The organism is Janthinobacterium breve, assembly GCF_051380895.1.
GTDB lineage: Bacteria > Pseudomonadota > Gammaproteobacteria > Burkholderiales > Burkholderiaceae_D > Janthinobacterium.
Window position 1 is genome coordinate 230,687 of record NZ_JBNYXY010000003.1, and the last position, 55,430, is coordinate 286,116.

A 55,430-nucleotide genomic window follows, 5' to 3' on the forward strand; every position below is an offset into this window, starting at 1 on the left:
ACCGGCGCGACGATGCGCCGGCACGGCCATAAGTGATCTTATTGATAATTATTTTGGCAAGAACATAAGCGCATGCTATGCCACCATAGGAATTCCATATGGCCTGGCAACGTCGAAACGGCCGCCAGGAACGTCTTTTTTGACCTGGGTGAAGTTCCTTTCGCACCCGATTGGTGCGCGCCCATGACTAAGTGGTCTGGTTCCGAGGCAAAATATTTCTCCTTGGAAATATTTTTCTCCAAATTTAGCGGTTTCCATATTCAATATCACGAAATATAATTCCGCCATATGGGCACATCGGAGAACTTAGCAGTGGTAGCCCAAAACGGCTGTAAAAAACCGATAAGACCGCCTTTTTTTATGTCCGAAAGCGTGCAAAGATGACATAAGCAAGTACGTTTTCAGGGCGCAAAAGCGCCAAAAATTTAACCGGTTTTAGGCGTTAAAAATCTGTGTAAAATAAAGAATTCGTATGTATAATTCGGCGACGTCCCGGATACGGCTGGAGCTTTGTGTCGTCATTTTGGGGTTCAGTTGCAAGACAAGAGATGGTATTTGGAGAAAGCAGGCATGAATTTTTCGAACGAGAAAAGTCCCAAGAACTACACAGGCATCACTGTCGTTGTCCTGCTGCACGTTCTCGCGGCTTACGGGATCGCGACGGGCTTGGGCAAGCGGTTGGTCACCAAAATGATGGAACCGGTTGAAACCAAGATTATCGAGGAAGTCAAACCGCCTCCACCGAAGGATCTTCCACCGCCACCACCGCCGCCAGAAATGAAGGCGCCACCGCCGCCATTCATTCCGCCAGTCGAGGTGAACGTGCAGCAGCCGCCACCACAGCAGAACGTGATTGCAAATGCGACTGCCGTGAAGCCAGCCACGAATGTATTGGCACCGCCAACGGCGCCTGCACAGCCTGCGCCAACTCCTGGACCAGCCAAATCGGTGCGTACACCGGCCGTGGTTGACTTCAGTGTCTGCGAAAAACCGGCTTATCCAAAGTCGTCGCAGCGCAATGAGGAAACCGGTGTAGTGACACTGTCGTTCCTGATCGGTGTAGACGGCAAGGTCGCTGATTCGAAGATCGTGAAGTCCAGCGGCTTCAGAGACCTCGACAAAGCCGCGGTGCAAGGTATCAGCCGCTGTACATTTAAGCCGGCAACAGTTGACGGCAAGCCGGAACAAGGCTGGCAGCAAATGCAATACGTTTGGTCGCTGGATTAAAACCCGAGATAGTTATCCCCTGTCTCACACTATGATTTCGTTGTCATTACGTTCAGCGATCTGTTATTTTTAATTTTGGAGGAAGCATGTTTAAGAATACCCGTTTGTCCGCATTTTTTGCCGCGGTTCTGTTGTCCGTCACCGCTACGACCGCTCTGGTAGCAGCACCGGCATTCGCTGACGCGCCAGCATCGGCTGCCGCTTCCGCTCCAGCGGCAGACGCAGCAGCAGCAGCACCAGCACCAGTTGCTGCTGACGCAGCAGCTCCAGCCGCTGACGCAGCCGCTCCAGCCAAAAGCGAAGAAGTCCACAATCCGTTCGGCCTGCAAGCAGTGTGGGAAGGCGGCTTCGTGCCACGCGCCACCCTGATCATCCTGGCCATCATGTCGATCGGCAGCTGGTACATCATCATTACCAAGCTGATGGATCAAATGAAGATCTTCAAGCAAGCGAAAGAAACCGCTGCCAAATTCTGGAAAGCGCCTTCGATCGCTGCTGGTTCGGCAACCCTGAGCGAAGGCTCGCCATTCCGCTTCATCGCTGAATCGGGCACCAAGGCAACCGCACACCATGACGGCGCCCTGCTGGAACAAATCGATCTGTCGACCTGGGTGACGATGTCGATCCAGCGCGCTTCGGACAAAGTGCAATCGCGTCTGCAAGATGGCCTGTCGTTCCTGGCTACCGTTGGTTCGACTGCACCGTTTATCGGTCTGTTCGGTACCGTTTGGGGTATTTACAACGCACTGACCGCTATCGGCATGACCGGTAATGCTTCGATCGATAAAGTGGCAGGTCCAGTTGGCGAAGCACTGATCATGACCGCTTTCGGTCTGCTGGTCGCTGTTCCTGCTGTTCTGGGTTACAACTGGTTGGTGCGTCGTAACAAAACCGCCATGGAAGATGTACGCTCGTTCAGCGCCGACGTTCACTCGGTACTGATCTCCGGCGCCATGTCGACCAGCGAAGCTGGCCGCGCAGCCGGCGCTAAAAAGATCGGATAAGAATCATGTCGATGTCCGTCGGCTCCGACAACGGAGATGAAGATCAAGTAATGTCAGAAATCAACACGACGCCGCTCGTCGACATCATGTTGGTTTTGCTGATCATTTTCTTGATCACCAGTCCGGTTGTCCTCAAATTGCAGAAAATCGATCTGCCGATCGAGGCCAACCAAGCCCTTCAAACCAAGCCAGAAAACGTCAACATTGTTGTTAACAAGGATGGCGAGATTTATCTGGGCCAGACGAAACTGAAAGACACGAACGAACTGTTCGATTATCTTAAAGTTGAAGCAGTGAAAGTACCGCAGCCGGAAGTACACGTTCGTGGCGACCAAGAAACACGCTACGAATCGATCGGCCGGGTTATTTACACGACCCAACGTGCCGGGATCCAGAAGGTCGGCTTCATCACCGAACCACCTGACAAGGGCTGATAGCGACTGACAGCGGCGTCCCGGCAACATGGAGACGCCACTGTCGGAAGCTGACCGGGCGGCAGTTTCGCCCGGTGCTTCGTTGGACTTCTTAAAGGAAACACTATGAGTATGAATGTCGGTTCGGGAAGCGCAGCAGGCGCGGATCCGGAACCAATGATGGAACTGAACATGACGCCCCTCATCGACGTGATGCTGGTGCTGATTATCATGTTGATCATCACGATTCCTAAGCAAAACCACTCGGTGAACTTGAACATGCCGGTCGGCACCCCGCCGCCACCGACAACCGAACCAGTGGTCGTCACGATCGATGTCGATTTTGACGGTACGGTCTTGTGGGACAATCAGGTCGTTCCTGACCGCGCTTCGCTGGAAGCCAAGCTGAGCAACGTTGCTGCGCAAGCAGATCAGCCGGAAGTGCATTTGCGTCCGAACAAGCTGGTGGAATACAAAGTCGTCGCCGGTGTGATGGCGTCGGCGCAGCGTCTGGGCGTAACCAAAATCGGTCTGGTCGGCAACGAGCAATTCCAGTAAGCTACAGCAATCAGGTTCTCTTTACATCCGAATAGGCAGGACTTCCTGCCTATTCGCTTTTTACTGAAAGACTTTCTCATGTCCAAGTTTCGTCTCGCTCATCTCGGCCTCGTCATGGCCGCTATCGGTTTTACCGCAGCAACTCCCGTAATCGGCCTGGGCTCGCTGGCATACGCCGCGGACACCGTGCGTGCCGAAGTGGGCAAGCCATTGCAAGAAGCGCAAAAACTCGCTAGCAGCGGCAAGAACAAGGAAGCGCTGGCCAAGCTGCGCGAAGCTGACAGCGTCGGCGGCAAGAGCGCCTTTGAAAGCTACCAGATCGAGCGCGTGCGCGCCTCGGCAGCTGCTGCCTCCGGCGATAACGGCACCGCCATCAAGGCTTTCGAAGCCGTCATCAATTCCGGCCGCCTGAGCGCCGCCGAAGCCCCCAAATTCACGCAAGCGCTGGCAGGCATGTACTACCGCGCCAAGGACTGGCCAAATACCATCACCTGGATCAAACGCTCGCTGAAAGACCGCGACGACGCGCAGATGCGCGATTTGCTCATCCAGACCTACTACGTCAGCGGCAACTACGCCGAAGCGGCCAAGGAACTGCAAGCACGTGGCGGCAACTCGGAAGCGAACCTGCAAATGCTGGCCAATATCCAGTTGAAGCAAAACGACAAGGGCGGCTATGTGGCCACCCTGGAAAAACTGGCCGGCAGCTATCCAAAGACCAGCTACTGGGCTGACCTGCTGAACCGCGTCTCGGGCAAACCTGGCTTCTCGCAGCGCCTGGCCCTGGATGTCCAGCGCCTGCGCCTGGCCAACGGCCTGTTCACCAAGCCATCCGAATACATGGAAATCAGCCAACTGGCCCTGCAAGCCGGCAATCCTGGCGAAGCTTTGACAATCATCGAGCAGGGCTACAAAAAAGGCGTGCTGGGTACCGGCGCCGATGCCCCGCGTCACCAGCGCCTGAAAGATCTGGCCCTGAAAACCCAGGCCGACCTGAAAGCCAGCGCCGCCAAGTCGGAAGCGGAATACGTCAAGAACAAGGACGCCGACGGCTTGAGCAAGCTGGGCTTTGCCCTGGTCTACGACGGCCAGGCAGAAAAGGGCCTGGGCCTGATGAATGACGCCGTGAAACTGGGCACCGGCAAGTACGCGGAAGAAGACAAGCTGCATCTGGGCATCGCTTACATGCACGCCGGCAAGAAATCCAATGCCACGACGGCCTTCAAGGCCGTCAAAGGCACGGATGGCGCTGCTGACCTGGCCCGTTACTGGACCCTCATGAACAAGTAATTGACATCGAACCCAGGCTACTGCGCGTCGCGCTTTGCGGCCTGTGATGCTCACCGTACTAGCGTACGGTTGCGCTTCTCGGCCACAAATCACTGCCGCTCGCTACACCTGGCTTCGACGTTGAGAGTGTAGTGTATCCATATTAAAGCGTTGCCAGCACACTTGCCGGCAACGCTTTTTATCATTTCAGCAGTGAAATTCGCCCTGTGCCTGCCCTGCCGGGTGTGCATCGCTGAAACAGTCCGTATAATCCCCCTTTTGGCACAGTTTTTCATCAGATTCCTATGAAGGTATTCCGCGGACTTCCCAATGCCCAGGCACGAGCGCCTTGCGCTCTGACCATCGGCAATTTTGACGGTGTCCACATCGGCCATCAAGCCTTGCTGGCGCGCGTGCGCGGCGCGGCGACCGAACTCGGCATTGAAGCTGCCGTGATGACGTTCGAACCGCACCCGCGCGAATTCTTTGCGCAGCGCGCAGGCGACCTGTCAAAGGCGCCGCAGCGCATCGCCAACCTGCGCGACAAGCTGCAATCGCTGGACGACGCCGGCATCGACAGAGTCGTCGTCGAGCACTTCAGCGCCCAGTTCGCCGCCTTGACGCCGCAGGAATTCACGGAAAAAGTCCTCGTCGACGGCTTGCACGTGAAATGGCTGATGGTCGGCGACGATTTCTGCTACGGCGCCCGGCGTGCCGGCGACGTCGCCATGCTGCAGGAAGCGGGCCGCCAGTACGGTTTCCATGTGGAAACCTTACCGACGGTGATGAATGGCAGCACGCGCATCTCCTCGTCCGCCGTGCGCCTGGCCCTGGCCGCCGGTGATTTTCCCCTGGCCACGCAGTTGCTGGGCCACCCTTATGCCATTTCCGGCCACGTCATCCACGGCCAGAAGCTGGGCCGCACCCTGGGTTTTCCCACCCTGAACCTGCGCGTGGCGCACCGTCCCGCCCTGTCCGGCGTGTTCATCGTGCAAGTACACGGCCTGGCGTCGCAGCCGCTGCCCGCCGTGGCCAGTCTGGGCGTGCGCCCTACCGTCGACGACAGCGGCCGCGTCTTGCTGGAAGTGCATCTGTTTGATTTCAATCAATCCTGTTACGGCAAGCTGGTCCGCGTGGAGTTTTTGGAAAAGCTGCGCGACGAAGAAAAGTATGACGACTTGCCCACCCTGACGGCCGCCATCGAGCGCGACTCGAACCAGGCGCGCGCCTATTTTGAGCAGCGCAGCGGCGCCATTACCGCCACCGACCGAATTTGACGCCGGCCAACTCCGCCGCCTGGCGGCACCTGCCGCCACAAACCCGCTGCAAAAAATATACTCCATACCATTAAAGAAGACTATGTCCGATCAAAACAAGCCAGCCACGCCCAAGCAGAACAAGAAGCCTGAAAGCAAATATCCGGTCAACATGACGGAGACCCCGTTCCCGATGCGCGGCGACATGGCCAAGCGCGAGCCGCAATGGGTACAGCAATGGCAAGACAAGAAAATTTACGAGCGCGTGCGCAAGGCTGCCGCCGGCCGTCCGAAATTCATCCTGCATGACGGCCCGCCGTACGCGAATGGCGACATCCACCTGGGCCACGCCGTCAACAAGATCCTGAAGGACATGGTCGTCAAGTCGCGCTCGCTGTCCGGCTTCGACGCGCCATATGTACCTGGCTGGGATTGCCACGGCATGCCGATCGAGATCCAGATCGAAAAACTGCACGGCAAAAACCTGCCGACGGCGGAAGTGCTGGAAAAGGCCCGCGCCTATGCAAATGTGCAGGTCGAGCGCCAGAAGAAGGATTTCATCCGCCTGGGCGTGCTGGGCGAGTGGGACAACCCGTATTTGACCATGGCGCACGGCAATGAAGCCGACGAATTGCGCGCGCTGGGCAAGTTGCTGGAAAAAGGCTATGTCTACCGCGGCCTGAAGCCCGTCAACTGGTGTTTCGACTGCCAGTCGGCGCTGGCCGAAGCGGAAGTGGAATACGCGGAAAAGCGCGATCCCGCCATCGACGTGGGATTCAAGTTCGCCGAACCGGAAAAACTGGCGGCTGCGTTCGACCTGCCATCGCTGCCGACGGAGAACGGTTTCATCGTCATCTGGACCACCACGCCGTGGACCATTCCGTCGAACCAGGCGCTAAACGTACACCCGGAAGTCAAATACGCGCTGGTGAAAACCGAGCGCGATGGCCAGCCATTGCTGCTGATCCTGGCGCAAGACCTGGTCGTGGCCAGCCTGGCGCGCTTCAAGCTTGATGGCACGACGATCGCCACCTGCGACGGTGCGGCCCTGGCCGGCATCAGCTTCCGCCACCCGCTGCATGCGGCGGACGCGTTCTATGACCGCTTGTCGCCGTTGTACCTGGCCGAATACGTGACCACGGAAAGCGGCACGGGCGTGGTGCACTCGGCGCCAGCCTACGGCCTGGACGACTTCATCTCGTGCAAAGCGCACGGCATGAAGGACGACGACATCATCAAGCCCGTCATGGGCGACGGCAAGTTCGCCTCCACCCTGCCCCTGTTCGGCGGCATGACCATCTGGGAAGCGTCGAAGCCGATCTGCAACGCCCTGCGCGAAGCGGGTGCGCTGTTCGAAGTCAAGATGTTCGACCACAGCTACATGCATTGCTGGCGCCATAAGACGCCGATCATCTACCGCGCCACGTCGCAGTGGTTCGCCGGCATGGACGTGACGCCGAAAGACGGCGGCGCGACCCTGCGCGAGACGGCATTGAAAGGCATCGCCGACACCGAGTTCTTCCCGGACTGGGGCCAGGCACGCCTGCACGGCATGATCGCCAACCGCCCTGACTGGACCTTGTCGCGCCAGCGCCAGTGGGGCGTGCCGATGGCCTTCATCGTGCACAAGGAAACGGGCGACCTGCATCCGCGCACGCCGGAATTGCTGGAGCAAGTGGCCAAGCTGATCGAAAAGAACGGCATCGAGGCATGGCAGGCGCTGGACTTGCAAGACCTGATCGGCGACGAAGCGGCCATCTACGCCAAGAACAAGGACACGCTGGACGTGTGGTTCGATTCCGGCGCCACGCACCAGACGGTGCTGGGCGGCCCGCAAGGCCACGGTTCGCACTCGACGCAGCTGCAATTCCCGGCCGACCTGTACCTGGAAGGCTCGGACCAGCATCGCGGCTGGTTCCACTCGTCCCTGCTGGTGTCGTCCATGCTGAACGGCCGTCCACCGTATAAAGCCCTGCTGACGCACGGTTTCACGGTCGATGGCGAAGGCAAGAAGATGTCGAAATCGCTGGGGAATACTTTGGCGCCGCAAAAGATCTCGGACACCCTGGGTGCGGACATCCTGCGCCTGTGGATCGCCTCGACCGACTACACGGGCGAACTGTCGATCTCCGACGAGATCCTGAAACGCGTGACCGAATCGTACCGCCGCATCCGCAACACCCTGCGCTTCCTGCTGGCCAATACCTCGGACTTCAACCCGGCCACAGACGCCGTGCCGGTGGCGGAGATGTTCGAGATCGACCGCTATGCGCTGGCCAACATGGCCTCGCTGCAGACGCAGATCGAGAACAACTACGCGCGCTACGAGTTCCACCCGGTAGTGTCGAAGCTGCAAACGTACTGCTCGGAAGACCTGGGCGGCTTCTACCTGGACATCCTGAAGGACCGTCTGTACACCTCGGGCCTGACGTCGCACGCGCGCCGTTCGGCGCAAACGGCCCTGTGGCACATCACGCAAAGCCTGCTGCGCCTGATGGCCCCGGCCCTGTCGTTCACGGCTGAAGAAGCCTGGGCCGTCTTCGCCGGCGCGGATGCGTATGCCGCCAGCGATGAGACCATCTTCACGCAAACCTGGTGGCAACTGCCGGAAGTGTCGGATGCGGCCGACCTGCTAGAGAAATACACGGCCTTGCGCGCCGTGCGCACGGACGTGACGAAGCAGCTGGAAGACTTGCGCACCTCGGGCGCCATCGGTTCCTCGCTGCAGGCGGAACTGACGATCAAGGCGGCGCCGATGAAGTACAAGCTGTTGGCCACCCTGGGCGACGACCTGAAATTCGTCTTCATCACCTCGCAGGCAACGGTGGCCGAAGTGGCCGACGAAGCGGCCGAAGAGGTGGTCGTGGCCGCGTCGACGGCGCCGAAATGCGAGCGCTGCTGGCACTACCGCAGCGACGTGGGCACGGATGCCGCGCACGCTACCCTGTGCGGCCGCTGCGTCAGCAACCTGTTTGGTGCGGGCGAGAAACGCCGCTTCGCATAAAAACGGTGCGGGACAGGTTCCCGCACCGCTTCCGACCGCCGCTGCCCGCAAGAGTAGCGGCGGCTTTATCTTCCCTGGAAAAATATGGCCACTAAAAACCGTTTTTCATCGAAATCGTCCTCCTCATCGTCGCTGGTGCCCTGGCTGGGCATTGCCGCCATCGTCATCCTGTTCGACCAGATCACCAAGATCACGATCCTGAAAACCTTCCGCTATGCGCAGGAGATGGTCATCACCTCGTATTTCAACCTGGTGCTCGCGTATAACAAGGGTGCCGCATTCAGCTTCCTGTCCGACCAGGGCGGCTGGCAGCGCTATTTCTTCACCGCCATCGCCCTCGCGGCGGCCATCTACATCATTTATCTGCTGAAAAAGCACGCCGGCCAGCGCATGTTCTGCTGGGCCCTGGCGCTGATCCTTGGCGGCGCGCTGGGCAACGCCATCGACCGCCTGATCTACGGCCATGTGGTCGACTTCCTCGATTTCCACTGGAAAAGCTGGGGCCACTTCCCCGCCTTCAACATCGCCGACAGCGCCATCTGCATCGGTGCGGCCCTGTTCATCATCGATGAACTGCGTCGGGTAAACAAATAAACAAGCGGGAGAACGGCATGGAATTGTCCGGCAAAAAAATCGTCCTGGGACTTTCGGGCGGCGTCGCCTGCTACAAGGCGGCGGAACTGTGCCGCGCGCTGACCAAGTCTGGCGCCTCGGTGCAGGTGGTGATGACGGATGCGGCCAGCCACTTCATCACGGCAGTCACGATGCAGGCCCTCTCGGGTCACCCCGTGCACACCAGCCAGTGGGATGCGCGCATCGATAACAACATGGCGCATATCGATTTGACGCGCCATGCCGACGCCATCCTGATCGCACCGTGTTCGGCCGACTTCCTGCGCAAGCTGGCCCATGGCGTGTGCGACGACCTGCTGTCGACCCTGTGCCTGGCCCGTCCCTCCCACCTGCCTTTGCTGGTGGCGCCTGCCATGAACGTGGAAATGTGGCAGAACCCCGCCACGCAGCGCAATGTGCAGCAGCTGCGCGACGACGGCATCAAGCTGTTTGGCCCGGCCGCCGGCGAACAGGCGTGCGGCGAAGTGGGACTGGGCCGCATGCTGGAACCGGAGCAGCTCTTGACGGAGCTGATCGCCGCCTTCCAGCCGAAAGTCCTGGCGGGCAAGCGCGTACTGGTCACGGCAGGCCCTACTTTTGAGGCCATCGATCCCGTGCGCGGCATCACCAATCTGTCCTCGGGCAAGATGGGCTATGCGGTGGCGCGCGCGGCGCGCGAAGCGGGTGCCGAGGTGCTGCTCATTTCCGGTCCGACAGCCCTCGACGCGCCATTCGGCGTGCGCCGCATCGATGTGCAAAGCGCGCAGCAGATGCATGACGCGGTACTGGCCCACGTCGACGGCCAGCACGTCTTCGTCGCCGTGGCCGCCGTGGCCGACTGGCGCGTCGCCAACGCCAGCGAACAGAAGATGAAGAAGCAGGCCGACGGCTCCGTGCCCGAACTGCAGTTCGCACAAAATCCCGATATTTTGGCCACCGTGGCGGCACGCACCAACCTGGCCGGCTATCCCTACTGCGTGGGCTTTGCCGCCGAATCGGAAAACCTGGTGGAATTCGGCTCGATCAAGCGCGAGAAAAAAGGCATTCCCTTGCTGGTTGGCAATATCGGCCAGAACACCTTCGGCCAGGACGACAACACCATCATCCTGTTCGATGAAGAAGGCCATACCGTTCTGCCGCGTGCCTCGAAACTGAACCTGGCGCGCCAGCTGATTTCGGAAATCTCGAAGCGAATCGCCAAGAATTCACTGCTCAAATAACCCTTTATACGACTTAGCTTAGTAAATCAGATTCATGAAAAATATCGATATCAAGATCCTCGACGCCCGCATGCAAGAACTGTTGCCGGCCTACGCCACGCCCGGCAGCGCGGGACTGGACCTGCGCGCCTGCATAGCCGAGGCCATCACCATCGAAGCGGGCCAGACGGTGCTCATTCCCACCGGCCTGGCGATCCACATCGGCGACCCGTCGTATGCGGCCATGATTTTGCCGCGCAGCGGCATGGGCCACAAAAACGGCATCGTTTTGGGGAATCTGGTAGGCTTGATCGACTCCGATTACCAGGGTCAGCTGATGGTATCAACCTGGAACCGGGGCCAGAGCGCATTCACGCTCAACCCCATGGAACGCCTGGCGCAACTGATTATCGTGCCGGTGCTGCAAGTGGGCTTTAACGTCGTCGAGGAATTCGGCGACAGCGAACGCGGTGTTGGCGGTTTCGGCAGCACCGGCAAACATTAAGGATTTTCTTATGCCAGGCTTCCGCCATCTGATCCCAGCCACGACTTCGCTGCGCCATCTGGCCTCGCCACTGCTGGTGGCTTGCGTTGCCCTACTCTCTGCCTGCACCACGCCGACGACGAATGTCAGCGGCCCGTTCAACGTCGTGCCGGCGCCCGATGCGCCTGCGCCGACGGCGCAGCAAAAGGCGGCGCAGGAAGAACTGGTGAAAATGGTGGCGCTGCAGGACCGCCTGTCGAAAGTTTCGGCGCCCCTGCTGATCAACAATGCGGACTTGTGCAAGACCTATGCGCGCAACCTGCTGGGCTTCACGGCGCAGAATAAGTATTCCTACCCTGGCATCTATGCCGACGCGGCGCAGGCTGCGCTCGGCTATGGCGAACAGATGCAGGTCTCGGGCGTCTTGCCTGGCAGCGGCGCCGCGCGCGCCGGCTTGCGCAAGGGCGACGGCTTGCTGGCCGCCGAAGGCAAGCCGCTGCCGTCCGGTCCCAAGGCCGAAGGTCCGTTCGGCGCCATCGTCGGTCCGCTGGCATCGAAAAGTGCCAGCCTGAACATGACCATCGCCCGCGACGGCCAGCAACAGGACCTGAAGATTCCCGTCACGCGCGCCTGCGCCTTCCGCGTCGCCCTGGGCAATGCGGACAATATCAACGCGTATTCGGACGGCACGCGCATCATGCTCACGCGCGGCATGGTCAATGCGGCGCAAAACGACGAAGGCATTGCCTTCGTCATCGCCCGCGAAATGGCGCACAACATTCTCGATCACCCGCGCAGCCAGCGCACGGCGGGTACGGCCGGCAGCATCATCGACAGCCTGGGCGCCGTGCAGCCCGACGTCTCGATGCTGACGGGCGCCGCCGGCATCAAGGCCATGCCGCAGGAACTCGACGTGCAAGCCGACACCCTGGCCATCTACCTGCTGGCGCGCGCCGGCTACAATGTCGACAACGCCGCCCGCTTCTGGCAACGCCTGGCCACGCAAGTGCCGGCCACGGTGGCCAACGGCTACACGGCCCTGCATCCGGGCACCAACTCGCGCATGGCAGCCATCAACCGCGCCGTGACGGACGTGCGCGCCAAGCAGGCGGCAAAAAAACCGCTCAAGCCTTAAATGCCAAAGGCGCCTGCTGCAGCAGGTTTGCTCAGGCGCCGGGGAAATTCGGGAAATAGGTGCCCATGATCCAGGTCAGGGCACCGCAGAACACCACGGCTAAAAACAGCACAATGAGGAGCTTGCCGAACTTGGGAATACCCTCTTCTTGCGTCTTGACTTCATTTGACATGAAAATTCTCCGCAGGGTGGTGGAACGGGTAGTATATCCACAATCTTGAATACTATTCCATACTTTGCCGCAAACATGCGGCATGCAACTCTCGCGGCCCATGGACAGCATCGACCTTGAAGTTCTGAAAACCAGCGCCGCCTGGCTTGCCGCCGGCCACCGCTGCGAACTCGTCACCGTCATCAAGACCTGGGGCTCCAGCCCCCGTCCAGTGGGCGCCACCCTGGCCATCTGCGACGATGGCACGGTGGTCGGTTCCGTTTCCGGCGGCTGCATCGAGGATGACCTGATCGACACCGTCCGCATGCACGGCATCGTGCGCACACAGCCCGACATCGTCAGCTACGGCATCAGCGCCGACGAGGCGCACCGCTTCGGCCTGCCCTGCGGCGGCACCATCGAACTGGCCATCGAACCGCTGCATGCGGGCAGCGGCGTGGCCGAACTGCTGGCGCGCCTGGAAGCGCATGAACTGGTCGAACGCCGGCTCGACCTGCACAGCGGCGCCGTCACCCTGCACACCGCCGTACCGGGCGCCGTGCTGACCCTGGAAGGCGCGGTACTCACCACGCAGCATGGCCCGCGCTGGCGCTTGCTGATCATCGGCGCCAGCCAGTTGTCGCGCTTCGTGGCGCAAATCGCCATGGCCATGGATTACCACGTCATCGTCTGCGACCCGCGCGAGGAATACCGGGGCGGCTGGAATGTGCCGGGCGTGCCGCTGCTGCACGCCATGCCCGACGATCTGGTGCTGGAATTAAAGCTCGACAGCCGCAGCGCCGTCGTCGCCCTGACGCACGATCCCAAGCTCGACGACCTGGCCCTGATGGAAGCACTGAAGTCGCCCGCCTTTTACGTGGGCGCCATTGGCTCGCGCGCCAACAATGCCAAGCGCCGCGAGCGGCTGCTGCAGTTCGACGTCAGCGCGGAACAGCTGGCGCGCCTGCACGGCCCCATCGGCCTGTACATCGGCAGCAAGACGCCGGCCGAAATCGCCATTTCCATCCTGGCCGAACTGACGGCCGTGAAAAACGGCGTGCCCGACGCACTGCAGATCCAGCACGCGGCGGCCCTGAGCCCGCCCAGCACCGACATCTGCGCGCGTTAAAGACAAAAGCAAGAAACGCGGTGCGCCCGCGTCGCCTCCCTGATACCGTCCCTGACTTTGGCCCACCATGACCCTGCTGCACTGGACTCTCCCCCTGCCCGCCGGCTACCGCCGCGACGACGTCATCGCCTTCCACAGCCGCGATGTGGAAGGCGTGGCGGAACAGGTCACCGCGGCAGGCTTGCGCAAGGGCATCCTGCTTGCCGGCGTGACTGTCGTGCTGGACGTGGCCTTCACGGACGCTGCGGCCATCTGCCGCGCCGAGATCGACGACAATGACAATCCCGTCGCCGATCTTCAAACGCGCCTGCACGGCGCCCTGCTGAACATCCTCGGCCTGCGCATCGACCCGCAGCCATTCGCGTACCTAGCCGCCAACGACCCGTTGCTGGCGCCTTTGATCCGCGTCAATCCGGGCTTGCGCATCGTGCAATCGGCCAGTCCCTTCGAGGCGCTGACCTGGGCCATCATCGGACAGCAGATCAACCTGTCGTTCGCCATTTCGCTGCGCCGCACCTTTATCTTGCAGGCGGGGCGCCAGCACGGCAGCGGTTTGTGGTGCTACCCGGAGGCGCGCGACGTGGCACGCCTGGCTGTCGAGGACTTGACCAGCCGTAAATTCTCGCGCGCCAAGGCGGAAACCGTACTGCGCCTGGCGCGCCTAGTCGACGAGGGCGCATTGTCGCTGGAGCTGCCTCCCTCCGGCGACGTGGCGGCCATTTCGCAGGCGCTGCTGGCCGTAAAGGGCATCGGCCCCTGGACCGTCAACTACGCGCTGTTGCGCGGCTACGGTTACGCCGACTGCTCGCTGCATGGCGACGTGGCCATCCGCGCCGCCCTGCAAAAGCTGCTGGGCGAAGACACGAAACCTGACCTGGCGCGCACGGAGCAGTGGCTGCGCCAGTATGCGCCGCACCGCACCATGGCCGCCGCCCACCTGTGGGCCAGCCTGCATGCGCCGGAAAAAAATAATTCGCCAGAGCGGGAATAAACGGCGGACGGCCAACGTCTATCCCTTGCAAGCCCTCAAAACCTCAAGGAGACCATCATGCGCTTTACCGCTATCGCTACCCTCGCCACCCTGTTATCCGCCCCGCTGGCCTTCGCCGCCGACGTCATGCCCGCCAACGGCATGCTGGTCAACGCCAGCGGCATGACCGTATATGTGTTCGACAAGGATGTCGCCGACAGCGGCAAGAGCGCCTGCAGCGGCGGCTGCCTGGTCGCCTGGCCCGCCGTCATCGCCACCGACGCGGCGCCCGCCGCCCCGTATGGCAGCATCAAGCGCGAAGACAACGGCGCCATGCAGCTGACCTACAAGGGCAAGCCCCTGTACCTGTACAAGGAAGACAAGAAGCCGGGCGACGTGGCCGGCGACAATTTCAAGAACGTGTGGCACATCGTCAAGCCGTAAGCAGCCCTTCCCGCCCCGACGATGACCACGCCAGAGGACAGCCGCCAGCTGCAAGCCTGCCTGCCCGGCCTGCGCCGCTATGCGCGCGCGCTGGTGGGCGGACTGCATGCGGATGACATGGTGCAGGACACCGTGGAGCGGGCTTGGCGCAGGCTGGATCAATGGCAGCGGGGCAGCGAAATGCGGCCCTGGCTGTTCTCCATCATGCACAACCTGCACGTGGATCAGCTGCGCCGCCCCGGCCTGGCACTGCAGGAGCTGGACGACGACGCCGTGCTGCCCGCCCCGGAGCGCGCGCCGGGGCAAGCCATCGCCATCGGCGAAATGGATGCGGCGCTGGCCAGCCTGCCGCTGGGGCAGCGCGAAGTGATCCTGCTTGTCGCGCTCGAACAAATGCCGTACGAGCAGGTGGCGGCCACGCTGGATATCCCCGTCGGCACCGTGATGTCGCGCCTGTCACGGGGGCGCGACAAACTGCGCACCCTGCTCGATGGCAGCCCTGCCGGCAGCCAGGGCAGCGGCCCTCCCACCCTGAAAGTCGTGAAATGACAATGCCAGCCATCAGCGAAGCGCAATTGCATGCCCTAGCCGACGACGTCTTGCCGGAAGAGCAGCGCGCGGCCATCGATGCCTACCTGCGCGCGCATCCGCAAGACGCTGCCAGGGTCGCTGCCTGGCGCGAGCAAAACCGGCAATTGCGCGCCCTGTTCGATCCGCTGCAGCAGGAAGCCGTGCCGCCTGCGCTGCTGCAGGCGGCGGCCCCGCTGGCCGCCAACCATGGCTGGTACCGCCCCGCCATGCAGGCAGCAGCGGCCGTCGTGCTGGTGTTCGCCGGCGGCATGGGCGGCTGGCTGCTGCGCGGCGACGCCGGCGATATGCGGGCTGCCAGCGCCAGCCCCCTGGCCCTGGCGCGCAGTGCCGCCATCGCCCATGCCGTCTACACGCCCGAAGTGCGCCACCCCGTGGAAGTGGGGGTCGAACAAGAGGCCCACCTGGTGCAATGGCTGTCGAAACGCCTGGGCAGCACATTGCAGCCACCCGTGCTGTCGCCGCTCGGCTATCACCTGATCGGCGGACGGCTGCTGCCCGGCGATGGCGATGGCCCCGTGGCACAGTTCATGTACGAAGAGGGCACTGGCAAGCGCCTGACCCTGTACGTGGCCAAGGAACGGGCAGGCAGACAGGAAACGGCATTCCGCTACACGCAGGAAAAGGACCTGGGCGTGTTTTACTGGATCGATGGCCAGATGGGCTACGCCCTCTCGGCCAGGCTGCCGAAAGCCGAGTTGGGCAAGATCGCCGACGCCGTGTATGCACAGCTGGAGGTACATCGCTGAGCCACGGATAGCCGCTCGCGTCTGGACGTCAGCTGAGCGCGCGCCTCAGTTCCGCATAGGCGTCGACCAGCCTCTCCTTTGAATAGCCGCGATTGAGTCCGCTCGGATTGGGCAGTATCCACACGCGCGCGCCGCCGAAGCGTTCGGGTTGTTCGCCCCAGTCCACCTGACGTTTTCCCGTCATCGCCGCATAGGCGGCCTTGCCAAGGAAGGCGATCCACTGCGGCTGCGCACATGCCAGTTTGTGCAGCAGGCCCGCCGCCGCCTGCGCGAATTCCTCCGCCCCTACCTGATCCGCGCGGTTTGTCGGGCGCCCGACGGCCGCCGTCAAACCCAGCCCAAAATCGAGCACGCTGGCATCGTCTTGCGGCGCCACCAAATGCGGCGTGAAGCCGGCCAGGTGCAATACGGGCCAGAAACGGTTGCCGCGGCCGAGAAAATGGTGGCCGGCCGCCGCCGCGTCCACACCGGGATTGAGGCCGCAAAAAACCACTTGCAAGCCGGGAGCCAGGAGGTCGGGCAAGCCTTGCGCCAGTGTGATGTGTGTCATGGAAAACTCCCAATACCAGGAGCCGCAGTATAGAAGAACTTGCGCAGACATGTGCTGGCCTGCCGCCATCGGCTGCCATGCCCTGCAACACATGGCGGCTGGTGCTACCATCTGCCACTGATGAGCTAATCCCTGCGACGGATGGCCGTCACGCTTCCCCGTACCATCCTACTCCGAGGAATAAACATGACGACCCTGACCATCAATGGCAAGCGGCACGACCTTGCACTGCCTGAAGACACGCCCCTGCTGTGGGCCTTGCGCGACGAGCTGGGCATGACCGGCACCAAATTCGGCTGCGGCATGGCCCTGTGCGGCGCCTGCACCGTGCACCTCGATGGCGACGCCATCCGCTCCTGCGTGACGCCCGTATCGGCCGCCGCCGGCAAGAAAATCACCACCATCGAAGCGGTGGGCGAAGACAAGGTAGGCCTTGCGCTACAGCAAGCCTGGCAAGAACACGGCGTGCCACAATGCGGCTATTGCCAGGCTGGCCAGATCATGTCGGCCACGGCCCTGCTGCACAAGACGCCGGCGCCGAACGACCGGCAGATCCGCGAAGCGATGAGCGGCAATATCTGCCGCTGCGGCACCTACACACGCATCCACGCGGCCATCAGGCAGGCCGCGACCAGCATCAACGCGAAAGGAGCTGCCAAATGAGCATCCTTGAAAACATCCCCGCCCCCTCCCCCACTTCGCCTGCGCGGCGCAACTGGCTCAAGGCCGCCGGCGCGCTGGCCGGTTTGAGCCTGGTGGCCGGCCCTTCCGGCCTGGTGATGGCGGCCGACGCCGTCAAATACGGCGGCGACAAGATGGCCGGCGGCGTGGTCGACGACACCCTCGTATTCCTGTCGATCAACGCCGACGGCATCGTCACCATCGTGGCGCACCGCTCCGAAATGGGCCAGGGCATCCGCACCAGCCTGCCCATGGTGGCGGCCGACGAACTGGGCGCCGACTGGGCGCAGGTGCGCGTGCAGCAGGCGCCCGCCGACGAAGCGCGCTACGGCAGCCAGGATACGGACGGCTCGCGCAGCATGCGCCACTCGTTTCGCGCCATGCGCCACGTGGGCGCCACGGCGCGTTTGATGCTGGAAACGGCGGCCGCCGTGCGCTGGGACGTGCCCGTGACGGAAGTGAAAGCCGTCAACCATGCGGTCGTGCACACGTCCAGCGGGCGCTCGCTGTCGTTCGGCGCCCTGGCCTTGGAAGCGGCCAAACTGCCGGTGCCGCCGCGCGCGCGCATCAGCCTGAAAACTGCCGGTGAGCTGCGCTACATCGGGCAAACCAGCACGCGCGGCATCGACCTGCATGACATCGTCACCGGCAACACCCACTTCGGCATCGACACGCGCCTCGACGGCATGGCGTATGCCGTCATCGCCAGGCCGCCCGTGTTTGGCGGCAAGCTGAAAAGCGTGGACAAGACGGCGGCCCTGAAGGTGCCCGGCGTGCTGCGCATCGTCGAACTGGCGGGCAGTCCGCCGCCGGCCATGTTCAATCCGCTGGGCGGCGTGGCCGTCATCGCCAGCAACACCTGGGCCGCCATCAAGGGCCGCGAAGCGCTGGTGCTGGAATGGGAAGATGGCCCGAACGGGGGCTACGATTCGAAGGCTTTCCGCAAGACGCTGGAAGCGGCCGTGCGCCAGCCGGCCAACCCGGCGCGCGACCAGGGCAAGACGGTGGCCACCCTGGCCGCCGCTCCCGCCGCGCGCAAATTCAGTGCTGAGTATTATCTGCCCCACCTGGCCCACGCCACCATGGAACCGCCCGCCGCCACCGTGCGCATCGCCGACGGCAAGGCCGAAGTGTGGGCCTGCGTGCAGGCGCCGCAAGCGACGCGCAGCAACGTGGCCAAGGCTCTGGGTCTGGCGTACGACGACGTGACCGTCCACGTGACCCTGCTCGGCGGCGGCTTCGGGCGCAAATCGAAGCCCGATTTCGCCGTCGAGGCGGCGCTGCTGTCGAAAGCCATGGATGGCGCGCCCGTCAAGCTGACGTGGACGCGCGACGACGACCTGCAGCACGACTACCTGCACACGGTGTCCGTCGAACGGCTGGAAGCGTCGCTCGACGCGAAAGGCATGCCGACGGCCTGGCTGCACCGCACGGCCGCGCCCACCATCACCTCGACCTTTGCCGCCGGCGCGAACAAGCAGGCGCCGTTCGAGCTGGGCATGTCGGCCATCAACGTACCGTATGCGATTGCGAACATCCGCGTCGAAGTGCCGGAAGTGCCGGCCCACACGCGTATCGGCTGGTTCCGTTCAGTCTCGAACATCCCGCACGCGTTTGCCATCCAGTCGTTCACTGCCGAACTGGCGCATGCGGCGAAAAAAGATCATCGCGACTACCTGCTGGCACTGCTGGGCCCTGCGCGCAAGATCAACCCGGCCGACCTGTCGGATGGCTGGAACTATGGCGAAGACCCGGCGAAGTATCCGGTCGACATCGGCCGCATGCGCCACGTGATCGAGCTGGCGACAGCCAAGGCGGGCTGGGGCCGCAAGCTGCCCAAGGGCCGGGGATTGGGCCTGGCCGTGTCCTACAGCTTTGTCACTTATGTGGCGGCCGTGATCGAGGTGGAGATCAACGCGGCCGGTGAAGTCATCGTGCCCAGGGTCGATATCGCCATGGATTGCGGACCGCAGATCAACCCGGACCGCGTGCGCTCGCAAATCGAAGGCGCTTGCATCATGGGCCTGTCCCTGGCCATGAGCGGCGAAATCAGTTTTAAAAATGGCAGGGTCGAGCAAAGCAATTTCCACGACTATGCCGTGCTGCGGGCCGCCGATGCGCCGCACGTCATCCACACGCACCTGGTGCCCGGTACCCTGGACATGGAACTGGGCGGCGTGGGCGAGCCGGCCACGCCGCCCATCGCGCCGGCCCTGTGCAACGCCATCTTCGCCGCCACGGGCAAGCGCATCCGCGCCCTGCCCGTGGGCATGCAGTTGGCGAAGAAAGCCTAGGACCTAGGCGCGCCGCGCGGCAGGCAACTGCAACAGCAACGCTGCGGCGGCGACAAAGGCGGCGCTGGCCGCCAGCAGCCACATGGGCCAGCAGCAGGCCGCCCATGGCGGCGCCGATGGCGCTGCCCAGGTACAGCGCCGATTCGTTGAGGGCGATGGCCAGGTTGCCGTCGCCCTGCCGTGCGCGCACGGCCAGCAACTGCTGGTTCTGCGGCACTTGCAGGGCCCAGCCAGCCGCACCCCACAGCGCGATCGGCGCCAGCATCAGCCACGCCGACCAGCCGGCAGCCAGCGGCAGCGCGCACAAGGCCATCGCCAGCAACAACAAGAGAAACAAGGTCAGTTTCGGCGCCGCCACCTTGTCCGCCCATGGTCCGACCAATACGCTGCCCGCGATGCCGCCCACGCCCCACGCCCACAGGAAGGGCGTGGCGGAAATCGCTGCGCCCTGCGCGGACCATGCCAGCAGCGGCGCGATAAACGTGTACATGCCCAGGCTGGCAATTGCCGCCAGCAAGGACACCAGCAAGATGGCCAGCTTGCGGCGCAGCGACATGGCCGGTGCGGCCGATGCTGGTAGGGCGGGCAGCTTCCACAGCAAGCCCGCCAGCGCCAGCGCACCGAGGAGGGCGACCAGCCACAGGGCCGCCGTCCAGCCCAGCTGCTGCGCCAGCAACAGGCTCAATGGCACGCCCAGCACCGTGCCGCCAGCCATGCCGCCCATGATCACGCCGATGGCCTTGCCCCGCTGCTGCTGCGCCGACACGCCGGCCGCCGCCGCGATGCCCAGCGCCAGATAGACACCGGCCCCGATGCCGGCGATGGCGCGCCATGCCAGCAAACTGCCCAAACCGGGCGCCAGCGCGCTGGCCCCGTTCGCCAGCACGAACACGGCCAGGGCGGTCAACAGGCCGGCACGCTGCGCGCGCGCCGGTAGCAAGGCCACGGCCAGGGGCGAGCCGAGGCCATAAGCCAAAGTAAACGCCGTCACCAATTGCGCGGCCATCGCCAGGGAGACAGAAAATGCACTGGCGATCATCGGCATCAAGCCCGCCGTCACATACGACGCCATGCCCAGCGCGAACGCGCCCACGGCGATCAGGTAGACGGTGGCAGGCAACGCGGTGGCGGCAGGCGCTGCGGCACTGGAAGAAGAATAGTCAGACATGGGTAAGCTTTCGGGAAGAAAGAACGCATTCTGGAATACAATATAAACAATTACAATTTAACTGTTTATGCTATTACTGATAGCAACAGGCTCACAGGAAAGACAGCACCATGCGCACTTTGGCCCGCACCCGCCACGAACTGGCCGCCTACCTGCAGGCGCGGCGCGCGCGCCTGTCGCCCGAGGACGTGGGCCTGCCCGGCGGCGGGCGGCGCAGGACGCCGGGACTGCGCCGCGAAGAAGTGGCGGCGCTGGCCGGCGTGGGGCTGACCTGGTACACCTGGCTGGAACAGGGGCGCGACATCGGCGTCTCCAGCGCCTTTCTTGACAAGCTGGCCGAAGTGCTGAAACTGGACGGGGGCGAACGGCGCCACCTGTTCCTGCTGGCCCATGCGCGTCCGCCAGCCGAAGAGGGCAAGACGTATTGCGTGGTGCCGCCGCCGGTGCGCCGATTGATGCACGAACTGGCGCATCCGGCCTATGTGCTCAACTTGCGCTGGGACGTGCTGGCGTTCAACGGGGCAGCGGACGCCCTGTTCGGCTTCGGCGTGCATGCTGCCGCGCGCCGCAATCTGCTGTGGCTGTTGTTTACCGATCCCCTGCTGCGCTCACGCTTCGCCGGCTGGGAAGAGCAGGCGCCGCTGATGCTGTCGAGCTTTCGCCGCGACTACGCGCGCGCCACGCAGGAAGCCGATATCCACGCGCTGGTGGAAGAACTGGAAAAAGTGTCGCCCGAGTTCAAGCTGTGGTGGCGCCGTCACGACGTGCATGCGCCCTGCGCCGGCGTGCGCCGCCTGGAAATCGACGGCGAGCAGGTCGCCTATGAGCACACCTCGCTGACCATCGATGCGGACCGCCACTTGCGGCTGGTGGTGTATGCGCGCCAGGTGGCAGGAGACATCGCCCCGTAAACGAAAAAACCGCTGACCCTCTTGCGAGGAATCAACGGCTTCGAAATGGTTGCGGGGACAGGATTTGAACCTGTGACCTTCGGGTTATGAGCCCGACGAGCTGCCAGACTGCTCCACCCCGCAGACGAATTATATACCAGATTGTTGCGGAGCGTAAAGGCATGAATTGACAATCTCATTCCTGCCTCGTCTTCCGGAGTTTGCCGTTGAGTAGATTTAGGCAGCAATGGAAAAAGCCGCTGATCTTTTTCAAGAGTCAGCGGCTTTCAGGTATTGGTTGCGGGGACAGGATTTGAACCTGTGACCTTCGGGTTATGAGCCCGACGAGCTGCCAGACTGCTCCACCCCGCACTCGAATTATAAGGGCAAACGGGTGGCTTAGGCAATAACTATCTCAACTTCGACCGCAATAGATCCATTGAATTAAAAAGTGCATTAAAAAGTGCGGCCCATTGCCGGTTGGCATTGTGTCCGCCTGTCACGCCACGGCGCACGCAATCGGTGTACAGTAAGCGTTACACTAGACACCCATTTTCCGAAGCCCGCCCATGAAATTCTGCTCCGAATGCGCCCATCCTGTCAGCCTGTCCATCCCGGAAGGCGACAACCGTCCGCGCTATGTCTGCGCCAACTGCGACGCCATCCATTACCAGAACCCGAAAATGGTGGTCGGCTCCATCCCCGTCTGGGAAGAGGATGGGCAGTTGCAGGTCTTGCTGTGCAAGCGGGCCATCGAGCCGCGCCTGGGCTACTGGACCCTGCCGGCCGGCTTCATGGAAAACGACGAGACCACGTCGGACGCGGCCGAGCGTGAAACGGTGGAAGAAGCGGGCGCCAATATCGAACTGGGCCCCCTGTTTTCGCTGCTGAACGTACAGCGCGTGCACCAGGTCCACCTGTTCTACCTGGCGCGTTTGCGCGACCTCGATTTCGCGCCGGGCATCGAAAGCCTGGAGGTGCAGCTGTTTACGGAAGCGCAGATCCCCTGGGATGACTTGGCCTTCCCCACCATCCGCGCCACGCTGGAACTGTTCTTTGCCGACCGCGTGAAAATCCGCGAAGGCGGCAGCTACGGCGTCCATACGGGCGACATCACGCGCCCGATGGCGCACAAGGATGCAGAGTAAGCCCCCGAGTAAGCCTCCGCCAACTGCTACCTTTGTGACGCCGCATGATTCCCTGGCTCGATATCCACACACCCTTTCCCGACGTCTCGCGCGCCCTGACGGACGAAGCGCCCGGCCTGCTGGCAGCCGGCGCCGACCTGTCACCCGCGCGCCTGCTCGATGCCTACAAACACGGCATCTTCCCGTGGTTTTCCGAAGGCCAGCCCATCCTGTGGTGGAGCACCGATCCGCGCATGGTGCTGATGACGGAGGACTTCAAAGTCTCCGACAGCCTGGCCAAGACGCTGCGCAAGATCGAGCGCAGCGCCACCACGGACGGGCGCTGGCAGCTGCGCTTCGACGGCGATTTCGAAGCGGTGATGCGCGCCTGCGCTGCGCCGCGCAAGGATGGCCCGGGCACCTGGATCTCGGACGAGATCATCGCCGGCTACACGGGCTTGCACAAGCTGGGCTACGCGCATTCGTCGGAACTGTGGCTGGACGGGGAACTGGTGGGCGGTGCGTATGGCGTGTCGATCGGGCGCATGTTCTATGGCGAATCGATGTTCGCGCGCGTCTCGGATGGTTCGAAGATCGCGCTGGCGCAGCTGGTGCGCTTTTTGAAGGCGCGCGGCGTGGCCATGATTGACTGCCAGCAAGAAACAAAACACCTGGCTTCGCTGGGCGCAGCGCCCATTTCACGCGCGCGCTTCCTGGCCCACGTCCGCGTCGCCATTGAAACAGCGCAAATCACCGACTGGCATGCTGCGCCGCCCGCGTAAAAAAGCTATGATATCTGCACGCAGACATCCATTGCCGCGGCCAGACCAGACAGGATCAGCATGACGCACCTGAACGAACTACCGTTTGCCACCCTGCAGTTCTATACGACGGCCCCCTACCCGTGCAGCTATCTGGACGACCGCCAGGCGCGCTCGCAGGTAGCCACGCCTTCACACTTGATCAACAGCGACGTGTATTCGGAACTGGTGCGCAACGGCTTTCGCCGCAGCGGCATTTTCACCTACCGCCCGTATTGCGATGGCTGCCAGGCCTGCATTCCCGTGCGCGTGGTGGCGCAATCCTTCACGCCCAACCGTAACCAGCGCCGCGCCTGGAGCCGGCACGCCGACCTGCAAGCGGGCGTGGCCACCCTGTCCTTCCTTGACGAGCATTACGCGCTGTATCTGCGCTACCAGAGCACGCGCCACGCGGGCGGCGGCATGGACCAGGACAGCCGCGACCAGTACGCGCAATTCCTGCTGCAAAGCCGGGTCAACACGCGCCTGGTGGAATTTCGCGATGCCGAAGGCACCCTGCGCATGGTCAGCATCATCGACGTACTGGCCGATGGCCTGTCGTCCGTCTACACTTTTTTTGATCCGGACGTGCCGGGCGCCTCGTACGGCACCTACAACGTGCTGTGGCAAATCGCCCAGGCGCGCGAACTGGGCCTGCCGTATATCTACCTGGGCTACTGGATCGCGCAAAGCCCGAAGATGGCGTATAAGATCAACTTCAAGCCGCTGGAAGCGCGCATCAAGGGGCAGTGGGTGATCCTGTAAAAAAAAAGGGGCTTGCGCCCCTTTTGCTTATTAATCCCCTTTATTTGCTCTTGTCCGGAAACGCGGGACGCTTGGGCTGTACGGGTGGATTCTTTGCCAGTTCGGCCTGGATCACTTCAATCACCTTTTCCAGCTGCGGATCGCGGCCGGCGATGACGTCGGCCGGCGTTTGCTCGACTTCGATATCGGGCGGCACGCCTTCGTTTTCCACGCCCCAGCCATTCTCGCGCGTCCAGAACGCCAGGTTCGGCGCCGTGATGAAGCCGCCATCCATCAGCACGGGGAAGCCCAGCACGCCCACCAGGCCGCCCCAGGTGGCCTTGCCGATCAGCGGACCCATGTTGTTTTTGCGGAACATCCACGGCAGCAGGTCGCCGCCCGAGCCGGCCGTCTCGTCGATCAGCATCGCGCGCGGCCCCTGGATGGAGGCCGACGGCGTCTTCATGTCGGCGCCATAGCGCATGGTCCACCAGGCGATTTCCTTCTTCTGCAGGATCTCGATGTAGTAATCGGCCACGCTGCCGCCGCCATTGAAACGCTCGTCAACGATGATGGCCTGCTTGTCCGCCTGCGGGAAGAAATATCGCTTGAAGTAGGTGTGGCCCAGGCCCGCCGTATTGGGCACGTACACGTATGCCACCTTGCCGCCCGTCGCCGCATTGACCTTGCGCATATTGCCTTCGATCCAGTCGCGGTTGCGCAAGGCATCTTCGGTCGGCACGGGCACCACGGTGATCGTGCGCGCGCCCTTGCCGTCGGCCGATGGCCCCACAGTCAGGTCGATGGCCTTGCCGGCCGTGTTTTCAAAGGCGCTGTACAAGTTGGTGGGCGGCAACAAAGGGCGACTATCGACGGCCAGCAGGTATTCGCCCGCCTTGACGTTCAGGCCCGGCTCCGTCAGCGGGGCGCGCAGGGCCGGATTCCAGTTCAAGCCGCCATACACTTTCTTGAAGCGGTAATGGCCGTCGCTCACCTCGTAGTCGGCGCCCAGAAGCCCGCCCGGCACCTTCTTCGCCTCGACAAAATCGTCGCCACCGCCACCGCGGTGGTGGCCCACGGCCAGTTCGCTGCACATCCACTGGATCAACCGATTCAGGTCGGCGCGGCTCGACAGCTCGGGCAGGAAAACGGCGTACTTGTCGCGCATGGCCTTCCAGTTCACGCCATGCATGCCCGGATCATAGAAATAGTCGCGGTTGATACGCCACACCTCGTTGAAAATCTGCGTCCACTCGGCGCGCGGATCGGCTTTTACTTCGATGGCGTCGACCTTGATCTTGCCCTCGCCGGGCGCCAGCAGCTTGCCCGTGGCGGACCCCATGGCCCAGTTGTCCTTCTGGCGGTACAGCAGCTTCTTGCCGTCGGCCGAGACTTCGAAATCGTCCGCTTCGGCCACCACGGTTTCCGCCTTGCGCTCTTTTAAATCAAAACGCTGCACGGCCTTCTTGCCGTCGCTTTCGCGCAGCAAAAAGATCTGCCCCGCAGCGCCGGCGGCCAGGCTGGAGAACTGCGCGGCCGGCAGCGGCAAGTCGACGATGCGCGTGGCGATGCCGTCGAAATCGATGCTGATCGGCACCACGGGCGCCACCACCACTTTCGGATCGTCGCGGCCCGTCTTCGGATCGACCTTCGCTTCGCTCTTCGCTTCCGGCTCCGCCTTCGCCGTGTCTTTCTTGCTCTCCGCGCTAGCCGCCTTTTCCTCGTCGCTCTCCTTGATCAGGGGCGACGGCAAGTCGCGCCGCAGCACGGCCATCCACACGGTGCGCGTCACGAGGTTGTCTTCATTCTGCTGCGAGAACCAGTTGTTGCTGGGCCCCGCATTCGTCGAAGCGAAGAAGTACAGGTATTTGCCGCTCTTGTCGAACACGGGTTCGGCCACGTCGGACAGGCCATCGGTCACGGGCATGGACTTGTTCTGCTCGACGGAATAAATGTAGGCGCTGCGCGTGTAGGTGGGCGAATTGAGCGTGTAGGCCAGCCAGCGCGAGTCGGGCGCCCACGAGGCGCGCATGCTCTTGTCCACGCCATACATCGGTTCCGTGGCGACCTTTTGCAGCTTGCCCGTGCCGACGTCGATCACGTACAGGCTCCAGCCATTGTCGGCAAAGGCGATCTTCTTGCTGTCGGGCGACCAGACGGCGTTGTCATAGAAGCCGCTGCCATTGAGCGGGAACTTGCGCACGACGCCCTTGCCATCCTGCGCGCGCACATGCAGCGCATATTCGCCCGACTCGTCCGAGAAATACGCGACGGAGCGGCCATCGGGCGACCAGATGGGCGTGCGCTCGTGGGCGCCGGCCGTCTGCGTCAGGTTGCGCACGTCGCCCTTGTCGGCGGGGATGGTGACGATCTCGCCCCGGTATTCGAAGGCGACGCGGGCGCCCGACGGCGAAATCGACGCATCGCGGATGTATTTCGCGTTCTTGACCCAGCGGGGGCGCGTCTGCCCCAGGTCGCTGGCTACGCCGATGGTGAGTTTGTGCGCCTGGCCGCTGGCGATATCGTATGCGTGCAAATAGCCGGCCTGCTCGTAGACGATCTTGCCGTTCGCCGCCGAGGCGTTCAGCACGGGGAAATCGGTGTGCTGCGTCAGCTGGCGCACGGCCTTGGTCTTGACGTCGTAGGCAAACAGGTTGAATTCGCCGTTGCGGTCGGAGCGGAAGTACACGCTGTCACCTATCCACATCGGGTCGACGTCATTCGAGCGCGTAGTCGGCTGGGGGATTTTTTCGATGGATTTATCGGCGGAGGAGAATAGCCACAGCCAGGAATTGGTGCCGCCCCGGTAGCGCTTCCACTGCTTGAAGGCCGGCATCAGGGGGTTGTAAACGATGCGCTTGCCGTCCGGCGAATAGGTGGCGCGCGATGCATTCGGAATCTCCAGCTGCGTTTCCACGCCGCCCGCCACCGGCACCGTGAACAACTTCTGGAAGCGGTTGTTGAAGGCGGCGCGGGGCGAGGTGAACATCACGGCCTGGCCATCGGGCGTGAACGATTGCGCCAGGTCTGCACCAGGGTGGAAGGTCAGGCGGCGCGGCACGCCGCCCGCCGCCGCGATCACATACACGTCGACATTGCCGTCGATGTTGGCGCTATACGCGATCAGGCTGCCGTCGGGCGAGAAGACGGGGTTGGACTTGTCGCCCAGGTCCGACGTCAATCGCCGCGCGCCGCCGCCGTCCAGGTTCGACAGCCACAAATCGCCCGCATAGATGAAGGCGATATGGCGGCTGGAGACGGCCGGTTCGCTCAGCATGCGGGTGTCTTGCGTATTGGGCAGGGCCAGGGCCGGGTGGCTCAGCAGCAGTGCGCTGGCGGCCGCGATGGCCGTCAAGATGCGTGTCTTTTTCAATCGATGTCTCGCTTATTGTGTAAGAAAACAGAGGATGTCAACAGTCTGGGCTGGACTCAATGTTGCTTGAGGCCAATGACAACTATACACCGGAGCCGGCGCGGAACACGGTAAAATACCGGCAATTACATAGCCGGCCGCCAGCCCTTCCCGGTGGCCGGCACACCTACTCAAAGCGCCCCATGTCCGAAAAATTCCTGTACTCCCTCGCCCGCCCGCTGCTGTTTTCGATGGATGCCGAAGCGGCCCACCATCTCACCCTGCCCGCCCTGAAACGCGCCAGCGCGCTGGGCCTGACGAAGCTGGCCGGCAAACCGGCACTTGATCCGCGCACGGTGATGGGCATCACCTTCCCGAACCCGGTGGGCCTGGCCGCGGGCCTGGACAAGGATGGCGCCTACATCGACGCGCTGGCCGACCTGGGTTTTGGCTCCATCGAAGTGGGCACCGTCACGCCGCGCGCGCAGGCCGGCAATCCGAAACCGCGCATGTTCCGCCTGCCACAGGCGCAGGGCATCATCAACCGCATGGGCTTTAACAATGGCGGCGTGGACGCCTTCGTGGCGAATGTGCAGGCGTCGAAGTTTTACCAAAACCGCGCCGGCGTGCTGGGCCTGAACATCGGCAAGAACGCCGACACGCCCATCGAACGGGCGGCCGACGACTACCTGCTGTGTCTGGAAAAAGTCTACCCCTACGCCAGCTATGTGACGGTGAACATCTCGTCGCCCAACACCAAGAATTTGCGCCAGCTGCAGGGCGCGTCCGAACTCGACGCCCTGCTATCGCAACTGAAGGAAGCGCAGGCCCGCCTGGCGGACCAGCATAAACGCTACGTGCCGCTGGCCCTCAAAATCGCGCCGGACATGGATGGCGAGCAGGTGAAAAGCATAGCCGAATCGCTCACGCGCCACCGCATCGATGGCGTCATCGCCACCAACACGACCCTGTCGCGCAGCGCCGTCGAAGGCATGCCGCATGGCGCCGAAGCAGGCGGCCTGTCGGGCGCGCCCGTGTTCGAGCTGTCGAACAATGTCATCCGCCTGCTGAAGGCGGAACTGGGCGACGCCTTGCCCATCATCGGCGTGGGCGGCATCATGCAGGGCAAGGATGCCTTGGCCAAGTTCGAATCGGGCGCGCAGCTGGTGCAGCTGTACAGCGGCCTGATTTATGCGGGCCCCGCGCTGATCAAGGACTGCGCGCGCGCGCTGCACGGCAAGCAGGCCCGCTAAGGACGTCGCATGGAAAAGATCAAGCTGGGTTCCAGCAGCCTGGAAGTGAGCCGGATCTGTCTGGGCACGATGACCTTCGGCGAACAGAATTCGGAAGCCGAAGCGCACAGCCAGCTCGATTACGCGCTGGAACGGGGCATCAACTTCATCGACACGGCGGAGATGTATCCGGTGATGGCCAGCGCGCAGACGCAGGGCAGCACCGAGCGCTACATTGGCAGCTGGCTCAAGAAAAGCGGCAGGCGCGGCGACATCGTCCTGGCCAGCAAGGTGGCCGGGCCGAACTCGCGCATGCACTGGATACGCAAGGGCAAGACGGACCATGACGCGCTCAACATCCGCGCCGCCGTCGAAGACAGTTTGCGCCGGCTGCAGACGGAACACATTGACCTGTATCAGTTGCACTGGCCCAGCCGCAACCTGCCCATCTTCGGCGCCAGCGTGTACAACCCGCGCAAGGAACACGCCTCGGTCGCCATCGACGACACCCTGGCCGTGCTGGGCAAGCTGATCGAGGAAGGCAAGATCGGCCACATCGGCGTGTCGAACGAATCGTCGTGGGGCGTGTGCGAATTCATCAAGCAGGCGGAGCTGAAAGGCTTGCCGCGCATCGCGTCCATCCAGAACCTGTACAACCTGACGGCGCGCCATTTCGAGACGAGCCTGCTCGACGAAACCTGCCACCGCGAGAACGTCGGCTTGCTGGCCTACAGCCCGCTGGCGTTCGGCCAACTGACGGCGAAATACCTCGACGATCCGCAGGCCAAGGGCCGCCTGACGCGCTTCCCTGCCGGCTGGAGTCCCCGCTACGTGCGCCCCGCCACCATAGCGGCAGCCAGCCAGTACGCGGCGGTGGCCCGCGCGCACGGCTTGACGCCGGCGCAACTGGCGCTGGCCTGGTGCTACTCGCGATGGTTCGTGGCCTCCACCATCATCGGCGCCACCAGCGTGGAGCAGTTGCAGCAAAATATCGATGCGCATCAAGTCACCTTGGCGCCGGAACTGGTGGCCGCCGTCGACGTCATCCACGCCAGCCTGCCGAATCCAGGACAGTAAACGCCCTCCGCCTGGCGGCGCAAGCCGCCGCCAGGCTAACTACTCTCCTCGCAGATAGTCGTATTTATACAACAGCCAGTAATTTACTGCGGCGCAGCATTGCAGCCTTGCCATGCCCGGTCGTATGCTGGAGACAAGGCCATATGCACTACTCGCGCCATTTTGACGAGTATCAGATATTTATTGCATATCGATAGACAGAACAATTCGTAAGCACGCCGTTCGCCCGCTGCTAAGCTGATTTCGTCATCGGACCGCCATGGTCCGCGCAACCACTAACCGAAGAGATATTGTCGATGAGTTCAAGCACCGCCCGCTCCCAGCTTCCCGCCCTCCCCGTGAAAACCGTCCTCGCCGCCAGCCTGATCGCCTGCTTCAGCCTGCCAATGCATGTGCAAGCGCAGCAAGAGCTGCCGGCCGAGGGGGAATTGCAATCGGTGGTGGTCACCGGCACCTTCGCCAAGAACCGCCGCACCATCGACTCCGAATCGCCGATCGACATCCTCACTTCACGCGACCTGCAAAGCACGGGTTCGTCCGAACTGGCTACCGTACTGGCGCGCCTGCTGCCATCGCTGAACTTTGCCCGCGCCACGGGCGCCGACGCCAGCGACGCCGTGCGTCCTGCCCAGTTGCGCGGCCTGTCGCCCGACCAGACCCTGGTGCTGGTGAACGGCAAGCGCCGCTATACCTCGGCTGTCGTCAACGTCAACGGTTCGCTGGGCCGCGGCTCGGCGCCCGTCGACCTGAACGCCATTCCCCTGGCCGCCATCGACCACGTGGAAGTGCTGCGCGATGGTGCGGCGGCCCAGTACGGCTCCGACGCGATTGCCGGCGTGATCAACATCATCCTGAAAAAAGGCGCGGCCGGCGGCGATATCGAAGTCGGCTATGGCCAGACGCAGGAACGCGACGGCAAGCAGAAATCCATCAAGGGCTCGGCCGGCTTCGCCCTGGGCAACGACGGCTGGGTGCGCGTCTCGGCCGAAGTGGCCGAACGCGACCCGACCAACCGCGCTGGCGCCGATTTCCGCAATCCGCTGGAGCCGCGCTACGGCAAGGTCAACCAGCGCTATGGCGACCCGGAAAGCAAGCCGGCGACGATTTTCCTCAACAGCGAATACCACATCAATGACAATGTGGACTGGTACGCCTTCGGCAACTACGGCAAGCGCGACACGTCGGCCGCCGCCACCTGGCGCACGGCGCTGATCACGGACCCGAATAATTCGAAGCTGTTCGTCCAGCGCACGCCGCTCTTCCCGGAAGGCTTCTTGCCGCTGCAAAACAGCACCTTGACGGACCAGTCCATCGTCACTGGCCTGCGCGGTGAAGCGGCCGGCTGGCGCTGGGATGCCAGCATCAATTACGGCAGCAACAAGTTCGAACTGGACCTGGACAACACGGTCAACCAGTCGCTGGGCGCAAACAGCCCCACGCACTTCTATGCCGGTTCACTGAAAAACGAACAGACGGTATTCAACCTGGACGCGGCGCGCGAATTTCCCGTGTCTTACTTTACGGGACCGCTGACTGTAGCCGTCGGTGCGGAAGCGCGCCATGAGAAGTACAGCATCGGTGCAGGGGACGAAGCGTCGTACACGGGTGGCGGCTCGCAAGGCTTTGCCGGCTTCCGTCCTGCCAACGCAGGCAGCCATTCGCGCCACAACGAGTCGATCTATGTGAACCTGGAAGCGGAAGCGACGAAAAACCTGTCCGGTGGCGTGGCCCTGCGCCATGAACGCTACAGCGATTTCGGCAGCACCACTTCGGCCAAGGGTTCGGCCCGTTACTCATTCACCGATGCACTGTCCCTGCGCGGCACCGTGTCGAGCGGCTTCCGCGCGCCATCGCTGGCGCAGCAGTACTACACCATCACCACCACCAACTTCCAGGTCGTCAACGGCGTCAACACACCGATCGAGACGGGCACCTTCGCCGTCAACACACCACAGGCGCGCGCCCTGGGTGCACAGGACCTGAAACCGGAAAAGGCCCGCAACTATAGCCTGGGCCTGCAATTCCAGCCCAGCCGCAACTTCACGACGACAGTGGACGCCTACCGCATCGACATCGACAACCGCATCCTGTTCTCGGCCAATCTGATACTCAGCAATGCTTTGAAGAACATCCTGGCCGCCCAAGGCACGCCGGTGGGTTCGGGTCGCTACTTCACCAACGCCGTCGACACGCGCACGGAAGGCGTGGACATCGTCAGCACCTACCGCATCGACCTGCAGGACAAGGACCGCCTGGACCTCACCGTGGCGTACAACCATAATAAGAGCACGGTACGGAAAATCGCCGACAATCCGGCCATCCTGACGGCCAACAACCTGAAACTGATCGACCGCCAGAGCATCGACCGCATCACGGTGGCGTCGCCGAAAGACAAGTTCAGCCTGGCCGCCGACTACGGCTTCGGCATCTGGAATGCGCACGGCGTCGTGACCCGCTACGGCAGCTTCACCGTGCCGCAAAACGACGTCAAGCTGGACCAGACGTATGACCCGCAATGGGTGCTGGACGTGTCCGGTTCCGTGAAACTGGGCAAGAACTGGCGCCTGGTGGCCGGCATCGACAACGTCACCAACCGCTACCCGGCGCAAGTGACCAGCAATGGCAACCTGAGCGTCAACGGCACCCAGCCTTACAGCATCTTCGCGCCGAACGGCTTCAACGGCCGCTATTACTACGCCAAGGCGGGTTATAGCTGGTAATAGCTGGCAATACCAACGCAGCACGGGAGGCATCTGCCTCCCGTTTTTATTCCAGCCTATCAAATAAGGCCCTGGCGTACGGGTGGCCATCCTGGCAAGCAATCGGCTACCATGGACATTCCCCCACTCTGACGACGGATAACCATGCCCAGCTGGCACCTGGCCGACGCCGCCGAACTGGCAGCGCGCCATCCCTACACCTTCTATAAATCACCGCCCGAGGCCATCGCCCAGGTACGCCCCGGCGATGTGGTGAAGCTGATCTTCGCCTTCCACAGCGACGATCCGCAAGCGCCGGTCGCCGAGCGCATGTGGGTGCTGGTGGATACGATAGAGCCGCATGGGCACTTCACCGGCAAGCTAGACAACATGCCCGGCTACATCGCCGATTTGCACGCCAAAGACCCCATCGCCTTCGCGGCGCGCCACATCATCAATACGCAGCACGACGATGACGATAACCTCGTTAACCGCTACGCGGGCCTGTGCTTCGTCACAAAACGCGTGCTGGAAGATGGCGCGCCCGTCGGCTATCTGTACCGCGAGGAACCGGACAACGGCGACGACAGCGGCTGGCGCTTCACGGCCAACGACGAGAGCGACGACTATATCAACGACAGCGCCAACGTGGCCCTTGTCTCGCTGGGTGCCGTGCTCAGCGTGGATGACCGCTTCATCCGCCTGCTGGACTCGCCTGCAGGGTCAGCCTATGCCTTCGACCACAACACGCAACAATTCATGGCGGTTGACGAATGACAACAGATGAACTGAAGGAATTTTGCGCGGCGCTGCCGGGCGCGCAAGCCGTGCTGTACGGTGCGCCGTCGAACATCCTCGTGGTTGCAGTGAGCGGCAAGAAGTTTGCCTATTTCAAGACCAGCGCACCGGAGCAGTGGCGCTTCAGCCTGAGAGTCAGCGCGGAACGCTTTATTGAATTGACGGACATGCCGGGCATCAAACCGGCCCGCTACATGGGCCGCTTTCACTGGGTCACCATCGTCGACGTGGCGCGCTTCCCTGCCGATTACCTTGCGGAACTGGTGCAAGATAGCTACGCGCGCGCCGTGGCCAGCCTGACGCGCGCGCAGCGGGCAGCCATCGCCTAGAGCGCTTCCTCTCCCGCCATGGCACGGTCGATGTCTTCGCGCGTCAGGTCCGGCGCCAGTTGCAGGATGAACTCGTAGGCGTAGGCGCGCAGGTAGGCGCCACGGCGCACGGCCAGGCGCGTCGTGTTGGTGGCGAACAAATGCGACGCTTCCACCGCCCGCAAGCCCTTGTCACGGCCATGGTCGAAGGCCATCGATGCCACGATGCCCACACCCATGCCCAGCGCCACGTATTGTTTGATGACGTCGGAATCCATGGCCGTCAAAATAATATCGGTGGCCACGCCCGCCTTGGCGAACGCGTCGTCAATATGGCCGCGGCCCGTGAAACCCTTGTCGTAGGTAATCAACGGGTATTTCGCCAGGTCTTCCAGGCGGATGGGGGAATGTTCGAGCAGCGGATGGCCGTCCGGCACGACGATCAGATGGCTCCAGCGGTAGCACGGGAACGACACCAGGTCGGGGAACTGGCTCAAGCCTTCCGTGGCGATGCCGATATCGGTCTTGCCTGACAGTACCCATTCCGCGATATGTTCGGGCGCGCTTTGTTGTAGCGCAATACGCACGTCGGGGAAGGCGGCGCGAAAACCCTGCACCACTTTCGGCAGCGCATAGCGCGCCTGCGTGTGCGTGGCCGCCACGGACAGGGTGCCGCTGGTCTGGCCGCTGTATTCCAGGCTGGCCTGCTGCAGGTTTTCCGCCTCGATCAAGAGGCGGTCGACGATTTTCAGGATGCCCTTGCCCGGCTCCGTCAAGCCCGTCAATCGCTTGCCGTTGCGCTCGAAGATAACCACGCCCAGCTCGTCTTCCAGTTCGCGTATCTGCCGGCTCACGCCCGGCTGCGACGTGAACAAGGCGTTCGCCACTTCCGTCAGGTTGTAGCCGCGGCGGGCCGCTTCGCGGATCGAGCGCAGTTGTTGAAAGTTCATATTGATTCCAGCCTTTTAGGTTCTTGTTGGTTCGACGAACACATGCAGGCGTTTCGGGCGGACAACCAAGGTCTCGCCCTCCTTCAGTTGCAGATGGGTGAAGCGCTCGTTCGACATCACCGCTTCGATCAGTTCGCTGTTATCGACGCGCTGCAAGTCCAGCTGGGCCAGCGGGCCGATCGCATGGGCGCGGCTCAGCTTGACCACAATGCCTTCGGCCCCCTGCGTGTAACGGTCGATTTCCAGGTCGTGCGGACGCACATAGGCCGTGCCCTTGCTGTCGCTCACGCCCGCGTAATCGGGCACCTCGAAGCTGGCGTCGCCCGTCGCCATCACGCCGTCATGCACACGGCCGTGGAACAGGTTGACGTTACCCAGGAAGCCGTACACGAAGGGCGAAGCCGGGTGGTTGTAAACTTGTTCCGGGGAACCGAGTTGCTCGACGGTGCCCTTGTTCATCAGCACGACTTGATCCGCCACTTCCAGCGCCTCTTCCTGGTCATGCGTGACGAAAATGCTGGTGACGTGCAAGTCGTCGTGCAGGCGGCGCAGCCAGCGGCGCAATTCCTTGCGCACCTTGGCGTCGAGCGCGCCGAACGGTTCGTCCAGCAGCAGCACGCGCGGCTCGACAGCCAAGGCGCGCGCCAGGGCGATACGCTGGCGTTGTCCACCCGACAATTGCGGCGGATAACGGTCGGCCAGCCAGTCCAGCTGCACCAGTTCCAGCAAATCTTTCACCTTGCGGCGGATCTGGTCTTCCGACGGGCGCTCGCTGCGCGACTTCACGCGCAAGCCAAACGCCACGTTTTCAAACACCGTCATGTGCTTGAACAGCGCGTAATGCTGGAACACGAAACCGACTTGCCGCTCGCGCACGTGGCGGTTCGACGCGTCTTCCGCGTCCAGCAGCACCTGCCCGCTGTCCGGATGCTCCAGGCCAGCGATGATGCGCAGCAAGGTTGTTTTACCGCAACCGGACGGACCCAGCAGGGCTGTCAGTTCGCCGGCGGGAAAGTCCAGCGAGATATTGTCGAGGGCGACGAAATCGCCGAAACGCTTGTGGATGTTTTTAACTGCGATGGTCATATCAGTGCTCCGTGGAACGTAAGGCGGAATCGTCGGCGTCGCTCTCGTTCAAACGCCACTCAATAAAGGCTTTCAAGGCCAGGGTCACCAGGGCCAGCAAGGCCAGCAGGGAGGCGACGGCAAACGCGGCGGCGAAGTTGTACTCGTTGTACAAAATCTCCACTTGCAGCGGCATGGTGTTCGTTTCGCCGCGGATATGGCCGGAGACCACGGACACGGCGCCGAACTCGCCCATGGCGCGCGCATTGCACAGGATCACGCCATACAGCAAACCCCACTTGATGTTTGGCAAGGTCACTCTGCGGAAAGTATTCCAGCCCGACGCGCCCAGCACGAGTGCCGCCTCTTCCTCTTCGCTGCCTTGCGACTGCATCAGCGGTATCAGTTCGCGCGCCACGAACGGAAAAGTAATAAAAATGGTGGCCAGCACAATGCCGGGCACGGCAAACAAAATCTTGATGTCGTGCGCCTGCAGCCAGGGACCGAACCAGCCCTGGGCGCCAAACATCAGCACGTAGATCAGGCCGGAAATCACGGGCGAGACGGAGAACGGCAAGTCGATCAGGGTCAGCAGGATGCTCTTGCCGCGGAATTCAAACTTGGCGATACACCACGAGGCGGCCACGCCGAACACTAGGTTCAGCGGCACGGCGATGACCGCCGTGATCAGGGTCAGCTTGATGGCCGAAATCGCATCCGGATCGATGATGGCGGCGATATACGCTTCCCAGCCCTTCTTGAACGCTTCGGCAAACACGGCCACCAGGGGCACGATCAGGAAAGCCGTCAAAAACAGCAAGGCGATGGTGATCAGGACGGTGCGTACCCACAATGGTTCCAGCACGACGGGACCGACATTCGGTTCGAAACGGCGCGCTTTTGGCAGCGCATCTTCCACATTCGCAACCGCAGAGACATTGGTACTCATGATTTCTTCGCCTTTCCGCGCGTCCATGCTTGCAGCAGGTTAATTGTCAACAGCAGCAGGAAGGACGCCACCAGCATCACCACGGCAATGGCCGTGGCGCCCGCGTAATCGTATTGTTCCAGCTTGGTAATAATGAACAGTGGTGTAATTTCCGACACCATCGGCATATTGCCGGCGATAAAGATCACGGAGCCGTACTCGCCCGTGGCGCGGGCAAAGGCCAGCGCAAAGCCCGTCAGCAGCGACGGCAGAATCGTGGGGAAGATGACGCGGGTAAACGTTTGCAGCGAATTGGCGCCCAGGCTGGCGGCCGCCTCTTCCAGTTCCTTTTCCGCGTCTTCCAGCACCGGTTGCACGGTGCGCACGACGAAGGGCAAGCCGATGAAGGTCAGCGCCACCACCACGCCCAGCGGCGTGAACGCCACCTTGATGCCCAGCACGCCTTCGATGAACTGGCCGAACCAGCCGTTCGACGAGTACAGGGCCGTCAGGGTGATGCCGGCCACGGCCGTCGGCAAGGCGAACGGCAAGTCGACCAGCGCATCGATGATGCGCTTGCCAGGGAATTTATAGCGCACCAGCACCCAGGCCAGGATGCCGCCAAACACCACGTTCAGCAGGGCGGCGATCAGCGAAGCGCCAAATGTCAGCCGGTACGATGCCATTACGCGATCGGACGTGACGGCGCTGAAGAAGGCGTCCCACGTCATGGTGAAGGTTTTCAGGAACACCGACGAGAGCGGAATGAGAACGATCAAGGCCAGGTAAAAGAGCGTGAAGCCCAGTGACAGCTTAAACCCCGGCATGACCCGAAACGGCGCTCCGCGCGCCTTGACCGGCGCTGCTGATGCTGATGCTGCAGACATAGAAAAACTCCTTCTTATTACATTTTTGAGTTATAGAGTGCAATATTCACATGCAATCGTTATAAAAAGAACTAACCATTTCTCATTTGCTTAGATGGATTTCGCATACTTGCTTGCGGAATCTGCGGGCGAAAAAAAACGCACCGGCGAGGTGCGTTTTTGTTGGAATTGAAACTTTTATTTGTTTGGCTGCGGCGTGAGGCGTAAATATGGCTTGGCGGCCGTAAAGCCCTTCGGATACTTCTGCTTGATCACGTCCGGGTCTTGCACGGTCAGGGGAATGATGACGTCGTCGCCATCTTTCCAGTTGCCGGGCGTGGCTACCGTGTAGCCGTCCGTCAGCTGCAGGGCATCGAGGACGCGCAGGATTTCATTGAAGTTGCGGCCCGTGCTCAGCGGATACGTGAGGATCAGCCGCACTTTCTTGTTCGGGTCGATGATGAAGACGGAACGCACGGTGGCCGTGACGGATTGCTCCGGGTGGATCATGTCGTACAGCACCGACACTTTCTTGTCGACGTCGGCGATGATGGGGAAGCCAACCACGGTGTTTTGCGTCTCTTCGATATCCTTGATCCAGCTCTTGTGCGACTCGGCCGCATCCACGGACAGGGCGATGGCCTTCACGTTGCGCTTGTCAAATTCCGGCTTGAGCTTGGCTGTCAGGCCCAGTTCCGTCGTGCACACGGGGGTAAAGTCCGCCGGGTGGGAAAACAGCACCACCCAGGAATTGCCAGCCCACTCGTGGAACTTGAGCGTGCCGATCGAGCTGTCTTGTTCAAAATCAGGGGCGACATCGCCCAGGCGTAAAGTCATCGTGATCTCCTTGAAAAGTTGTGTGGCGGGATGTTCGTCGAATCAGGCTGCCTGACGGTGGCGTTTGTCGCTTTGCGCCAGATCAAACAGTGTTTGCAGTTGCGCCTGGCCGTAGACCCAGTCACCAAGGCGCGACTCGGCGTTGATATGGCCCAGCGCACCGCCATCAATATACTTGCAATTCCAGCGCCGCGCCCACTGCGCCGCGTGCTCGGCCGTCATCCACGGGTCCGTCTGGCTGGCGATCAATATGCCGGGGCAAGGCAATCGCTTTTGCGGCAAGGCTTTCGCCACGCCAAACTTGTCCGGATCGGCCGGCCCCACCAGCAGCACGCCGGCCACGCCGTGCGGGTCGCGGGCCAGGCTGTGTGCCGTCGTCAAACAGCCGAAACTGTGGGCGACGATCAGGGTCGGGCGCGCATCTTGCCGCCGCACCTGGTCCAGGCGTGCCGACCAAGTAGCCAGATCGGGTTCGTTCCAGTCGTCCTGCTCGACCCGCTCGAATTGCGGATACAGGCGCTGCCAGCGACTCTGCCAGTGCTCTGGACCGCTGTTATGCAAGCCCGGCACGATCAGTACCCGGTAATCGGAAAAGCTGCGCAGCGCCATGATAGATCCCTTTTAGTAGCAGTCTGGCAACCGTTGCCGATTGCCATCCGATATTACTTGGGTTGGTAGATCTGGTCGAAGATGCCGCCGTCGGCAAAGTGTGCCTTCTGTGCTGCCGTCCAGCCACCGGCCACTTGCTCGATGGTGAACAGGTTGACCTTGGCGAACTGGGATGCGTATTTCTTCGCCGCCTTGTCCGTTGCCGGACGATAGTAATTCTTGGCGATGATGTCTTGCGCTTCGTCCGTGTACAGATAGTTCAGGTAGGCCTCGGCCACCTTGCGCGTACCGTGCTTGTCGGCAAACTTGTCCACAACGGCGACGGGCGGCTCGGCCAGGATGCTGACGGACGGCGTGATGATGTCGAACTTGGTCGGACCCAGTTCCTTGACGGCCAGGTAAGCTTCGTTTTCCCAGGCGATCAGCACGTCGCCGATGCCCCGTTCGACAAACGTGGTGGTGGCGCCGCGCGCGCCGGAATCGAGCACGGGCACGTTCTTATACAGTTTGCCGAGGAAATCCTTGGCCTTGGCTTCGTTGCCGCCCGGCTGGCGCAAGGCGTAGCCCCAGGCTGCCAAATGGTTCCAGCGGGCGCCGCCCGAGGTTTTCGGATTCGGCGTGATGACGGACACGCCCGGCTTGATCAGGTCGTTCCAATCCTTGATGCCTTTCGGATTGCCCTTGCGCACCAGAAACACGATGGTCGAGGTGTAAGGCGAGCTGTTGTGCGTCAAGCGTTTTTGCCAGTCGGCGGCCAGCAGCTTGTGCTCGGCCAGCGCATCGATGTCGTAAGCCAGGGCCAGGGTCACCACGTCCGCTTCCAGACCATCGATGACGGCGCGCGCCTGCTTGCCGGACCCGCCGTGCGATTGCTTGATCTTGACGTTGTCGCCCGTCTTGCCTTTCCACTCCTTGGCAAATGCCGTGTTCACATCCTGATACAGCTCGCGCGTCGGGTCATACGACACGTTGAGCAGGGTGATATCGGCAGCCTGCGCCGTTTGCAGAATGGCAAACGCGCTGAGGGCAGCGGCAATGATGATTTTTTTCGACAGCATCTAAGATCCCCGTGTGGTTGAACTTTCAGAGCCACCAGATTACGGCGCTATGGCCTCAAAGAGAACGAAGCGTTTCGCCGTTTGATATACATTTTTCGCATATGGACGGCGCGCAACGGGGATAAAGCAGTTAATAAAACCGGTTGAACAGGACAACAGCCCAGGTGGCGAAGGCCAGAATGCAGGTCAGCAGCACGGCGGCGCTGCCGAAGTCCTTGGCGTTTTTCGACAGAGGATGGCGTTCGAGCGAGATGCGGTCGACCACGGCTTCCAGCGCAGAGTTAAGCAATTCAATGATCAAAACCAGCAGCAGCACACCGATCAGCACCAGTTTTTCAAAGGCGGAGATGCGCAGCAGCAAGGCGATCACCGTGCCGACGACGAACAGGCCCAGCTCCTGGCGAAACGCGTGTTCATGGCGCCAGGCCGCCTTCAAGCCATCGAGCGAGTAGAAAAAGGCGGCAAAAATCCGTTTCAAGCCACTTTTGCTCTTGAATTCATTTACAGGTTGCATAGTTTTCCGTGGTTCAAAGTACGTCCAGTCGCCAATTATGAGGGCCGGCATGAGAATTGTGACAATTTATTCGCTGAATATCTCGGAAGATTTCACTATTTTTTCACATCATGGTATAAAGAAGAATGAATACTGCATTGCACCAAATCCATCATGAAAATTGAACCGGTCGCTGCCCCGAAGACGACGATCCAGGTGATCGAACGCATGGTCGCCCTGCTCGATGCCCTGGCCAAATATTCCGACCCGGTCAGCCTGAAGGAATTGTCCAAGGTTTCCGGCTTGCACCCCTCGACGGCCCACCGCATCCTCAACGACATGGTGCTGACGCGCTTTGTCGACCGCATCGAACCGGGCACGTACCGCCTGGGCATGCGCCTGCTGGAACTGGGCAATGTGGTGAAAAGCCGCCTCAGCGTACGCGAAGCGGCGCTGGACTTCATGCGCCAGCTGCACAAGAAAACCCAGCAAACCATCAACCTGTCCGTGCGCCAGGGCGACGAGATCGTCTACATCGACCGCGCCTTTTCCGAGCGCTCGGGCATGCAAGTGGTGCGCGCCATCGGTGGCCGCGGCCCGCTGCACCTGACCTCGACAGGTAAATTGTTCCTCTCCGTGGATGAGCCGAAGGCCATCCGCGCGTATGCCACGCGCACGGGCTTGGCCGGGCACAACAAGAATTCCATCACGGATCTGCAAAAACTCGAGCGCGAGCTGAGCCTGGTGCGCGAGCGCGGCTATGCGCGTGACAATGAAGAGCTGGAGCTGGGCGTGCGCTGCATGGCCGCCGGCATCCGCGACGATTCTGGCAAGCTGATCGCCGGCCTGTCGATTTCCGCCCCGGCCGACCGCCTGCAGGATGAGTGGCTGGTCGATCTGGTGGAAACGGCGAACCAGATTTCCGTGACCTTGGGATTTATACCCCAAGACTAAAGATACAGGGCAGCAACGCCGCCCGGTACATTCTTAACCGCCAGGCAGGCTCATGTTGGCAGGTTTGAGGGCTTCCAGCCACTTGCGCATGCGTCCCGCATCGGCCGTGCGCGACTGTTTCCCCTTGGAATCAAGGAAAACCATGATCACGGCCCGTCCTTCGATGACGGCCTGCATCATCAAACAACGTCCCGCCTCATTGATAAAACCCGTCTTTTGCAAGCCGATTTCCCAGCCGGGATTGGCCACCAGGTGATTCGTATTGCCAAACTGCATGGGCTGACCGCTGGCTTCGACGATGGCTTTCGGGTCCGTCGAGTACTGGCGCAGCAGCGGATGGCGGAAGGCGGCCATGGCCAGCTTGCCCAGGTCGCGCGCGCTGGCCACGTTCATTTTCGACAATCCGCTGGAATCGACGTAATGCGTATCGAGCATGCCCAGCTGGCGCGCCTTGCTGTTCATGGCGTCGACAAAGGCCGGCAAGCCGCCCGGATAATTGCGGCCCAGCGCCGAGGCGGCGCGGTTTTCCGAGCTCATCAGGGCGATATGCAGCATATTGGTGCGCGTCAATTGTGCGCCCACCTTCAGGCGTGAGCTGCTGAACTTGGCGCGGTCGACGTCTTCGTCCGTGATCGTCAGCAATTCATCCATGTCCTGGCGCGCTTCGACCACCACCAGACCCGTCATCATCTTGGTGATGGAGGCGATGGGCAGGGCCACATTGGAATTCTTTTCAAACAGCACTTCCGAATTGGCCTGGTCCAGCACCAGCGCCACGCTCGATTTGAGGTCGAGCGGATCGCGCGTGAGATTCAGGCCCGCCAAGTCGCCCATGGTGGGCATCGGTGCGGCCATGGGCACGGCCACGCTGCTGACTTTTTGATAGATGACCTTGCGTTTGCCGCGCACCATGACGACCCGGCGCACGGTCTTTTCGCGCGGTGCGGCCGTCGCGCCCTTGCGCAGCACGACTTTGACTTTCTTGGTGTTGTGTTTCTTGGAGGCTGAGGATTTGCCGTTCGCTTCCTTGGCGTGCACGGCCGCAGCCGGCGCCAACGCAAACAGCAGGGAAGCCAGGACACCCAGCGCAAGTTTAAACTTAGCCATTCGATAATTCCCCGTGAAGCTGTTGCCTTATTGCAGTGTAGCGAAATGCAGAGTAATCGCAAGCCTATTTAACAGTTGGGACAGTATTTATTGCAGCAACGAAATACAAATCGTTGGCGATCAGCAAACAACCTCATCCTTAATCGACTGTTTTCTTGTGCAAATCGCTGGCAATGTCTATTTGTCCATGAATTTAACAAAGCCGGCCAGCGGCTCGCGTTCCGTGTTCAGGCGGTTCTCGATCTTGTCCGGGTCGGCATAGCCGAGCGCCATGCCGCACACCACCATTTCGCTGGCCGGCACGCCCAGTTCCTCACGGATGATGTCATGGTAGTGGATGAAGGCCGCTTGCGGGCACGTATCGAGTCCCCGCGCGCGCGCTGCCAGCATGATGTTTTGCAAGAACATGCCATAGTCGAGCCAGGAACCCTGTTCCAGTACCCGTTCGATGGTAAAGATCAGGCCGACGGGCGCATCGAAAAACTGGAAATTGCGTCCATGCTGGGCCGCCATGCCGGCCGTGTCGCCCCGCTCCAGGCCCAGCAGCTGGTACAGGTCCAGGCCGATCTTGCGGCGGCGCTCGATGAACGGCGCCGTCCACTGGCGCGGGTAATAGATATACGACGCCGTGCGCGCGGGCGCATCGGGCGTCTTGGGTGCGGCATAGGCGTCGAGGATGCGGCGCGACAGGCGCAGGCGCGCATCGCCCGACAGCACATACACTTTCCACGGCTGCATGTTGGCGCCCGAAGGCGCGCGCGCCGCCACTTCCAGGATGCGCGCGATATCGTCCTGCGCCACCGGCGTGGGCAGGAAGGCGCGGATCGAACGGCGCGACACAATGACGGCGTCCACGGCGTGCTGCGTCGACGGTGTTTCAGATGCTTGCTTGCTCACTGCATTGCTCTCCCGCTCTATCTATTTCTTGACCACAAACACCACGCCGACCACGGCCACCAGCATGCCCGCGATGCCCAGCATATTAAATGCTTCGCCAAACATCAGCCAGGCCATCACGGCCGTCGTGGGTGGGGTCAGGTACAGCAAGCCCGTCACTTTCGTGGCATCGCTGCGGCGGATCAGGGCAAACAGCAGGAAGATGGCGCCGATGGATAGCACAAGTACCGACCACAGCAAGGCGCCTATGAAATTCGCCGTCCATTGCACACTGCTGAAATGCCAATCCAGTCCTTCGTAATACAGGGCAAACGGCAACACCACCACGATAGAGGCGGCAAACTGCACCACTGTGCCGGTGCGCAAGTCGAATTGGGGACAGTGGCGTTTTTGGTACATGGTGCCGGCCGTCATTGACAGCAGCGCGAACACGCACAGCAGCACGCTTTCTACGGTCAGACCCACGAGGTTGATCTTGGCATACACGACCAGGGCCACGCCCAGCAAGCCAAAGAACAGGCCCAGCCACTGGCGCGGACGCACGGATTCGCCGATCAGGGGCGCGGCGCACGCCGTCAGCACGGGCTGCATGCCCACGATCAACGCAGACAGGCCGGCCGGCATGCCCAGTTTGATGGCGCACCAGACGCCGGCCAGGTAGCCGGCCTGCATCAGGATGCCGGCCACGGCGATCTGGCGGAACTGTCCCACGGGCCACGGCGCGCGCAATAGCAACACCAGCGGCAGCAGGATCACCAGCACGCCCAGGAAGCGCAGCAACAGGAAGGTCAGCGGCGGCGCGTACGGCAGGCCGAACTTGGCGACAATAAAACCTGTGCTCCATAACAACACGAAGAAGCCGGGCAAGACCATCGGCGCCAGGGTCGTCAAGAAAGGGGCTTTGGGGGCTTTGCCGCTGGTGCCAGCCGCGGCGGGAAGATTGGACATGGTATCAACTCGGGAAACGGGATCGGCACCAGGGCGCTAGGCCAGTGCGGGAGACAAAGTCTAGCATGCTGCGCCGCGATCGTCCCTGCCGCCCTTGGAAACGATAGTTTAAGCACAAACTATTGACACGTAGAAATCAAATATTTCTCTTTAGAAACAATGACTTTTGATGTAAATCTATTCAATTGTTGCATCGCACAAGAATCGCTTGACTTCGTTTTTTTTCACCGTAGAATAGGGTTTGTTGCGTTGCACAATTCTTGTTCAGCTTGAAAATTTAGATTCACCTGCTTTCCCAAACGGTACACGCAGCATCAAATTAACCAGATTTCGATTTTTTGGAGATTTATATGTTTTCAATTCCTGAGCAATTTTCGTCCGCTACCAAAACCAACCTGGAAGCCCAATTCGCCCTTTTCTCGTCGCTGACGGGCAAAGCCTTCGAAGGCATCGAAAAGATCGTCGAACTGAACCTGACCGCTGCCAAGGCAACGCTGGAAGAATCGACGGCCGCCGCCAAGCAATTGCTGTCGGCAAAAGATCCACAAGAATTCTTCTCGCTGAGCGCTGCTCAAGCCCAGCCTAGCGCCGAAAAAGCCATCGCTTACGGTCGTCACCTGGCTGCCATCACGTCCGGCACGCAAGCAGAGTTCAGCAAAGCAGCTGAATCGCAAATCGCTGAAACCAACCGCAAAGTCCTGTCGCTGGTGGAAGAAGTGACCAAGAACGCGCCAGCCGGTTCCGAAAACGCCGTCGCCATCCTGAAAAGCGCCATCGGCAATGCCAATGCAGGCTACGAGCAATTCTCGAAAACCAGCAAGCAAGCCGTCGAAGCCATCGAAGCGAACCTGACGTCGGCCGTGAACCAGTTCACGCAAGCGGCTGAAAAAGCTGTTCCGCGCACGGCCAAGTAATTCTGGCGCGACCGCTCCGGCGGTCCGCTGTTACCAGCTCCTCCAGGCATCCATCCCGCACTTCCCCAACGGATGCCATTATGCCCCAGCCTAGCTGGGGCATTTTTTATGCCTGAACACTTCCTGAACGTGATTACTCGCCCAGATACGCCGCCTTCACGCGCGGGTCATCGAGCATGGCGGCCGCGTTGCCGCCCATGGTGACCAGCCCGGAATCCATCACATAACCGCGGTGCGCCGCTTGCAGGGCCAGGCGGGCATTCTGTTCGACCAGCAAAATCGTGATGCCTTCGGACGACACCTTGCGGATCACCTCGAAGATTTTTTCCACCATGATGGGAGACAAGCCCATCGATGGCTCATCGAGCAGCAACAGCTTCGGATGGCTCATCAGCGCGCGCGCCATGGCCAGCATCTGCTGCTCGCCCCCCGACAGGGTGCCGGCCATCTGCGCCGCCCGCTCCTTCAGGCGGGGAAACACGTCAAACCAGCGGGCAATGTCATCCTCGACACCCACCTTGTCCGTGCGCGTGTAAGCGCCCATCATGAGGTTTTCGCGGATCGACATGCGGGTAAACACACCCCGCCCTTCCGGCACCATGGCCAGTTTCCTTTCCACCAGGTGAAACGATTTCGTGCCCTTGAGCGACTCGCCCAGGTAGCTGATCGTCCCCTCGACCTTGCAGGCGGGCAAGGTTCCCGTGATGGCTTTCAAGGTCGTCGTCTTGCCGGCGCCGTTTGCGCCGATCAGGGCGATCAGCTCGCCCTCGTTGACTTCCAGGTCGATGCCTTTCACCGCCTTGATGCCGCCGTAGGCCACATGCAGGCCCGCCACTTTCAATACATTCTGGTTCAATCCCTTGTTACTCATGCGTGCGATCCCCCCAGGTAAGCCTCGATGACGGCCTGGTTTTGTTGTATTTCGGCCGGCAAGCCTTCCGCGATGCGCTTGCCATATTCGAGCACCGTGATGCGGTCGCACAGTCCCATCATCAGTTTCACGTCGTGCTCGATCAACAGCACGGTCTTGCCTTCGGCCTTGATTTTCACCAACAACTCGCGCAGGGCCAGCTTTTCCGTCGCATTCATGCCGGCCGCCGGCTCATCGAGGGCCAGCAGGGTGGGATCGGTAGCCAGCGCGCGGGCAATTTCCAGGCGCCGCTGGTCGCCATACGACAAAAACCGCGCCGTGCGGTTGGCGAACTGGGCGATACCAACGAAATCGAGCAGCTCCATGGCCCGCCGGCGGATGGACGCCTCTTCCTCGCGCGCCGCCTTGTGGCGGAAGATGGCGCCGAACACGCCCTGGTGCGAGCGCACATGGCGCCCCACCATGACGTTTTCCAGCGCCGTCATGTCGCCAAACAGACGGATGTTCTGGAAGGTACGCGCGATGCCCGCCTTGGCCACCTTGTGCGGCGCGGACGGCGAATACGGCTTGCCGGCCAGCTCGAAGGTGCCCGTGTCGGGCTGGTACAGACCCGTGATGACATTGAAAAAGGTGGTCTTGCCGGCACCGTTCGGACCGATCAAGCCGTAAATCTGCCCTTGCCGGATGGTAATGCCCACGTCGGTCAGCGCCTGCAGGCCGCCGAAACGCTTATTCACGCCGGCAATATTAAGAATGATCTGTTCGCTCATACTATCCATCCCTCCCTTAAGCGGACACGACGCCGGTGGGTTTATTCGGCTGGTCCACATCGTGGTCGGGCCGGTCCTCGTGCTTCGGCGATGGCCACAGGCCGGCGGGACGGTTGAGCATGATCAAGACCATGGCCAGGCCGTACAGCAACTGGCGCAGCACTTCCGCCTCGATCACCACGTGGCCGAACAGCGCCTGCTGGGCCGGTTCCACCACGTGGCGCAGCACTTCGGGTATCGAGGCGAGGATCACGCCGCCAAGGATCACGCCGGGGATATGGCCGATGCCGCCTAGCACTACCATGGCCAGCACGGCGATCGATTCCGTCAGCGAGAACGATTCGGGCGAGACAAAGCCCTGGAACGAGGCAAACATGGCACCGGCCACGCCGCCAAACGAGGCGCCCATGGAAAAGGCCAGCAGTTTGACGTTGCGCGTGTTGATGCCCATGGCTTTCGCGGCAATCTCGTCTTCGCGGATGGCCACCCAGGCGCGGCCCAGGCGCGAATGCTGCAGGCGCTTGGTGACGAACACGACGGCGATGCATAGGAAGAGGAACAAAAAGTAATAGGCATTTACGGACGGCATGGAAAAGCCACCGACCACGACGGTGCTGTTGGTACCCGCCTCGCCCGCCAGGTTGACGCCGAAGATGCGGATGGGATCGATCAAATTGATGCCTTGCGGCCCATTCGTGAAATTGATGGGATCGTTCAAATTGTTCATGAAGATACGGATGATCTCGCCAAAACCCAGGGTCACGATGGCCAGATAGTCGCCGCGCAGTTTCAGCGTCGGTGCGCCCAGCAAGGCGCCGAACAGGCCAGCCACGGCCGCGGCCAGCGGCACGATGAGCCAGATCGACAGATGGATGCCGTTTTCGCGGATTTCCGGCCCCATCAGCTGTACCAGAGTTTCCCCCAGCACCGGATATTGATTCACCACCGATTCGAGCAGGATGGCGAACTGGGGCGACGCCAGCAAGGCCGTCAGGTACGCCCCCACGGCATAGAAGGCGATGTAGCCCAGGTCAAGCAGGCCGGCAAAGCCGACGACGATGTTCAGGCCCAGGGCCAGCATGATGTACAGCAAGGCCATGTCGATGATGCGCACCCACGAGTTGCCGAACTGGGCGGCAAAAAACGGGAATACCATCAGCAGCGCGGCCAGGCCCAGCATGCCGGCGTAGGCCTTGGCGGGATTCTTTTTTGCGTCGAAATCGAGTAATGCCATGATTAATCTCCCAGTTTCACATCAGGCACGGTCGGCCACTCGTTCGCCCATGATGCCGGACGGGCGCAGGGTCAGCACGATGATCAGCACGACGAAGGCAAAGATATCCTGGTAGTGACTGCCGAGGAAACCACCGGTGAAATAGGCGATATACCCGGCACCGAGGCTCTCGATGAGGCCCAGCAGGATGCCGCCCAGCATGGCGCCATAGATATTGCCGATGCCGCCCAGCACGGCCGCGCAAAAGGCCTTCAAGCCGGGGATGGCGCCCATGGAAAATTGAATGGACGCATAATTGGCGCCCCACATCACACCCGCCACGGCCGCCAGCGCGGCGCCGATGGCAAAGGTGGCGACGATGACCTTGTCGGAATCGACGCCCATCAGTCCCGCTACGCGGGGGTTTTCCGCCGTGGCGCGCATGGCGCGGCCCATTTTCGTTTTTTCCACCAGCAACACCAATCCGCCCATCGACAGGGCAGCCAGGGCCAGCAGCAATACTTGCGTTTGCGAAATCACGGCGCCGCCTATGTTGATGGGGTCGGTCGACAGCAATTGGGGAAAGGGCAAGGGATTGCGCGTCCAGATCATCATGGCAAAGGTTTGCAGCAGGATGGAGACGCCGATGGCGGTAATCAGGGGGGCGAGGCGGGGGGCGTTGCGCAGGCGGCGGTAGGCGACCCGCTCGATGATGATGTTGACCAGAATACAGATGGGTATGGCGCCGAGGATGGCGGTGGCCAGTTTCAGGTAGCCGGGCCAGTCCGGTACATAAATGCCCAGCAGCTTGAGGATGGTCAAGCCCACCATGGCGCCGATCATGAGCACATCGCCGTGGGCGAAGTTGATCAGGTTCAAGACGCCGTACACCATCGTGTAACCGAGGGCGACTAAGGCGTACATGCTGCCAAGCACCAAGCCGTTGATGATTTGCTGGATGAATGTATCCATGATTGCCCTATCAAATATGCATTTTTCGGGAACAACTTCCGCCAGAACATGGGTCGCTGATACAAAAACGGCACCGGAGGAAGAATTCCTGCAGTGCCATCCCTGGACCGTTCTCACCAGCATGGTGCACGCACTCAAAACGGGCGTGACCTTGCTTAGTCATAACGACAACATATTCAAGCTTGAGGCAATCATAACGATCTTTTGTAAAAACTAAGCTTGGAATAAACCAATCATTTCCGAATTAAATTCGGTTTTGAGGTGACTATTTCACCGATACTCACTCGCCATACCGACTCAGGCGACGTCGCGCTTGATACCGTCGAGGCCTTTCGGCATCGGGAACGTGACGGCCTCCTGCACGCCGTCAAGCGGGCGCACGCTCTTCACGCCGCACTCTTTCAGGCGGTCGATGACGGCTTGCACCAGCACCTCGGGCGCCGAGGCGCCAGCCGTCACACCCACGCGCAGCTTGCCTTCCAGCCAGGCGGGGTCGATCTGCGATGCATTGTCGACCATGTAGGCAGGCGTGCCCATCTTATCGGCCACTTCGCGCAAGCGGTTCGAATTCGAGCTGTTCGGGCTGCCCACGACGATCACCACTTCCACTTGCGGCGCCATGAATTTCACGGCTTCCTGGCGGTTGGTGGTGGCGTAGCAAATGTCGCCTTTTTTCGGTTCGGCAATATTCGGATATTTCGCTTTCAAGGCCGCAATAATGTCGCTAGTGTCGTCAACTGACAACGTTGTTTGCGAAACATAGGCCAGGCTGTCCGGATTGGCAACCTGCAATGCCGCCACATCGTCGAGCGTTTCCACCAGATGCATGCCCATGTCGGCCTGGCCCATCGTGCCTTCCACCTCGGGATGGCCATCGTGGCCGATCATGATGATCTCGCGGCCTTCGCGGCGCATCTTGCCCACTTCCATGTGTACCTTGGTGACCAGCGGGCAAGTCGCATCAAAAATGCTCAGGCCGCGCGATTCCGCCTCGGCGCGCACGGCTTTCGACACGCCATGGGCGGAAAACACGAGCGTGTTGCCAGCAGGCACGTCATCGAGGTCATCGATGAAGATGGCGCCCTTGTTGCGCAAGTCGGCCACCACATAGGCGTTGTGGACGATTTCATGGCGCACATAGATCGGTGCACCAAATTGCTGCAAGGCACGCTCGACGATTTCAATCGCCCGATCGACGCCAGCGCAGAAACCGCGGGGCTGGGCCAGTAACAGTTCTTTATCCATCGCTATTCCTTCACAGCACCGAAATGAGCTTGACTTCAAAGCGCAGCGGCTGGCCGGCCAACGGATGATTGAAGTCGAACAGGGCCGAGTCCTCGCGCATTTCGCGCAGCACGCCGGCAAAGCGACCGCCGCCCGGCGCGGCGAAGTCGACCAGGTCGCCGATCTTGTAGTCGGCGCCCGGCACCGAGTTCTCGTCCAGCGTGGCGCGCGAAACCGACTGCACCAGCTCGGGATTGCGCTCGCCAAAGCCTTCGCCGGCGGCCAGCTCGAACGTCTGGTGCGTGCCTTCAGGCAAGCCCAGCAGGCGCTGCTCGAGGAATGGCGCCAGCTGGCCCTGTCCCAGCATCAAGGTAGCAGGATTTCCGCTGAAGGTAGTGACAATATCAGTACCGTCAACAGTAGCAAGACGATAATGCAGGGTGAGATAAGCCGCTTCGGTGACGACTGCTGGTTGCTCGTTGGACATAGTGAGTTTTCAAGTAGCTGATGCAAAACGATATTGTAAGCCACACTGGCCGCGCCTGCCCCATGGCTTCGTCAAAGAAGACCATGCTGGGGCACGCGCCGGTGACAAACAGGAGAACAGTATGGGCATCAAGGATTGGCCGGCCCGCGAACGGCCGCGCGAGCGTTTGATCGAGGATGGCGCGCAATCGCTGTCGGATGCGGAATTGCTGGCCGTTTTTCTACGCACGGGCGTGCGCGGCAAGAGCGCGGTGGAGCTGGCGCGCGACACGGTGGAACACTTCGGCTCCTTGCGGGGTCTGTTCGGCGCCAGCCTCGTGAGTTTTTCCGCCGTGCATGGCATGGGCAGTGCCAAGTTTGCCCAACTGCAAGCGGTAATGGAACTGGCGCGACGCGCCATCATCGAGGACTTGCAGACGGGCCAGGCGCTCAATTCGCCGCACGCCGTCAAAGACTATTTACGCCTGACCCTGGGCAACCTGGCGCACGAAGCGTTTCATGTGTTGTTTTTGGACGTCAAGAACCGCCTGATCACGACCCAGGAAATGTTTCGCGGCACCCTCACCCACACCAGCGTGTACCCGCGCGAAGTGGTCAAGCAGGCGCTGCTGCACAACGCGGCCAGCGTGATGCTGGCCCACAACCACCCGTCCGGCACGCCGGAACCAAGCGAATCGGATTTATTACTGACGCGCGCGCTGGTGCAGGCCTTGTCGCTGGTGGACGTGCGCATCCTCGACCATTTCGTCGTGGCCGGGCGGCAAGTGCATTCGTTTGCGGAACACGGCCAGATCTAGCGCAGACGCGGCATGACAGCGGCCAATTATCAGTTAACCATGTGTAAACAAGGACATACGTGACCACACCAAGGCGCTTATCTAACAGTAAACAGCGCTGTTTACCAGTGCTTTCCCCTATGAAGAAGGGCAAAAGTCAAATTGTTAAATTATTTCAATACAACATGACACAATTGTTTTTCGCAAGTCATTGATAAATCTGCTTATTTTGGATATACTCTCGTTTTTCCAATTTGGAATATCTTTAAGGAGTGCGCCATGGCACGTGTTTGCCAAGTCACTGGGAAGAAGCCGATGGTCGGCAACAATGTTTCCCATGCAAACAACAAAACCAAACGTCGTTTTTTGCCTAACTTGCAGAATCGTCGTATTTTTGTTGAATCTGAAAACCGCTGGGTCTCCCTGCGTTTGTCCAACGCCGGTCTGCGCGTCATCGATAAAGTCGGCATCGACGCCGTATTGGTCGATATGCGCGCTCGTGGCGAAAAAGTCTAATTAGCAGAATAAGGGAGCTATCATGGCAAAATCAGGCCGCGACAAAATCAAGTTAGAATCGACCGCCGGTACGGGTCACTTCTACACGACTACCAAAAACAAGCGTACGACGCCTGCGAAAATGGAGATCATGAAATTTGATCCTAAAGCACGCAAGCACGTAACGTACAAAGAAACCAAAATCAAGTAATTGATATTGTGTTCTGTAAAAAGAGCCGCTCCGATGAGCGGTTTTTTTTCGCCCTGATTTTTACGCCGCCCTCCCCCCTTTGCCAAGGCGAAAAAAAGGCCCTGGAAACCAGGGCCTTGATATGCAGCAGCTTACTTATGCATAACTGCGCAGGCGTAACGAGAAATCCTGCAGCGACTGGATGCCCGATGCTTCGGCGCGCGTGCACCAGTCTTGCAGCTTCTGCAGCAATTGCTCGCGCGTAAAGTGGGAACGCTCCCAGATGGCGCCCAGTTCCACGCGCATGTGGTGCATGGTTTCCAGCGCCTTGCTGTGCTGGAACAATTCCGACAGCTGCTCGTGATGCGCATCGGCCAGTTTGCCCGGCTCGCGCTGCATCAGCTTGCGCGACGACTTGAGGAAGCGCTTTTCCAGTTCGGCCTTGTTCTTCAGGTGTTCCAGCTCTTCCTTCCAGGCATGCTTGATCGATTTCGCATACTTGGCCATCACGTCATAGCGGTTGGCGATGACCGATTGCAAGGTCTCGAAGTCCGCTTCCAGCTTGCCGTGCGAGAACTTCGGTTCTGGCGCCAGCTTTTTCACCTTGGCCAGGCCCAGCATTTCCAGCGCGCGGATATACGCCCAGCCGATATCGATTTCATACCATTTCGACGACAGCTTGGCCGACGTCGCATACGTATGGTGATTGTTATGCAACTCTTCGCCGCCGATCAGGATGCCGAAGGGAATAATGTTGGTGGCCGCGTCGGCGCAGTCATAGTTGCGGTAACCCCAGTAGTGGCCGATGCCGTTGATGATGCCCGCTGCCGTGATGGGTATCCACATCATTTGCACGGCCCACACGGAAATGCCGATCACGCCGAACAACACGAAATTGATGACAAACAGCGACACCACGCCCAGCCAGCTGTATTTGGTGTACAGATTGCGTTCGATCCAGTCCGTCGGCGTGCCGTGACCGTACTTGGCCATGGTTTCCATGTTCTTCGATTCAGCGCGATACAGCTCGGCGCCTTCCCAGAAGACTTTCTTGATGCCGCGCGTCACGGGGCTGTGCGGATCTTCTTCCGTATCGCACTTGGCGTGGTGCTTGCGGTGGATGGCCGCCCATTCCTTGGTGACCTGGCCCGTCGTCAGCCACAGCCAGAAACGGAAGAAATGGCTGGGGATCGCGTGCAATTCCAGCGCCCGGTGGGCCTGGTGGCGATGCAGGTAAATCGTGACGCTGGCGATCGTGATGTGCGTGACCACCATGGTGTACAGGAAAACTTGCCATGCGGACAAATCGGTAATACCAGTTGCCATGAACTGCAAAACGTCGTGTAAAACGGAACTCAATGTCATTACTACTACTCCAAGTGGACAGGCATGCGCACGGTCGCTCCAGTGACTCTGGAGGTCCGGCAGAGTTAATTTTAGGCGTAATTGTACGCCCTAATGGGTGCTATCAGGCAAAATCGGAGGCAGGCAGCGAGGTTAAGGCTGGGTGCCGGATGGCGCGGACTCACCCTCTGCCGCGCCCGCAAGCGGGGCAGGAGGCGTACCAACAATACGCAATTCGCGTTGCGGAAACGGTACAGTGACCTTATGTTCCTGCAAGGTGCGCCAGATGGCGCGGTTCACATTCGACTTCACGCCGCCCGTGCCGTTTTCCGGATCCGCGATCCAGAAGCCGATCTGCACGTCCAGGCCATCGGCGCCGAAACGCACGAGGGTGGCCGATGGCGCATTGCTCTGCGACACACGCGGCACCTTGGCTGTCGCCGCTTCCAGCAAGGGAAAGATGACATCGAGATCCGTTTCATAGCCCAACGATACGGCCGTCGACAGCCAGACCATGCGATTACTCAGCGACATGTTCTGCACGCCACCGGAAATCAGCATTTCATTCGGCACGATGGATTCAACCCCATCGCCACCCAACAACACAGTATAGCGCGTATTGATTTGCGTGACTTTGCCCGTGAACTGGCCGACAGTGATCATGTCGCCGATGGTCAGGCTACGGTCGAGCAGGATGATGAAGCCGGACACAAAGTTCGCGGCGATCTTTTGCAAGCCAAAGCCCAGCGCCACGCCGAATGCGCCGCCAAACACGGACAGCACCGTCAGGTCGATGCCCACCAGCGACAGGCTGATCAGCACGGAGACGAGGATCAGCACGGCGCGCCCCATGCGCGACAACACCACGCGCAAGGAGGTGTGCAGACCCTGCATTTTCATCAGGCGCTCGTCGAGCGAGGTGCCGGCCCACATGGCCAGCACCAGCAGCACGGCCACCGAAATAGCGGCTTGCAAGATGGCAGCCACGGAGACCTTGTTGCGTCCCAGCGGCACGACGATGCTTTCCAGGAAGGCATGCAGTTCCGGCCACAGGCCCGTGATATACAGGGCCATGCCGGCCCACACCACGACCGTGAAGATCTTTTCCAACAGCAACATGGTCGGGCTGATATCGCCATGGCGGGCAAAAATGCGGCGCAGCACATAAAAACCGAAGCGCACCAGCGCCATTGAGGTGCACAGGGGAATGGCAATACTGAGCAAATTCACCGACTGGAACTTGGCCAGGAAATGTTGCGCAATGCCCAGCAGCATGGCCGCCAACACGGGCGTCAGGATGCGGATGAAACTGTCCGTGCGCTGCAAGGTTTCCGGCGTAGCCGGGACAGCGGCCGCTTCCGCCCGCTGGTGCAGGAATTCGCGCAACTGCCGCACCAGCAACCAGCTCAGGGCCAGGCAAGCGACGATGACCAATGCCTGCCACAGGATGGCCGGTTGACGGAAATCATTAACAAAATCAGTGATCAGGTTGAGCAGCGGGGTTTCGTTCATGGCAGATGGGGGCTGGAAGGTGGGACGGATGGGCGGTGT

Annotated in this window: 55 protein-coding genes, 2 tRNA genes and 1 pseudogene (2 of these 58 running past the window's edge); 33 read left to right on the top strand and 25 right to left on the bottom strand. The window is 61.3% G+C overall.

Going from position 1 to position 55,430, the window contains the following annotated elements; translation table 11 throughout:
• The 12 genes from ACQ4W0_RS06445 to ACQ4W0_RS06500 form a co-directional block, all read left to right on the top strand.
• A protein-coding gene (locus ACQ4W0_RS06445) for a SpoVR family protein (protein ID WP_436576273.1) crosses the window boundary here: on the top strand, positions 1-32 show its end. It extends 1,570 nt beyond the left edge of the window; only the last 32 of its 1,602 coding nucleotides appear in the window; its start codon lies beyond the left edge, outside the window; its stop codon occupies positions 30-32.
• Positions 33-570: 538 nt separating this feature from the next.
• Entirely contained in the window at positions 571-1,227 is a 657-nt protein-coding gene (locus tag ACQ4W0_RS06450) for an energy transducer TonB (protein ID WP_436576005.1), read from the top strand.
• Between the two features lie 86 nt (positions 1,228-1,313).
• On the top strand, positions 1,314-2,231 hold the full coding sequence (locus tag ACQ4W0_RS06455) for a MotA/TolQ/ExbB proton channel family protein (protein ID WP_436576006.1): 918 nt from the start codon (positions 1,314-1,316) through the stop codon (positions 2,229-2,231).
• 5 nt (positions 2,232-2,236) lie between these two features.
• Complete coding sequence (locus ACQ4W0_RS06460) at positions 2,237-2,665, top strand: ExbD/TolR family protein (RefSeq protein ID WP_102119966.1); 429 nt, start codon at positions 2,237-2,239, stop codon at positions 2,663-2,665.
• A gap of 105 nt (positions 2,666-2,770) precedes the next feature.
• A complete protein-coding gene (locus tag ACQ4W0_RS06465; protein ID WP_436576007.1) occupies positions 2,771-3,202 on the top strand; it encodes an ExbD/TolR family protein in 432 nt (143 codons plus the stop codon).
• Between the two features lie 78 nt (positions 3,203-3,280).
• Complete coding sequence (locus ACQ4W0_RS06470; RefSeq protein ID WP_436576008.1) at positions 3,281-4,492, top strand: tetratricopeptide repeat protein; 1,212 nt, start codon at positions 3,281-3,283, stop codon at positions 4,490-4,492.
• Positions 4,493-4,776: 284 nt separating this feature from the next.
• Positions 4,777-5,748: a bifunctional riboflavin kinase/FAD synthetase gene (locus tag ACQ4W0_RS06475; RefSeq protein ID WP_436576009.1), complete on the top strand. Its 972-nt coding sequence runs from the start codon at positions 4,777-4,779 to the stop codon at positions 5,746-5,748.
• Positions 5,749-5,830: 82 nt separating this feature from the next.
• Positions 5,831-8,731: an isoleucine--tRNA ligase gene (gene ileS / locus ACQ4W0_RS06480; protein ID WP_436576010.1), complete on the top strand. Its 2,901-nt coding sequence runs from the start codon at positions 5,831-5,833 to the stop codon at positions 8,729-8,731.
• 84 nt (positions 8,732-8,815) lie between these two features.
• On the top strand, positions 8,816-9,325 hold the full coding sequence (gene lspA / locus ACQ4W0_RS06485) for a signal peptidase II (RefSeq protein WP_102119961.1): 510 nt from the start codon (positions 8,816-8,818) through the stop codon (positions 9,323-9,325).
• 17 nt (positions 9,326-9,342) lie between these two features.
• Positions 9,343-10,563 (top strand): bifunctional phosphopantothenoylcysteine decarboxylase/phosphopantothenate--cysteine ligase CoaBC, encoded by a 1,221-nt coding sequence (coaBC, locus tag ACQ4W0_RS06490; protein ID WP_436576011.1) that lies wholly within the window; start codon positions 9,343-9,345, stop codon positions 10,561-10,563.
• Positions 10,564-10,597: 34 nt separating this feature from the next.
• Complete coding sequence (dut, locus tag ACQ4W0_RS06495) at positions 10,598-11,047, top strand: dUTP diphosphatase (RefSeq protein ID WP_436576012.1); 450 nt, start codon at positions 10,598-10,600, stop codon at positions 11,045-11,047.
• A 10-nt stretch (positions 11,048-11,057) separates the two neighbouring features.
• On the top strand, positions 11,058-12,161 hold the full coding sequence (locus tag ACQ4W0_RS06500) for a M48 family metalloprotease (protein WP_436576013.1): 1,104 nt from the start codon (positions 11,058-11,060) through the stop codon (positions 12,159-12,161).
• 31 nt (positions 12,162-12,192) lie between these two features.
• Here ACQ4W0_RS06500 and ACQ4W0_RS06505 read toward each other — a convergent pair whose 3' ends face one another.
• A complete protein-coding gene (locus tag ACQ4W0_RS06505) occupies positions 12,193-12,333 on the bottom strand; it encodes a hypothetical protein (protein ID WP_162835767.1) in 141 nt (46 codons plus the stop codon).
• Between the two features lie 100 nt (positions 12,334-12,433).
• Between ACQ4W0_RS06505 and ACQ4W0_RS06510 the strand changes: the two genes are divergently transcribed.
• The 5 genes from ACQ4W0_RS06510 to ACQ4W0_RS06530 all read left to right on the top strand — a co-directional run bounded on the left by ACQ4W0_RS06510 (position 12,434) and on the right by ACQ4W0_RS06530 (position 16,192).
• A complete protein-coding gene (locus tag ACQ4W0_RS06510; RefSeq protein ID WP_436576274.1) occupies positions 12,434-13,441 on the top strand; it encodes an XdhC family protein in 1,008 nt (335 codons plus the stop codon).
• Positions 13,442-13,508: 67 nt separating this feature from the next.
• Entirely contained in the window at positions 13,509-14,432 is a 924-nt protein-coding gene (locus tag ACQ4W0_RS06515; protein ID WP_436576014.1) for a DNA-3-methyladenine glycosylase 2, read from the top strand.
• Between the two features lie 57 nt (positions 14,433-14,489).
• Positions 14,490-14,855 (top strand): COG4315 family predicted lipoprotein, encoded by a 366-nt coding sequence (locus ACQ4W0_RS06520; protein ID WP_436576015.1) that lies wholly within the window; start codon positions 14,490-14,492, stop codon positions 14,853-14,855.
• A gap of 21 nt (positions 14,856-14,876) precedes the next feature.
• The gene (locus ACQ4W0_RS06525) at positions 14,877-15,404 is read left to right on the top strand and encodes an RNA polymerase sigma factor (protein WP_436576016.1); all 528 of its coding nucleotides are present in this window, start codon (positions 14,877-14,879) and stop codon (positions 15,402-15,404) included.
• Positions 15,401-16,192, top strand: a complete 792-nt coding sequence (locus ACQ4W0_RS06530; RefSeq protein WP_436576017.1) for an anti-sigma factor family protein — start codon at positions 15,401-15,403, stop codon at positions 16,190-16,192. The genes ACQ4W0_RS06525 and ACQ4W0_RS06530 overlap by 4 nt, the downstream gene beginning before the upstream one ends.
• A 28-nt stretch (positions 16,193-16,220) precedes the next feature.
• On the opposite strand, the gene mug is transcribed toward ACQ4W0_RS06530, so the two are convergent.
• Positions 16,221-16,742 carry a G/U mismatch-specific DNA glycosylase gene (gene mug, locus ACQ4W0_RS06535; protein WP_436576018.1) on the bottom strand — a complete coding sequence of 174 codons (522 nt, stop codon included), beginning with the start codon at positions 16,740-16,742 and terminating at the stop codon, positions 16,221-16,223.
• 186 nt (positions 16,743-16,928) lie between these two features.
• On the opposite strand from mug, the gene ACQ4W0_RS06540 reads away from it, so the two are divergent.
• Positions 16,929-17,405: a (2Fe-2S)-binding protein gene (locus tag ACQ4W0_RS06540; protein WP_436576019.1), complete on the top strand. Its 477-nt coding sequence runs from the start codon at positions 16,929-16,931 to the stop codon at positions 17,403-17,405.
• Positions 17,402-19,717: a xanthine dehydrogenase family protein molybdopterin-binding subunit gene (locus tag ACQ4W0_RS06545; protein WP_436576020.1), complete on the top strand. Its 2,316-nt coding sequence runs from the start codon at positions 17,402-17,404 to the stop codon at positions 19,715-19,717. Before ACQ4W0_RS06540 ends, ACQ4W0_RS06545 begins: the two co-directional genes overlap by 4 nt.
• Positions 19,718-19,886: 169 nt before the next feature.
• On the opposite strand, the pseudogene ACQ4W0_RS06550 reads toward ACQ4W0_RS06545, so the two are convergent.
• Positions 19,887-20,885, bottom strand: a pseudogene (locus ACQ4W0_RS06550) (MFS transporter); the annotation flags it as partial.
• Between the two features lie 110 nt (positions 20,886-20,995).
• Here ACQ4W0_RS06550 and ACQ4W0_RS06555 point away from each other — a divergent pair.
• Positions 20,996-21,796 (top strand): helix-turn-helix transcriptional regulator, encoded by an 801-nt coding sequence (locus tag ACQ4W0_RS06555; protein ID WP_436576021.1) that lies wholly within the window; start codon positions 20,996-20,998, stop codon positions 21,794-21,796.
• Positions 21,797-21,842: 46 nt separating this feature from the next.
• On the opposite strand, the gene ACQ4W0_RS06560 is transcribed toward ACQ4W0_RS06555, so the two are convergent.
• A tRNA-Met gene (locus tag ACQ4W0_RS06560) sits at positions 21,843-21,919 on the bottom strand.
• A 151-nt stretch (positions 21,920-22,070) separates the two neighbouring features.
• Positions 22,071-22,147, bottom strand: a tRNA-Met gene (locus tag ACQ4W0_RS06565).
• A gap of 197 nt (positions 22,148-22,344) precedes the next feature.
• On the opposite strand from ACQ4W0_RS06565, the gene ACQ4W0_RS06570 reads away from it, so the two are divergent.
• From ACQ4W0_RS06570 to ACQ4W0_RS06580, 3 genes are read left to right on the top strand one after another with little or no spacing between them, the layout of a single operon-like run.
• On the top strand, positions 22,345-22,923 hold the full coding sequence (locus ACQ4W0_RS06570; protein WP_436576022.1) for an NUDIX hydrolase: 579 nt from the start codon (positions 22,345-22,347) through the stop codon (positions 22,921-22,923).
• Positions 22,924-22,967: 44 nt separating this feature from the next.
• Positions 22,968-23,684 (top strand): leucyl/phenylalanyl-tRNA--protein transferase, encoded by a 717-nt coding sequence (gene aat / locus ACQ4W0_RS06575; RefSeq protein WP_436576023.1) that lies wholly within the window; start codon positions 22,968-22,970, stop codon positions 23,682-23,684.
• Between the two features lie 60 nt (positions 23,685-23,744).
• Positions 23,745-24,467 carry an arginyltransferase gene (locus ACQ4W0_RS06580; protein ID WP_436576024.1) on the top strand — a complete coding sequence of 241 codons (723 nt, stop codon included), beginning with the start codon at positions 23,745-23,747 and terminating at the stop codon, positions 24,465-24,467.
• Between the two features lie 40 nt (positions 24,468-24,507).
• Here ACQ4W0_RS06580 and ACQ4W0_RS06585 read toward each other — a convergent pair whose 3' ends face one another.
• Positions 24,508-27,819, bottom strand: a complete 3,312-nt coding sequence (locus tag ACQ4W0_RS06585; protein WP_436576025.1) for a S41 family peptidase — start codon at positions 27,817-27,819, stop codon at positions 24,508-24,510.
• 182 nt (positions 27,820-28,001) lie between these two features.
• Here ACQ4W0_RS06585 and ACQ4W0_RS06590 point away from each other — a divergent pair, with 182 nt between their 5' ends.
• From ACQ4W0_RS06590 to ACQ4W0_RS06610, 5 genes are all read left to right on the top strand, one after another.
• Complete coding sequence (locus tag ACQ4W0_RS06590; RefSeq protein ID WP_436576026.1) at positions 28,002-29,051, top strand: quinone-dependent dihydroorotate dehydrogenase; 1,050 nt, start codon at positions 28,002-28,004, stop codon at positions 29,049-29,051.
• Between the two features lie 9 nt (positions 29,052-29,060).
• Positions 29,061-30,107 (top strand): aldo/keto reductase, encoded by a 1,047-nt coding sequence (locus tag ACQ4W0_RS06595; protein ID WP_436576027.1) that lies wholly within the window; start codon positions 29,061-29,063, stop codon positions 30,105-30,107.
• Between the two features lie 296 nt (positions 30,108-30,403).
• Positions 30,404-32,827, top strand: a complete 2,424-nt coding sequence (locus tag ACQ4W0_RS06600) for a TonB-dependent receptor plug domain-containing protein (RefSeq protein ID WP_436576028.1) — start codon at positions 30,404-30,406, stop codon at positions 32,825-32,827.
• Between the two features lie 144 nt (positions 32,828-32,971).
• On the top strand, positions 32,972-33,583 hold the full coding sequence (locus tag ACQ4W0_RS06605) for an immunity protein Imm33 domain-containing protein (protein ID WP_436576029.1): 612 nt from the start codon (positions 32,972-32,974) through the stop codon (positions 33,581-33,583).
• Positions 33,580-33,933 (top strand): MmcQ/YjbR family DNA-binding protein, encoded by a 354-nt coding sequence (locus ACQ4W0_RS06610; RefSeq protein WP_436576030.1) that lies wholly within the window; start codon positions 33,580-33,582, stop codon positions 33,931-33,933. Before ACQ4W0_RS06605 ends, ACQ4W0_RS06610 begins: the two co-directional genes overlap by 4 nt.
• Here the strand turns inward: ACQ4W0_RS06610 and ACQ4W0_RS06615 are convergent.
• The 8 genes from ACQ4W0_RS06615 to ACQ4W0_RS06650 form a co-directional block, all read right to left on the bottom strand.
• Positions 33,930-34,862: a CysB family HTH-type transcriptional regulator gene (locus ACQ4W0_RS06615; protein WP_436576031.1), complete on the bottom strand. Its 933-nt coding sequence runs from the start codon at positions 34,860-34,862 to the stop codon at positions 33,930-33,932. The genes ACQ4W0_RS06610 and ACQ4W0_RS06615 overlap by 4 nt on opposite strands.
• 15 nt (positions 34,863-34,877) lie before the next feature.
• A complete protein-coding gene (locus tag ACQ4W0_RS06620; protein ID WP_034747519.1) occupies positions 34,878-35,948 on the bottom strand; it encodes a sulfate/molybdate ABC transporter ATP-binding protein in 1,071 nt (356 codons plus the stop codon).
• A gap of 1 nt (position 35,949) precedes the next feature.
• Positions 35,950-36,876, bottom strand: coding sequence for a sulfate ABC transporter permease subunit CysW (gene cysW, locus ACQ4W0_RS06625; protein WP_436576032.1), 927 nt, complete (start codon positions 36,874-36,876; stop codon positions 35,950-35,952).
• The gene (gene cysT / locus ACQ4W0_RS06630; RefSeq protein WP_436576033.1) at positions 36,873-37,682 is read right to left on the bottom strand and encodes a sulfate ABC transporter permease subunit CysT; all 810 of its coding nucleotides are present in this window, start codon (positions 37,680-37,682) and stop codon (positions 36,873-36,875) included. Before cysT ends, cysW begins: the two co-directional genes overlap by 4 nt.
• A 237-nt stretch (positions 37,683-37,919) precedes the next feature.
• Positions 37,920-38,558, bottom strand: coding sequence for a peroxiredoxin (locus ACQ4W0_RS06635; protein WP_436576034.1), 639 nt, complete (start codon positions 38,556-38,558; stop codon positions 37,920-37,922).
• 42 nt (positions 38,559-38,600) lie between these two features.
• Positions 38,601-39,167 (bottom strand): RBBP9/YdeN family alpha/beta hydrolase, encoded by a 567-nt coding sequence (locus ACQ4W0_RS06640; RefSeq protein WP_436576035.1) that lies wholly within the window; start codon positions 39,165-39,167, stop codon positions 38,601-38,603.
• A 53-nt stretch (positions 39,168-39,220) separates the two neighbouring features.
• On the bottom strand, positions 39,221-40,225 hold the full coding sequence (locus ACQ4W0_RS06645) for a sulfate ABC transporter substrate-binding protein (RefSeq protein WP_436576036.1): 1,005 nt from the start codon (positions 40,223-40,225) through the stop codon (positions 39,221-39,223).
• Positions 40,226-40,355: 130 nt separating this feature from the next.
• Positions 40,356-40,739, bottom strand: a complete 384-nt coding sequence (locus ACQ4W0_RS06650) for a diacylglycerol kinase (RefSeq protein WP_436576037.1) — start codon at positions 40,737-40,739, stop codon at positions 40,356-40,358.
• Between the two features lie 153 nt (positions 40,740-40,892).
• On the opposite strand from ACQ4W0_RS06650, the gene ACQ4W0_RS06655 reads away from it, so the two are divergent.
• Positions 40,893-41,672, top strand: coding sequence for an IclR family transcriptional regulator (locus ACQ4W0_RS06655; RefSeq protein WP_046685991.1), 780 nt, complete (start codon positions 40,893-40,895; stop codon positions 41,670-41,672).
• Positions 41,673-41,705: 33 nt separating this feature from the next.
• Here the strand turns inward: ACQ4W0_RS06655 and ACQ4W0_RS06660 are convergent, their stop codons facing one another.
• The 3 genes from ACQ4W0_RS06660 to ACQ4W0_RS06670 form a co-directional block, all read right to left on the bottom strand.
• Positions 41,706-42,779 carry a serine hydrolase gene (locus ACQ4W0_RS06660; protein WP_436576038.1) on the bottom strand — a complete coding sequence of 358 codons (1,074 nt, stop codon included), beginning with the start codon at positions 42,777-42,779 and terminating at the stop codon, positions 41,706-41,708.
• Positions 42,780-42,956: 177 nt separating this feature from the next.
• Positions 42,957-43,676 (bottom strand): nitroreductase, encoded by a 720-nt coding sequence (locus ACQ4W0_RS06665; protein WP_436576039.1) that lies wholly within the window; start codon positions 43,674-43,676, stop codon positions 42,957-42,959.
• Between the two features lie 21 nt (positions 43,677-43,697).
• Positions 43,698-44,624 (bottom strand): DMT family transporter, encoded by a 927-nt coding sequence (locus ACQ4W0_RS06670; RefSeq protein ID WP_436576040.1) that lies wholly within the window; start codon positions 44,622-44,624, stop codon positions 43,698-43,700.
• Positions 44,625-44,974: 350 nt separating this feature from the next.
• Between ACQ4W0_RS06670 and ACQ4W0_RS06675 the strand changes: the two genes are divergently transcribed.
• A complete protein-coding gene (locus tag ACQ4W0_RS06675; RefSeq protein WP_436576041.1) occupies positions 44,975-45,538 on the top strand; it encodes a phasin family protein in 564 nt (187 codons plus the stop codon).
• 133 nt (positions 45,539-45,671) lie between these two features.
• Here ACQ4W0_RS06675 and ACQ4W0_RS06680 read toward each other — a convergent pair whose 3' ends face one another.
• The 6 genes from ACQ4W0_RS06680 to ACQ4W0_RS06705 form a co-directional block, all read right to left on the bottom strand.
• Positions 45,672-46,394, bottom strand: coding sequence for an ABC transporter ATP-binding protein (locus ACQ4W0_RS06680; protein ID WP_436576275.1), 723 nt, complete (start codon positions 46,392-46,394; stop codon positions 45,672-45,674).
• Between the two features lie 11 nt (positions 46,395-46,405).
• Positions 46,406-47,179 (bottom strand): ABC transporter ATP-binding protein, encoded by a 774-nt coding sequence (locus ACQ4W0_RS06685; protein WP_436576042.1) that lies wholly within the window; start codon positions 47,177-47,179, stop codon positions 46,406-46,408.
• Between the two features lie 16 nt (positions 47,180-47,195).
• Complete coding sequence (locus tag ACQ4W0_RS06690; RefSeq protein WP_436576043.1) at positions 47,196-48,413, bottom strand: ABC transporter permease subunit; 1,218 nt, start codon at positions 48,411-48,413, stop codon at positions 47,196-47,198.
• A gap of 21 nt (positions 48,414-48,434) precedes the next feature.
• Positions 48,435-49,364, bottom strand: a complete 930-nt coding sequence (locus ACQ4W0_RS06695) for a branched-chain amino acid ABC transporter permease (protein WP_436576044.1) — start codon at positions 49,362-49,364, stop codon at positions 48,435-48,437.
• Between the two features lie 297 nt (positions 49,365-49,661).
• Positions 49,662-50,609 (bottom strand): 4-hydroxy-3-methylbut-2-enyl diphosphate reductase, encoded by a 948-nt coding sequence (gene ispH, locus ACQ4W0_RS06700; RefSeq protein ID WP_436576045.1) that lies wholly within the window; start codon positions 50,607-50,609, stop codon positions 49,662-49,664.
• 10 nt (positions 50,610-50,619) lie between these two features.
• Positions 50,620-51,075, bottom strand: coding sequence for an FKBP-type peptidyl-prolyl cis-trans isomerase (locus tag ACQ4W0_RS06705; protein ID WP_070224501.1), 456 nt, complete (start codon positions 51,073-51,075; stop codon positions 50,620-50,622).
• A gap of 121 nt (positions 51,076-51,196) precedes the next feature.
• On the opposite strand from ACQ4W0_RS06705, the gene radC reads away from it, so the two are divergent.
• The 3 genes from radC (at position 51,197) to rpmG (ending at position 52,556) form a co-directional block, all read left to right on the top strand.
• Complete coding sequence (gene radC / locus ACQ4W0_RS06710) at positions 51,197-51,871, top strand: RadC family protein (protein WP_436576046.1); 675 nt, start codon at positions 51,197-51,199, stop codon at positions 51,869-51,871.
• A gap of 258 nt (positions 51,872-52,129) precedes the next feature.
• Complete coding sequence (gene rpmB, locus ACQ4W0_RS06715) at positions 52,130-52,366, top strand: 50S ribosomal protein L28 (protein WP_010400928.1); 237 nt, start codon at positions 52,130-52,132, stop codon at positions 52,364-52,366.
• A gap of 22 nt (positions 52,367-52,388) precedes the next feature.
• On the top strand, positions 52,389-52,556 hold the full coding sequence (gene rpmG, locus ACQ4W0_RS06720; protein WP_010400929.1) for a 50S ribosomal protein L33: 168 nt from the start codon (positions 52,389-52,391) through the stop codon (positions 52,554-52,556).
• A gap of 135 nt (positions 52,557-52,691) precedes the next feature.
• On the opposite strand, the gene ACQ4W0_RS06725 is transcribed toward rpmG, so the two are convergent.
• Together ACQ4W0_RS06725 and ACQ4W0_RS06730 are read right to left on the bottom strand one after the other, a co-directional pair.
• Positions 52,692-53,861 (bottom strand): DesA family fatty acid desaturase, encoded by a 1,170-nt coding sequence (locus ACQ4W0_RS06725; protein WP_436576047.1) that lies wholly within the window; start codon positions 53,859-53,861, stop codon positions 52,692-52,694.
• A 171-nt stretch (positions 53,862-54,032) separates the two neighbouring features.
• Positions 54,033-55,430, bottom strand: partial view of a mechanosensitive ion channel family protein gene (locus ACQ4W0_RS06730; protein ID WP_436576048.1) — the 3' portion only. The gene runs 42 nt beyond the window's last position; only the last 1,398 of its 1,440 coding nucleotides appear in the window; its start codon lies off the right edge, out of view — the gene reads right to left on this strand; it ends in the stop codon at positions 54,033-54,035.

Coding starts and splice junctions, on each gene's coding strand:
- rpmG (WP_010400929.1), top strand. CDS start 52,389: ATGGCAAAATCAGGCCGCGACAAAATCAAGTTAGAATCGACCGCCGGT.
- rpmB (WP_010400928.1), top strand. CDS start 52,130: ATGGCACGTGTTTGCCAAGTCACTGGGAAGAAGCCGATGGTCGGCAAC.
- ACQ4W0_RS06570 (WP_436576022.1), top strand. CDS start 22,345: ATGAAATTCTGCTCCGAATGCGCCCATCCTGTCAGCCTGTCCATCCCG.
- ACQ4W0_RS06670 (WP_436576040.1), bottom strand. CDS start 44,624: ATGTCCAATCTTCCCGCCGCGGCTGGCACCAGCGGCAAAGCCCCCAAA.
- ACQ4W0_RS06530 (WP_436576017.1), top strand. CDS start 15,401: ATGACAATGCCAGCCATCAGCGAAGCGCAATTGCATGCCCTAGCCGAC.
- ACQ4W0_RS06650 (WP_436576037.1), bottom strand. CDS start 40,739: ATGCAACCTGTAAATGAATTCAAGAGCAAAAGTGGCTTGAAACGGATT.
- ACQ4W0_RS06580 (WP_436576024.1), top strand. CDS start 23,745: ATGACGCACCTGAACGAACTACCGTTTGCCACCCTGCAGTTCTATACG.
- coaBC (WP_436576011.1), top strand. CDS start 9,343: ATGGAATTGTCCGGCAAAAAAATCGTCCTGGGACTTTCGGGCGGCGTC.
- ACQ4W0_RS06725 (WP_436576047.1), bottom strand. CDS start 53,861: ATGGCAACTGGTATTACCGATTTGTCCGCATGGCAAGTTTTCCTGTAC.
- ACQ4W0_RS06590 (WP_436576026.1), top strand. CDS start 28,002: ATGTCCGAAAAATTCCTGTACTCCCTCGCCCGCCCGCTGCTGTTTTCG.
- cysT (WP_436576033.1), bottom strand. CDS start 37,682: ATGCCGGGGTTTAAGCTGTCACTGGGCTTCACGCTCTTTTACCTGGCC.
- ACQ4W0_RS06690 (WP_436576043.1), bottom strand. CDS start 48,413: ATGGCATTACTCGATTTCGACGCAAAAAAGAATCCCGCCAAGGCCTAC.
- ACQ4W0_RS06500 (WP_436576013.1), top strand. CDS start 11,058: ATGCCAGGCTTCCGCCATCTGATCCCAGCCACGACTTCGCTGCGCCAT.
- ACQ4W0_RS06610 (WP_436576030.1), top strand. CDS start 33,580: ATGACAACAGATGAACTGAAGGAATTTTGCGCGGCGCTGCCGGGCGCG.
- ACQ4W0_RS06525 (WP_436576016.1), top strand. CDS start 14,877: ATGACCACGCCAGAGGACAGCCGCCAGCTGCAAGCCTGCCTGCCCGGC.
- mug (WP_436576018.1), bottom strand. CDS start 16,742: ATGACACACATCACACTGGCGCAAGGCTTGCCCGACCTCCTGGCTCCC.
- dut (WP_436576012.1), top strand. CDS start 10,598: ATGAAAAATATCGATATCAAGATCCTCGACGCCCGCATGCAAGAACTG.
- ACQ4W0_RS06595 (WP_436576027.1), top strand. CDS start 29,061: ATGGAAAAGATCAAGCTGGGTTCCAGCAGCCTGGAAGTGAGCCGGATC.
- ileS (WP_436576010.1), top strand. CDS start 5,831: ATGTCCGATCAAAACAAGCCAGCCACGCCCAAGCAGAACAAGAAGCCT.
- ACQ4W0_RS06620 (WP_034747519.1), bottom strand. CDS start 35,948: ATGACCATCGCAGTTAAAAACATCCACAAGCGTTTCGGCGATTTCGTC.
- ACQ4W0_RS06475 (WP_436576009.1), top strand. CDS start 4,777: ATGAAGGTATTCCGCGGACTTCCCAATGCCCAGGCACGAGCGCCTTGC.
- ACQ4W0_RS06465 (WP_436576007.1), top strand. CDS start 2,771: ATGAGTATGAATGTCGGTTCGGGAAGCGCAGCAGGCGCGGATCCGGAA.
- cysW (WP_436576032.1), bottom strand. CDS start 36,876: ATGAGTACCAATGTCTCTGCGGTTGCGAATGTGGAAGATGCGCTGCCA.
- ACQ4W0_RS06555 (WP_436576021.1), top strand. CDS start 20,996: ATGCGCACTTTGGCCCGCACCCGCCACGAACTGGCCGCCTACCTGCAG.
- ACQ4W0_RS06515 (WP_436576014.1), top strand. CDS start 13,509: ATGACCCTGCTGCACTGGACTCTCCCCCTGCCCGCCGGCTACCGCCGC.
- ACQ4W0_RS06510 (WP_436576274.1), top strand. CDS start 12,434: ATGGACAGCATCGACCTTGAAGTTCTGAAAACCAGCGCCGCCTGGCTT.
- ACQ4W0_RS06600 (WP_436576028.1), top strand. CDS start 30,404: ATGAGTTCAAGCACCGCCCGCTCCCAGCTTCCCGCCCTCCCCGTGAAA.
- ACQ4W0_RS06605 (WP_436576029.1), top strand. CDS start 32,972: ATGCCCAGCTGGCACCTGGCCGACGCCGCCGAACTGGCAGCGCGCCAT.
- ACQ4W0_RS06635 (WP_436576034.1), bottom strand. CDS start 38,558: ATGACTTTACGCCTGGGCGATGTCGCCCCTGATTTTGAACAAGACAGC.
- lspA (WP_102119961.1), top strand. CDS start 8,816: ATGGCCACTAAAAACCGTTTTTCATCGAAATCGTCCTCCTCATCGTCG.
- ACQ4W0_RS06640 (WP_436576035.1), bottom strand. CDS start 39,167: ATGGCGCTGCGCAGCTTTTCCGATTACCGGGTACTGATCGTGCCGGGC.
- ACQ4W0_RS06695 (WP_436576044.1), bottom strand. CDS start 49,364: ATGGATACATTCATCCAGCAAATCATCAACGGCTTGGTGCTTGGCAGC.
- ACQ4W0_RS06455 (WP_436576006.1), top strand. CDS start 1,314: ATGTTTAAGAATACCCGTTTGTCCGCATTTTTTGCCGCGGTTCTGTTG.
- ACQ4W0_RS06655 (WP_046685991.1), top strand. CDS start 40,893: ATGAAAATTGAACCGGTCGCTGCCCCGAAGACGACGATCCAGGTGATC.
- ACQ4W0_RS06645 (WP_436576036.1), bottom strand. CDS start 40,225: ATGCTGTCGAAAAAAATCATCATTGCCGCTGCCCTCAGCGCGTTTGCC.
- aat (WP_436576023.1), top strand. CDS start 22,968: ATGATTCCCTGGCTCGATATCCACACACCCTTTCCCGACGTCTCGCGC.
- ACQ4W0_RS06615 (WP_436576031.1), bottom strand. CDS start 34,862: ATGAACTTTCAACAACTGCGCTCGATCCGCGAAGCGGCCCGCCGCGGC.
- ACQ4W0_RS06450 (WP_436576005.1), top strand. CDS start 571: ATGAATTTTTCGAACGAGAAAAGTCCCAAGAACTACACAGGCATCACT.
- ACQ4W0_RS06540 (WP_436576019.1), top strand. CDS start 16,929: ATGACGACCCTGACCATCAATGGCAAGCGGCACGACCTTGCACTGCCT.
- ACQ4W0_RS06545 (WP_436576020.1), top strand. CDS start 17,402: ATGAGCATCCTTGAAAACATCCCCGCCCCCTCCCCCACTTCGCCTGCG.
- ACQ4W0_RS06660 (WP_436576038.1), bottom strand. CDS start 42,779: ATGGCTAAGTTTAAACTTGCGCTGGGTGTCCTGGCTTCCCTGCTGTTT.
- ACQ4W0_RS06705 (WP_070224501.1), bottom strand. CDS start 51,075: ATGTCCAACGAGCAACCAGCAGTCGTCACCGAAGCGGCTTATCTCACC.
- ispH (WP_436576045.1), bottom strand. CDS start 50,609: ATGGATAAAGAACTGTTACTGGCCCAGCCCCGCGGTTTCTGCGCTGGC.
- ACQ4W0_RS06470 (WP_436576008.1), top strand. CDS start 3,281: ATGTCCAAGTTTCGTCTCGCTCATCTCGGCCTCGTCATGGCCGCTATC.
- ACQ4W0_RS06685 (WP_436576042.1), bottom strand. CDS start 47,179: ATGAGCGAACAGATCATTCTTAATATTGCCGGCGTGAATAAGCGTTTC.
- ACQ4W0_RS06505 (WP_162835767.1), bottom strand. CDS start 12,333: ATGTCAAATGAAGTCAAGACGCAAGAAGAGGGTATTCCCAAGTTCGGC.
- ACQ4W0_RS06460 (WP_102119966.1), top strand. CDS start 2,237: ATGTCGATGTCCGTCGGCTCCGACAACGGAGATGAAGATCAAGTAATG.
- ACQ4W0_RS06675 (WP_436576041.1), top strand. CDS start 44,975: ATGTTTTCAATTCCTGAGCAATTTTCGTCCGCTACCAAAACCAACCTG.
- ACQ4W0_RS06520 (WP_436576015.1), top strand. CDS start 14,490: ATGCGCTTTACCGCTATCGCTACCCTCGCCACCCTGTTATCCGCCCCG.
- radC (WP_436576046.1), top strand. CDS start 51,197: ATGGGCATCAAGGATTGGCCGGCCCGCGAACGGCCGCGCGAGCGTTTG.